This is a genomic window from Mycoplasma zalophidermidis (genome assembly GCF_024742155.1).
GTDB lineage: Bacteria > Bacillota_I > Bacilli_A > Mycoplasmatales > Metamycoplasmataceae > Mycoplasmopsis > Mycoplasmopsis zalophidermidis.
Genome location: NZ_JANSFS010000001.1, coordinates 1 through 57,671 on the forward strand (window position 1 = coordinate 1; position 57,671 = coordinate 57,671).

Annotated in this window: 53 protein-coding genes and 1 other RNA gene (1 of these 54 running past the window's edge); 24 read left to right on the top strand and 30 right to left on the bottom strand. The window is 29.3% G+C overall.

Annotated elements, in window-relative coordinates; all coding sequences use genetic code 4:
- The 3 genes from NW238_RS00005 to NW238_RS00015 all read left to right on the top strand — a co-directional run.
- Positions 1-1,814 (top strand): Mbov_0399 family ICE element protein (locus NW238_RS00005; protein WP_373889490.1); only part of this gene is annotated, 1,814 nt, incomplete at its 5' end.
- Positions 1,815-2,023: 209 nt separating this feature from the next.
- The gene (locus NW238_RS00010; protein WP_258451582.1) at positions 2,024-2,761 is read left to right on the top strand and encodes an Mbov_0400 family ICE element protein; all 738 of its coding nucleotides are present in this window, start codon (positions 2,024-2,026) and stop codon (positions 2,759-2,761) included.
- Positions 2,762-2,798: 37 nt separating this feature from the next.
- A complete protein-coding gene (locus NW238_RS00015) occupies positions 2,799-4,073 on the top strand; it encodes an Mbov_0401 family ICE element transposase-like protein (protein WP_258451583.1) in 1,275 nt (424 codons plus the stop codon).
- A 476-nt stretch (positions 4,074-4,549) separates the two neighbouring features.
- On the opposite strand, the gene NW238_RS00020 is transcribed toward NW238_RS00015, so the two are convergent.
- The 6 genes from NW238_RS00020 to rpmH form a co-directional block, all read right to left on the bottom strand.
- On the bottom strand, positions 4,550-5,299 hold the full coding sequence (locus NW238_RS00020; protein ID WP_216505284.1) for a PQ-loop repeat-containing protein: 750 nt from the start codon (positions 5,297-5,299) through the stop codon (positions 4,550-4,552).
- Entirely contained in the window at positions 5,299-6,126 is an 828-nt protein-coding gene (locus NW238_RS00025; protein ID WP_258451584.1) for an alpha/beta fold hydrolase, read from the bottom strand. The genes NW238_RS00020 and NW238_RS00025 overlap by 1 nt, the downstream gene beginning before the upstream one ends.
- A 3-nt stretch (positions 6,127-6,129) precedes the next feature.
- On the bottom strand, positions 6,130-7,110 hold the full coding sequence (gene lplA / locus NW238_RS00030) for a lipoate--protein ligase (RefSeq protein WP_216505282.1): 981 nt from the start codon (positions 7,108-7,110) through the stop codon (positions 6,130-6,132).
- A gap of 102 nt (positions 7,111-7,212) precedes the next feature.
- Entirely contained in the window at positions 7,213-9,123 is a 1,911-nt protein-coding gene (gene yidC, locus NW238_RS00035) for a membrane protein insertase YidC (protein WP_216567771.1), read from the bottom strand.
- Positions 9,113-9,439 (bottom strand): ribonuclease P protein component, encoded by a 327-nt coding sequence (rnpA, locus tag NW238_RS00040; RefSeq protein ID WP_216567770.1) that lies wholly within the window; start codon positions 9,437-9,439, stop codon positions 9,113-9,115. The genes yidC and rnpA overlap by 11 nt, the downstream gene beginning before the upstream one ends.
- Positions 9,440-9,460: 21 nt before the next feature.
- Positions 9,461-9,610 carry a 50S ribosomal protein L34 gene (rpmH, locus tag NW238_RS00045; protein WP_171111374.1) on the bottom strand — a complete coding sequence of 50 codons (150 nt, stop codon included), beginning with the start codon at positions 9,608-9,610 and terminating at the stop codon, positions 9,461-9,463.
- Positions 9,611-9,966: 356 nt separating this feature from the next.
- On the opposite strand from rpmH, the gene serS reads away from it, so the two are divergent.
- Positions 9,967-11,232, top strand: a complete 1,266-nt coding sequence (gene serS / locus NW238_RS00050) for a serine--tRNA ligase (RefSeq protein WP_258451585.1) — start codon at positions 9,967-9,969, stop codon at positions 11,230-11,232.
- Positions 11,233-11,275: 43 nt separating this feature from the next.
- On the opposite strand, the gene nusG is transcribed toward serS, so the two are convergent.
- From nusG to NW238_RS00080, 6 genes are all read right to left on the bottom strand, one after another.
- Entirely contained in the window at positions 11,276-11,881 is a 606-nt protein-coding gene (nusG, locus tag NW238_RS00055; protein ID WP_216505278.1) for a transcription termination/antitermination protein NusG, read from the bottom strand.
- 19 nt (positions 11,882-11,900) lie between these two features.
- Entirely contained in the window at positions 11,901-12,104 is a 204-nt protein-coding gene (gene secE / locus NW238_RS00060; protein WP_216567769.1) for a preprotein translocase subunit SecE, read from the bottom strand.
- Positions 12,104-12,253, bottom strand: a complete 150-nt coding sequence (gene rpmG, locus NW238_RS00065; RefSeq protein WP_216505277.1) for a 50S ribosomal protein L33 — start codon at positions 12,251-12,253, stop codon at positions 12,104-12,106. Before rpmG ends, secE begins: the two co-directional genes overlap by 1 nt.
- Positions 12,254-12,316: 63 nt before the next feature.
- Positions 12,317-12,901: a hypothetical protein gene (locus NW238_RS00070; RefSeq protein WP_216505276.1), complete on the bottom strand. Its 585-nt coding sequence runs from the start codon at positions 12,899-12,901 to the stop codon at positions 12,317-12,319.
- Between the two features lie 3 nt (positions 12,902-12,904).
- Positions 12,905-13,600 carry a 23S rRNA (guanosine(2251)-2'-O)-methyltransferase RlmB gene (rlmB, locus tag NW238_RS00075; RefSeq protein WP_216505275.1) on the bottom strand — a complete coding sequence of 232 codons (696 nt, stop codon included), beginning with the start codon at positions 13,598-13,600 and terminating at the stop codon, positions 12,905-12,907.
- A 44-nt stretch (positions 13,601-13,644) separates the two neighbouring features.
- Positions 13,645-14,877, bottom strand: coding sequence for a class I tRNA ligase family protein (locus NW238_RS00080; RefSeq protein ID WP_216505274.1), 1,233 nt, complete (start codon positions 14,875-14,877; stop codon positions 13,645-13,647).
- A 294-nt stretch (positions 14,878-15,171) separates the two neighbouring features.
- Here NW238_RS00080 and parE point away from each other — a divergent pair, with 294 nt between their 5' ends.
- The 3 genes from parE (at position 15,172) to NW238_RS00095 (ending at position 21,102) form a co-directional block, all read left to right on the top strand.
- Positions 15,172-17,085: a DNA topoisomerase IV subunit B gene (gene parE / locus NW238_RS00085; RefSeq protein ID WP_216505273.1), complete on the top strand. Its 1,914-nt coding sequence runs from the start codon at positions 15,172-15,174 to the stop codon at positions 17,083-17,085.
- Positions 17,086-17,093: 8 nt separating this feature from the next.
- Positions 17,094-19,673 (top strand): DNA topoisomerase IV subunit A, encoded by a 2,580-nt coding sequence (gene parC / locus NW238_RS00090; protein ID WP_258451586.1) that lies wholly within the window; start codon positions 17,094-17,096, stop codon positions 19,671-19,673.
- A gap of 184 nt (positions 19,674-19,857) precedes the next feature.
- Positions 19,858-21,102 carry an HNH endonuclease signature motif containing protein gene (locus NW238_RS00095; RefSeq protein ID WP_258451587.1) on the top strand — a complete coding sequence of 415 codons (1,245 nt, stop codon included), beginning with the start codon at positions 19,858-19,860 and terminating at the stop codon, positions 21,100-21,102.
- A gap of 282 nt (positions 21,103-21,384) precedes the next feature.
- Here the strand turns inward: NW238_RS00095 and NW238_RS00100 are convergent, their stop codons facing one another.
- Both NW238_RS00100 and NW238_RS00105 read right to left on the bottom strand, forming a co-directional pair.
- Positions 21,385-22,068, bottom strand: a complete 684-nt coding sequence (locus NW238_RS00100; protein WP_258451588.1) for a hypothetical protein — start codon at positions 22,066-22,068, stop codon at positions 21,385-21,387.
- Between the two features lie 5 nt (positions 22,069-22,073).
- On the bottom strand, positions 22,074-22,250 hold the full coding sequence (locus tag NW238_RS00105) for a hypothetical protein (RefSeq protein ID WP_258451589.1): 177 nt from the start codon (positions 22,248-22,250) through the stop codon (positions 22,074-22,076).
- 557 nt (positions 22,251-22,807) lie between these two features.
- Between NW238_RS00105 and NW238_RS00110 the strand changes: the two genes are divergently transcribed.
- On the top strand, positions 22,808-23,917 hold the full coding sequence (locus NW238_RS00110; RefSeq protein ID WP_258451590.1) for a DNA cytosine methyltransferase: 1,110 nt from the start codon (positions 22,808-22,810) through the stop codon (positions 23,915-23,917).
- 1 nt (position 23,918) lies between these two features.
- Positions 23,919-24,914 carry a DNA cytosine methyltransferase gene (locus NW238_RS00115; RefSeq protein WP_258451592.1) on the top strand — a complete coding sequence of 332 codons (996 nt, stop codon included), beginning with the start codon at positions 23,919-23,921 and terminating at the stop codon, positions 24,912-24,914.
- Between the two features lie 336 nt (positions 24,915-25,250).
- Here NW238_RS00115 and NW238_RS03605 read toward each other — a convergent pair whose 3' ends face one another.
- Positions 25,251-25,580, bottom strand: coding sequence for a helix-turn-helix domain-containing protein (locus NW238_RS03605; RefSeq protein ID WP_373889495.1), 330 nt, complete (start codon positions 25,578-25,580; stop codon positions 25,251-25,253).
- A 307-nt stretch (positions 25,581-25,887) separates the two neighbouring features.
- On the opposite strand from NW238_RS03605, the gene NW238_RS00120 reads away from it, so the two are divergent.
- The 4 genes from NW238_RS00120 to NW238_RS00135 all read left to right on the top strand — a co-directional run bounded on the left by NW238_RS00120 (position 25,888) and on the right by NW238_RS00135 (position 28,304).
- A complete protein-coding gene (locus tag NW238_RS00120) occupies positions 25,888-26,412 on the top strand; it encodes an MAG0920 family protein (protein WP_258451593.1) in 525 nt (174 codons plus the stop codon).
- 395 nt (positions 26,413-26,807) lie between these two features.
- Complete coding sequence (locus NW238_RS00125) at positions 26,808-27,209, top strand: hypothetical protein (protein ID WP_216505269.1); 402 nt, start codon at positions 26,808-26,810, stop codon at positions 27,207-27,209.
- A gap of 38 nt (positions 27,210-27,247) precedes the next feature.
- Positions 27,248-27,544, top strand: coding sequence for a hypothetical protein (locus NW238_RS00130; RefSeq protein ID WP_216505268.1), 297 nt, complete (start codon positions 27,248-27,250; stop codon positions 27,542-27,544).
- Positions 27,531-28,304 carry an MAG0920 family protein gene (locus NW238_RS00135; RefSeq protein WP_258451594.1) on the top strand — a complete coding sequence of 258 codons (774 nt, stop codon included), beginning with the start codon at positions 27,531-27,533 and terminating at the stop codon, positions 28,302-28,304. The genes NW238_RS00130 and NW238_RS00135 overlap by 14 nt, the downstream gene beginning before the upstream one ends.
- A 42-nt stretch (positions 28,305-28,346) precedes the next feature.
- Here NW238_RS00135 and rbfA read toward each other — a convergent pair whose 3' ends face one another.
- Complete coding sequence (gene rbfA / locus NW238_RS00140) at positions 28,347-28,688, bottom strand: 30S ribosome-binding factor RbfA (protein WP_216505266.1); 342 nt, start codon at positions 28,686-28,688, stop codon at positions 28,347-28,349.
- A 159-nt stretch (positions 28,689-28,847) separates the two neighbouring features.
- Positions 28,848-29,405, bottom strand: coding sequence for an inorganic diphosphatase (locus NW238_RS00145; RefSeq protein WP_216505265.1), 558 nt, complete (start codon positions 29,403-29,405; stop codon positions 28,848-28,850).
- 140 nt (positions 29,406-29,545) lie between these two features.
- Between NW238_RS00145 and lpdA the strand changes: the two genes are divergently transcribed.
- From lpdA to NW238_RS00165, 4 genes are all read left to right on the top strand, one after another.
- Positions 29,546-31,024, top strand: a complete 1,479-nt coding sequence (gene lpdA / locus NW238_RS00150) for a dihydrolipoyl dehydrogenase (RefSeq protein WP_258451595.1) — start codon at positions 29,546-29,548, stop codon at positions 31,022-31,024.
- A gap of 116 nt (positions 31,025-31,140) precedes the next feature.
- Entirely contained in the window at positions 31,141-32,571 is a 1,431-nt protein-coding gene (locus tag NW238_RS00155) for a hypothetical protein (protein WP_216567761.1), read from the top strand.
- A gap of 412 nt (positions 32,572-32,983) precedes the next feature.
- Entirely contained in the window at positions 32,984-34,069 is a 1,086-nt protein-coding gene (locus tag NW238_RS00160) for a thiamine pyrophosphate-dependent enzyme (RefSeq protein ID WP_216505262.1), read from the top strand.
- Positions 34,070-34,094: 25 nt separating this feature from the next.
- Positions 34,095-35,081 (top strand): alpha-ketoacid dehydrogenase subunit beta, encoded by a 987-nt coding sequence (locus NW238_RS00165; RefSeq protein ID WP_216505261.1) that lies wholly within the window; start codon positions 34,095-34,097, stop codon positions 35,079-35,081.
- A 101-nt stretch (positions 35,082-35,182) separates the two neighbouring features.
- Here NW238_RS00165 and rpsT read toward each other — a convergent pair whose 3' ends face one another.
- Complete coding sequence (gene rpsT / locus NW238_RS00170; protein ID WP_216505260.1) at positions 35,183-35,458, bottom strand: 30S ribosomal protein S20; 276 nt, start codon at positions 35,456-35,458, stop codon at positions 35,183-35,185.
- Positions 35,459-36,081: 623 nt separating this feature from the next.
- Between rpsT and NW238_RS00175 the strand changes: the two genes are divergently transcribed.
- From NW238_RS00175 to NW238_RS00195, 5 genes are read left to right on the top strand one after another with little or no spacing between them, the layout of a single operon-like run.
- Positions 36,082-36,603 carry an LSm family protein gene (locus NW238_RS00175; RefSeq protein WP_216505259.1) on the top strand — a complete coding sequence of 174 codons (522 nt, stop codon included), beginning with the start codon at positions 36,082-36,084 and terminating at the stop codon, positions 36,601-36,603.
- Positions 36,604-36,611: 8 nt separating this feature from the next.
- Positions 36,612-38,249: a hypothetical protein gene (locus tag NW238_RS00180; RefSeq protein WP_216505258.1), complete on the top strand. Its 1,638-nt coding sequence runs from the start codon at positions 36,612-36,614 to the stop codon at positions 38,247-38,249.
- Between the two features lie 3 nt (positions 38,250-38,252).
- The gene (locus NW238_RS00185; RefSeq protein ID WP_216505257.1) at positions 38,253-38,534 is read left to right on the top strand and encodes a YlxR family protein; all 282 of its coding nucleotides are present in this window, start codon (positions 38,253-38,255) and stop codon (positions 38,532-38,534) included.
- Complete coding sequence (infB, locus tag NW238_RS00190; RefSeq protein WP_216567760.1) at positions 38,513-40,315, top strand: translation initiation factor IF-2; 1,803 nt, start codon at positions 38,513-38,515, stop codon at positions 40,313-40,315. The genes NW238_RS00185 and infB overlap by 22 nt, the downstream gene beginning before the upstream one ends.
- 11 nt (positions 40,316-40,326) lie before the next feature.
- Positions 40,327-40,839, top strand: a complete 513-nt coding sequence (locus NW238_RS00195) for an adenine phosphoribosyltransferase (protein WP_258451596.1) — start codon at positions 40,327-40,329, stop codon at positions 40,837-40,839.
- A gap of 31 nt (positions 40,840-40,870) precedes the next feature.
- On the opposite strand, the gene NW238_RS00200 is transcribed toward NW238_RS00195, so the two are convergent.
- The 8 genes from NW238_RS00200 to def all read right to left on the bottom strand — a co-directional run bounded on the left by NW238_RS00200 (position 40,871) and on the right by def (position 54,099).
- Positions 40,871-42,472: an endonuclease/exonuclease/phosphatase family protein gene (locus tag NW238_RS00200; RefSeq protein ID WP_258451597.1), complete on the bottom strand. Its 1,602-nt coding sequence runs from the start codon at positions 42,470-42,472 to the stop codon at positions 40,871-40,873.
- Positions 42,473-42,598: 126 nt separating this feature from the next.
- Entirely contained in the window at positions 42,599-43,738 is a 1,140-nt protein-coding gene (locus NW238_RS00205) for a hypothetical protein (protein ID WP_258451598.1), read from the bottom strand.
- Positions 43,739-44,007: 269 nt separating this feature from the next.
- Positions 44,008-46,071: a hypothetical protein gene (locus NW238_RS00210; RefSeq protein ID WP_258451599.1), complete on the bottom strand. Its 2,064-nt coding sequence runs from the start codon at positions 46,069-46,071 to the stop codon at positions 44,008-44,010.
- A 144-nt stretch (positions 46,072-46,215) separates the two neighbouring features.
- The gene (locus NW238_RS00215; RefSeq protein WP_258451600.1) at positions 46,216-47,085 is read right to left on the bottom strand and encodes a 5'-3' exonuclease; all 870 of its coding nucleotides are present in this window, start codon (positions 47,083-47,085) and stop codon (positions 46,216-46,218) included.
- Positions 47,086-47,099: 14 nt separating this feature from the next.
- Positions 47,100-50,009: a DNA polymerase III subunit alpha gene (gene dnaE / locus NW238_RS00220; RefSeq protein WP_216505251.1), complete on the bottom strand. Its 2,910-nt coding sequence runs from the start codon at positions 50,007-50,009 to the stop codon at positions 47,100-47,102.
- Positions 50,010-50,089: 80 nt separating this feature from the next.
- Positions 50,090-52,243: a helix-hairpin-helix domain-containing protein gene (locus NW238_RS00225; RefSeq protein ID WP_216505246.1), complete on the bottom strand. Its 2,154-nt coding sequence runs from the start codon at positions 52,241-52,243 to the stop codon at positions 50,090-50,092.
- A gap of 52 nt (positions 52,244-52,295) precedes the next feature.
- Positions 52,296-53,426: a CvpA family protein gene (locus NW238_RS00230; RefSeq protein ID WP_258451601.1), complete on the bottom strand. Its 1,131-nt coding sequence runs from the start codon at positions 53,424-53,426 to the stop codon at positions 52,296-52,298.
- A 100-nt stretch (positions 53,427-53,526) separates the two neighbouring features.
- Positions 53,527-54,099: a peptide deformylase gene (def, locus tag NW238_RS00235; RefSeq protein WP_216505244.1), complete on the bottom strand. Its 573-nt coding sequence runs from the start codon at positions 54,097-54,099 to the stop codon at positions 53,527-53,529.
- A gap of 47 nt (positions 54,100-54,146) precedes the next feature.
- Here def and rsmD point away from each other — a divergent pair, with 47 nt between their 5' ends.
- Complete coding sequence (rsmD, locus tag NW238_RS00240) at positions 54,147-54,695, top strand: 16S rRNA (guanine(966)-N(2))-methyltransferase RsmD (protein ID WP_258451602.1); 549 nt, start codon at positions 54,147-54,149, stop codon at positions 54,693-54,695.
- Positions 54,696-54,736: 41 nt separating this feature from the next.
- Here rsmD and ffs read toward each other — a convergent pair.
- An RNA gene (gene ffs, locus NW238_RS00245) (signal recognition particle sRNA small type) lies at positions 54,737-54,833 on the bottom strand.
- Positions 54,834-54,878: 45 nt separating this feature from the next.
- Between ffs and NW238_RS00250 the strand changes: the two genes are divergently transcribed.
- Complete coding sequence (locus NW238_RS00250; RefSeq protein WP_216505241.1) at positions 54,879-55,859, top strand: LacI family DNA-binding transcriptional regulator; 981 nt, start codon at positions 54,879-54,881, stop codon at positions 55,857-55,859.
- 21 nt (positions 55,860-55,880) lie between these two features.
- Here NW238_RS00250 and smpB read toward each other — a convergent pair whose 3' ends face one another.
- The 3 genes from smpB to gyrB all read right to left on the bottom strand — a co-directional run.
- Positions 55,881-56,324: an SsrA-binding protein gene (gene smpB / locus NW238_RS00255; RefSeq protein ID WP_216505240.1), complete on the bottom strand. Its 444-nt coding sequence runs from the start codon at positions 56,322-56,324 to the stop codon at positions 55,881-55,883.
- A gap of 96 nt (positions 56,325-56,420) precedes the next feature.
- Positions 56,421-56,735, bottom strand: a complete 315-nt coding sequence (locus tag NW238_RS00260) for a thioredoxin family protein (protein ID WP_216505238.1) — start codon at positions 56,733-56,735, stop codon at positions 56,421-56,423.
- A 128-nt stretch (positions 56,736-56,863) separates the two neighbouring features.
- Positions 56,864-57,671, bottom strand: the 3' end of a protein-coding gene (gene gyrB, locus NW238_RS00265) for a DNA topoisomerase (ATP-hydrolyzing) subunit B (protein ID WP_216567739.1). Its footprint extends 1,121 nt past the window's final position; the window shows 808 of its 1,929 coding nt (coding positions 1,122-1,929); its start codon lies off the right edge, out of view; its stop codon occupies positions 56,864-56,866.

Genomic DNA, 57,671 nt, shown 5'->3' on the forward strand with positions numbered 1-57,671 from the left:
CTCTTTGAAAAACAAAACAAGGAATAAAGTTCTTTAACTATTTAAAAATAAAACATAATTTAAAAGATGAAGATATTGTAGCTTTAAATTATGAAAGTGCTATGCAGTATTATAAAAGTTATATTAATGAATTGTATTGAAGTGCAAAATACAATGATTTTATTAGTATAAATCCAGTATTTAATGCAATTAATGACGATCAATATACGAGTGAAGAATTTAGGGAAAAATATATTACTAATGGTTTTGAGCAAGCGTATAGAGATATATTAGGCGATTTTGAATATAAAAGCGAAGTTAATATTGCTAACATTGAAATTAGTGAAGATAAGCAAGGTATTTATATCTATTTGAATCCAAAAACAAGTGAAGATATTTATAGATTACAGCAAAGATATTTTTTGAATGTTAAGTTTAGAGATGTTGATTCTAGTGCAAAAACTTTAATTAATTTAAATCTAAATCAAGAACTATTATTGAGTTTAGCTCGTGATAGTTTAGTTAGTGAATATACTAAAAAGTTAAATCAAAATATAAATAGAATTTTCACTAATGATATGGAGGAAATAAATAAATTAAACATTTCTTTGAGCTTTAATGTAGATACTAAAATTTTAAATATTGATGTTGAAGTTAAAGAGGAATATAAAGATAAGTACAGAATTGAACCTAATAACACTTTTATATTGCAAATTGAAGGTTTTACAGATGTAGAGTCAATAAATAGCAATGAAAACAATATTTTTGAAGGTCTGGTTGTGGATGATATTAATTTGTCAGGTTTAGATGATTATGATGAAATTAAAAGCTTTATTTTAGAGCAAATAGCTACCAAAATACCACATTTAAAATTAGGTACTGATTATGAAATTAAAAATTTAGATACAGTAATTAAACAGAGAATTAAACCACAGATAAATGTTTCGAATGTAAACTTACCTCGTAAGTCATCATTGGTTTTAGAGGCATTAAATGGTAGAAATGGCGTTTTTTATGTGGGTGTAATTAATACGACGAATAAAATTATTGATAATGATATAGATCTTAAAAACATTAAAATCGATGACTTGATAATTAACGAAAATAATATTGTTGGGTTAAAAACGAAGGTAATAGAATATATCACAGATGAATTAAATAAGTATGGTTTAAACCTTAATTATGACGTGAGAATAATAAATTACAATGAAGGTATTTGATATTTGTCAAAAGGGAAATCAGCAAAATTTGATTTTATAATTGAAGGTATTAATAAAAAAATTAGAAATACTACTACTGTAAATATTACAAATCAAGCAGAATTTGTTAATGATGAAAATGGAAATAAGATTCTTTATGATTTAAGTTTAGTTGTTAAATGAGTTTTTAAATATAGTGAAAATGATTTAGGCAATTTAAGAAATAAAATTATTAAAAATGTTTCTGATTTTCTATATCAGAAATATAAATTAGAATATAAAATAGACTATCAATTTAATTTCGAAGAAATAGATAAACTTGTAAGAAATATTACTTCCCAAAAAAATGTAGAATTAGAAGATATATTATTTATTTATCCAGTAGAAAATGTCTCGAAAAATAAAGGTAGTTTTTACATTAAAAATATTACTGGTTTAGATATCATTGATAATTTAGATAAGGTAAAACCTGTTGAACCTGTGCCTGTTAAAGATGCAGAAGAAATTAAAAGAGCAAAATCTAAACAAAATCTGCTTTTAACGATTTTAGTGCCATTAGGCGTGGGAATTGTTTTGATTGGTGGTATTATTGGCTGATTTATAAAGGTTAGATATCTAAATAAAAAAGTTAAATAATTTTATTTGGTTTATGTACATTATGTGTATAATATAGTTATCAAAACATATCTGAATCGCCAAGTGGAATCAGCCGCAGTTGAGACTTGGAAGTGGGATATGTTGTGAGTAGGCGAGACAAGAAAAAATTATATTTTTCGGTCATAACATTCATTGTTATGACGATTTTTTTATATTTTTTTATATATAATAAAAGAAAAGGGAGTGTTATGTTTTGGAAAGTTTGAGATAGAACTCGATATTCTACTAATAAAAAAATAGATACCTTATCACATGATGTTAATGGAAATAAAATTCAATCACATGGGGGAATTAGAGATAAAAGACCTTTAATTATTTTTTACAATGGTGAAGATGCGTATTTTCTTAATGCGCGAACAGAGAAAAAACATGGAAATATATATAAAGGCGAGATAAGAGTAAAATTTGATAATTATGATAAATACTCTCTTATCGATACATCATCAATACATGTAATGAAAAGTGATGAATTTTTTAGAATATATAAAAATAAACAATTTAATACGCTATATCAATTAAATAATGAAGATTCCAAAAAGTTAATTGATGGATTAAGTAATAGTTTGGAATCGGATCATTTAACTATACAGAGAATCAGCATTAACGATAAATACGAATCCGTTAGTGAGGTTTTATTTTCCACCAAAATTAAAAATGACCTACCTTTAAACAAAAGCTTTAATGAAAATTACTTAGTGCAAACAAACGAGGCCGTAGCTACTGTTTTACATTTAAGAGCTCTTATTAAACATTTAAAAGTTATGGATGATGAGGAATTAACGAATTATCGCAACGCTGAAAATGTAGATGAATACATGTATAAGAACTATAATGGTTATCGTAGTAAAAATGATTATATTAAAGTATTAAACCAAATATCTGAACCTGAAAATAAAGAAGAAGTTAAATCTAAATTGTCATTATAACGCCGTGTTAAAAACGGTGTTTTTTTATAATTTTATTATGCAATACGAAATTAACATTTTTGACAATTTAAGTAATTTAAGAAGTTTATATGCAGCGAAAGCAGACGAATTAAATCGTCTAGAATACGAGTTTAGAACTAAGACTAGATTTATTACACATAAACATTTTAGAATCGCCAGAAGGCTTAAAAAACGCTGAATTACATTAGGTGGTGAGTTTGAGTTAAATATTACAATGTATGAGTTTAGTGATAAAGGTGTGATGAAAAGAGAATTATATTATCACGATAAAATTTTAAAAAACTTAGCCATTTGTAAATATGATTTTGAGCTGGTGAAAGCTTGCATATTAGCAGACCTTAATAATACAAAATTACCAACTGAAGTAGTGGCAAAACAACCATCGAAACAACATCTGTTTTATCTTAAAAAACGCTTTAAAATTGACGAACAAATTAGGGCAAAAAATAAACTAGAAATTAGTAAAAATGAAGCTATTTTAGCAGGTCAAAAAAACAGCAAAATTCATTTAGAAATTGATGATTTATTTATCAATTTTCAAGGCCGTAAATATGGCGAAAAATTAAGGTGTCGTGAAGCTATTATTCATAGTAATTTTATAGGTGGAAATAGGTCTAATAAAAGGAAGAAAAATAGGTCAGCTATTTGCTTATTTTTCTTAAAAAAACTTAGTGCTAAAAGCGATCAAAATAATGATTTAAACTACTTTTCAAATCGATTAAATGATTATATTGAAAAGTTAAATTTAAACAAAAATAGCATAATTTTTAAGGGCGATGGAGCCAGATGAATGAAGTCTATTTCACAAAAAATAGGGGTCAAATATGTGCTTGATTATTTTCATTTAGTTAAAAAAATTAATGAAACTTTTGGATTTAATCACTTCGCTTCGAAGGAGAATAAGAAAGTTTTTACGAACTGATATAGTGCAAAATATCGACTAAGATGGGTCGAACTATTTCGCAAAATTTTTAGCAAAAACGATAAGCTTGGTTATGAAGCATATGTTAATTTTAGAGATAATTTTATCTTCGAAGCTCGACAAAAACAGATAAATAATAAATGTCTTTTAGCTGCTAAAAGACTATTTTACTTCATCGAAAATCATAAAGACCAGATATGAAATGATGAGAATAAGATATGCCTGATTGCTAGTTATACCGAGCATTTTGTCTTCAATTATTTTAAAAAACACATTAAAAAAATGAGCTCAACTTTTGGTTTGAGCTCCATTAAAACAAAAATAATATATAAAAACCTGAAAAAAGGTGTTGGCACAATATTTTTATAAATTTTGATTATTTTTTATTAGTGGTACAGGTTTGTGAAATTAATAATTTAGATTTTACTATAACATAGTTATAGTAAGAAATAAATAAAATAATTTTTGTAGTAGTTATGGAGCAGTTTTTAAAAAGTGGTACAAACTTGTACCACAAAAACTGAAAAACTCTATTATTACAAAGTAATAATAGCAAGGTATAAAATGGTGCTTCGGTTAGAAGCTTTGTACCATTTGTTGCCTTGCCTTAAAAGGCGTACGCGCGCGTGCAAAAGAAAATTTTATTTTTTTGCACCAGTTTTTAAAACGCAAAAATCTTAAAAATTTCTGAAAAAAATTAGGTATAATGGTATTAATCAAAAATTAACTAGTTAGGTTTTCAGCTAACACACTAATTTTTTACCGATCCGATTTTTTCAAAAAAGTTAATTAATGTTAAATACAAATAAAAACATCTTCGCTTAAAAAGATGTTTTTATTTGTAACTAAACAGTCCCTTTTATTTTTTTACTTTTAAAATGTGAAATAACAACTAGCATAAATTGTGAGAAGTAAATCAAGAATGATATTGTTTGTCACATCATTGCAGATAATATATTCGAATCTAAGTCGCCTCTATTAATAGCTAGAGTTACTCAGTATAATAATCAGAAGAAGTTAACGCATACCATGCAAATTAACATTGGAACTGACATACCATCAAATTTTCTGTTTTCAAATGATCTAATTACACTTGGTAAAAAGCTAAATGTTGTCAACATTGGAAATATCGTAACGGCAACAACCATTAGTTTTGGATTCATGTGTCTATCTTGGATTATTCCGAATAATGATAAGACAGTTGATGCGATAGCAATCGCCATTGAAATAACTAACACTAATCAAGCATGTTTTCTTCTCGACTTGTCTGGAGAGTATAAATATAAAAAGAATAAAGTTAGTGAGAATATATATGATGCAGCCATATTAGAATATGCTGTGGCTAACATTTTTGGGTTCGTTACATCTCAAGAACCTAAAATCATTCACCCGACAATTCCTGAAAAGAATAATCAGAATGAGTAATATTTAACCTCTGGACTAGTTTTCTTAGTTTTAATTAAGTGAATTAATTGAGGAAGCCCAATAAGGACGGTAAAAATTAGCGATGTCATGCCAAACAGCCATGTGAATCAGGCTGAAATTGGTTTTGCACTAGTCAGGTTTAAAAACCCTAAAACTGTGTTTTGATCCATTAATAAAATCCTTCTTTCTTTATAATAAAATTATTGATATATTTGTGTATTTTGTCCGTATTTTTGTAGAACATAGCGTGACCGGAGTCGTTTAGTTCATACGTGTTAATATTATATAGATTTATATATTTTTCTGCCCTAGAAAAATCGAAATAATGGTCATTTCTACTGATAATTGCAATAAAATTTGATTTTTTATTATAAAAATTCTCGTAAATCTTCTTAATTTTGCTAGTTTCAAATATTTCGTTAGCTAAAACAGTAAATCTTTTTTTTCGTTCAATATAGAATTCAGGAGGTGTTTGGAGGATTTTTTGTTTAACAGATTCGGTTTTAATCCATGTATCATCATACTTAGAAAATAGGTTTAATTGTGATTCATAAAGTTCTTTAGGAGTAGAGGGAAGCATTCATTTAGATCTGATTTTTATTGACTCTCGAGACTCATCTCTAGGCATTAATGGTGTTACACCAAAAACTAATTTTATATTTTCATTAAAAGTTGCGTTATAAAGACCGGCCGCTGTTCCTAATGAATGGGCGACAACGTAAATGTGTTTATTTTTCAATGTTTTTTCAATAAATTCTTGTACTATTTCGCAATAGTACTCCATAGTTGGTGTTTCTATGTTATTAGTTGATTGACCACATCCGGGCATATCGGGAGCAATAATTGAGTACATTCTGTTTTTAATTTTAAAAAGAGATAAAGCACGCTGTGCTTCATCTCCAAAACCATGAAGAAATAAAACAACTATGTTGGTTAATTCTTCATCAACTAAATAAGAAATTGTTTCATTATCTAGTTCAATAAATTTTCTAATCATTATTTATCCTAAGATTAGTTTTATAACTTCGTCTGGAGTTATGGTGCCAAAGTACTCTTGAAATTCAATTTCGTTAAAGACTTTTCTTATTGCTTCTTCTTTTAGCGGTAAATTATTGAATTTTGGTTCAATCTCATGAATATCTTTTTTACTCAAGAAATCACCTTCGAATCTTAATTCTTTAATGATTCCTTTTTCGATATTTCCTTTAATGGTTACAATACCGCCTTTAAATTTGTTACCGCTTCTAAAGGTAAAAGTAGCAGCTTTGTTAAAAATTCAGTCTTCTGAACTTACTTTTTCATACATTTCATCTAATTGTTTTTGGTATTTATCATAAGGGATATCCATTAAAATACCTCCAGAATTTTTAACAAAATAATCAATTAACTTAGTTATGAAAGTTTCAACATCCATTTTTTCTTGTAGTTCATCATAAACATTTGTGACACGCGCTCGAACTGATTGAATACCTTTTGACTCGTATTTGATTCTAGCTGGGTTTAGAGCATTTGAAAGTTTAGTCAAATCTACATTGTAAAGTATTGTTCCGTGGCTCACAATTCTATTTTTACTTAAATATTGGGCGTTTCCACTTATTTTGCAACCATTAACATGAACATCATTTCTACCGTGGAATTCAGCATTTAAACCGAGCGATTTCAAAAAGTCAATAATTGGTGCTAAAAAACGTTCGTAGCCACCTTGATTATTGTAATCAGTAATAAAGCTAAAGTTGATATTACCCATATCGTGGTAAACAGCGCCACCACCCGATTTACGACGTGCTAATTTAATGTTATTGTCAATAACATATTGTCTATTAATTTCTTCGTGTGCATTTTGGTTATTTCCGATTATTATCGCATTATCGTGTTGATAAAGTATTAATACATCTCCAGTTACATCAGGATCGTTAAGAATAATATTTTCTAAAGGCAATGTGATGTAAGGACTAGTTTCTTTAATTCTATAAATTTTCATTTTTCCTCTTTTCTATAAGTAAATTTTACCACCTATTTTTTAATGTTTTGTGCTGATAATTAAGTATTTAAGAAAAAAACAAGCATTTGAAACGCTTGTTTTTTAAGCAATTATTTTTTTATTGTATCTTTTTTTATAGAAATTCGATTTCTTGAAGAAATGAATTGCAACAGCTTGGAGTATTGACCAAGCACTAGTTAAGAATCAATAAATTTGAACACCAGCAGTGAAGATTAAGGTAATGAATACAAACACAACCATCATTATTCATTGCATTTTATCGCTTTTTTTCATCGCAGCTCGTTGTTCGATGCTTAAATGTTTTGTTTTTCTTTTGTTTAACAACCTTGGAACAAACATTGACATAAATTGTGTCCCGGCAGTTAGTATTAATAATATTAGATATAGATATTCACCTGCGAACAGTCTCTTATATGAAACTGCAGCAAAGTCAAAACCTAGAAATTGTGTTGATTTTAGCTCGGGCACTGACTGAATTACACGTCACATAGCAATAAAAATAGGGAATGAAATAACCATAGATAATATTGCATCCATTGGGCTTACGCCATTTTTCTTGTACAATTCTGATATTTCTTGTTGTTGTCTCATTTTCATTTCTTTATTGCCTTTGAATTCGGCATATTTTGCATCAATTTTAGCTTTACGTACACGTAATTCTTCTTGAATTGATTGTGACATTGTTGCTTTTCATGTAATTGCTAAAACTATTAAACGTGTGATAATAACTGCAATTAAAAGCACTAGGAATGTACTTCACCCATGAGCGTCAGGCAATGGGGTTCTAACAGAGAATGTTAGTCAGGCTATTGGCCAGATTACAAATGAAAAGAAAGGACCATAGCTTAAAGTCGATTTAAATGAGTAGAAAGAAATTTGTGGTTCAGCTGCAGCATATGGAATTGTGTTTTTAACTGCATACGAAGGTGCGCCAATCACAGATTCAGGCGTACTCAAACTAGAAATTTTCTTTTGACCATTTTCATCATAAAGTTGTACACCGAATTTATCAATTAATGGTAATTTGGTGTTTGTGTGTTTTAGTAATGTAGCATCTAAATATGAGTCCATTACTTTATGGTATCTTGTAAGAGCCACATATTCTTTTTTAGTTAGAGTGGTCTTTTTGCCATCAATAATAGATTGCATAAATTCAGCATATGTTTTGCCATTAAACGCATCATCATAGTATTTGTTGTTTACAAAAGTATTACGGTATAAGAATTCCAAAACATCACGTCCATATTTTTGGAATGGAAGGTTTTGGTATCCTTCTTGGTCATTATATACGGTAAATAACGAAGCTTTCTTAACTACTAGTTTTTTATTTTCGGGGTGGTATATTGCTAAAGATTTATTATTAATTAGATATAATCCATCTTCTTGTTTTTCACCAATGATTGCCTTTAAAGAAAAATCGGTATCTAAATATTTAAAGCTTGTTCAATTTTTGTAAATAGATTGATAATTTTTAGCGGTACTGTTGATGTATAGATATCTATTTGGTGTCTCACCGGTAACAATAGGCGTTTCATTTAAATTTTCATCAACATATCTGATTGATGAAGAAAATTCCCCATTTTCACCATATTTACCGCCATCTTGTACTGCTTGTTTTCTTAGTGATTCGATAACATCGCTGTAGTTTTTGTAAGCCAAGTGGTAGTTAGACTCTGGAGAATAAGTGATTTCATAGTATTCTCCGGTTTTCATATTGTTGGTGTCATTTTTTGCGGTTTTTTTGATAAAAGTCGAAACTGTTGGTGATATTTTAGCTTGTGAATCATAAAATTCAGTACCAGCACCTGTATAATTTGAACTTTTAATAACCATAGTTTGAATGCAACCTGTTAAGGTTAATGCAAACAACAATACGTATAAGATGATTTTAATTACAAGTCAAACTTTCTTTCAGACTGCTTTCTTTTTGCTTGGTCCTTGATTGTTATTCTTGCCTTTGAAGAAATCAAAGTTATTTGATCTATCTCTCATGATTTATTTTTTTAAATAACCTTTCGGTTGTTTCTAATTTTGTTTGATATTTTTGGTTTAAAAATTCTTTACGTAAGATAACAACAAAGTGATACTTTCAATCATATAATCCCAAAGAATGAATTACTGATTTTAATTGACGCTTATAGAAGTTTCTATATACTGCATTGCAGAATTTCTTAGGAATAGTAATTCCCACTTTAAAGTCATTGGCTGGTTGATAGTAAATTATTAAATATTTGTTAATAATTTGCTTTTTACCTTTGATGACATTGTCAAATTCTCAACTCTTTTGTAATCTAAATTCTTTTTTCATTTTAAAACCTAAATAGATAAATTAGTTATTGTCCGATACAGTTAATCTAGCTCTACCTTTAGCTCTTCTAGCGGCTAAAACTTTACGTCCGTTAGCTGTAGCCATTCTTGCGCGAAAACCATGTGTTTTAACGTGTTTTCTTTTGTTTGGTTGGTATGTTCTTAAACTCATTGTAACCTCCTGTGTGTTTAAATGTTCTATCATATATAAATATATATTAATAAAACGCTTTTCTATTATATACAACTGAACAAAAAAAAATAGAAAAAAACTACTTGACAGATAATATGCACTGCTAATTTATTGTTTATCCACAATTTATTAACAATAATATTAGGTTATTTATTAAGTGAAATAAAAGCTGTTTTTTTAACGAAAACACACGATTTACAATTGAAATAGGTGTTTCAAATAAAGAGTAAAACATATATGAATAAAGTATTTTTAATATGGAATTAATAGTGAGTAATATTTGCCATTTAATTAGTGGTATAATTAGACAATTAATACTTAAATTAGGAGTTAACATGTTGAACATAAAGTATATTCAAGAAAATAAGATGAAAGTACGTGAAGCATTGCAAAAGCGTAATTTTAATATTGAAATTTATGACGAACTAATAGTATTGTTAGATAAACGCGGTAAGTTAATGCACCAATCTCAATCTAAAAAAGCAGAATTGAGTAAATTTAGTAAAGAATTTGCTGAAGCTAAAAATGATAAAAATAAATTAGATGAATTGAGGAAAGAAGCTGCGAAAATTAAAGCAGAACAAAACAAACTTGAGGCAAAAGCTAACGAAATCGACCAAAAAACAAACGAATTATTGTGAACAATACCCAATATTTGTTTAGATGAGGTCCCTTTTGGAGAAACTGACAAACAAAATATTGTTTTGGCTACGCACGATAAATTAGGTAGAGGTTTGGTAGCTAAAGCAAAACCACATTATGAGATTGCTAAAGACTTGGACATTATTGATTTTGAACGTGGCGTAAAACTTTCTGGTACCAGATTTGTTGTTTACAAAGGATTAGGAGCAAGATTAACGAGAGCAATTCAAAACTTTTTACTTGACCTTCACACCTCTGATGGTTATACTGAATTCTCAACCCCTGTAATTACTAAGCCTAATATACTTTTTGGAACTGGGCAGTTACCTAAATTTAAAGAAGATTTATTCTCGGTAGATGGTAATGATTGATATTTAATACCAACAGCAGAGGTTACATTAACAAACTTATTGAATAATGAAATAGTCGATTTATCAGTACCTCATCGTTATACGGCGTTTACTGAATGTTTTAGATCTGAAGCGGGCAGTGGCGGTAAAGACACTAAGGGGATAATAAGATTGCACCAATTTAAAAAAGTTGAATTGGTTAAAATCACAAATGGTAAAGATGCTATTGCAGAATTTGATCAAATGCTTTTGCAAGCAAAAAAAGTACTTGAATTGTTAGAATTACCATATAGAGAGTTATTATTATGTACTGGTGACACAGGTTTTTCATCTAGAAAAACTATTGATTTGGAAGTTTGACTACCTTCAGAAATTCAATTCAGAGAAATTTCATCAGTTTCATATATGGGTGAATTTCAAGCAAGAAGAGCAATGATAAGATACAAAGATGAAAACGGCACAAATCAATATGCACACACTATGAACGGTTCTGGTTTAGCTATTGATAGACTTGTAGCTTCTATTTTAGAAAATTATCAAAACGCAGACGGAACTATAACAGTCCCTAAAAAACTTGTTCCATATATGGGGACGGAAATTATCAAATAATGATTTAAAAAACATAATCGGGCGATTATGTTTTTTTGCATTATTATTTCTCTTGACTTTTAATTACATCATAGTCGAAATCAGTAGGAACATTTCTTCCGAAATATTCAACTTCAACGGAAACCATTTTTTTAGTGTCGCTTGCTTCAATAACTTTACCACTTTGACCTTTAAATGGCCCATCAATGATTTCTACAATTTCGCCGACAGAAAATTTTGTTTCAAGCTTTCCTTCGTAGAAATCTTTCAACATTTTTTCTTCGGATTTAAAACATTTTCTTATTTCACGGCTTGTTACTGGTGTTGGTTTTGCCCCTTTACCAGATGAACCGATTAAACCTGTTACATACTGTGTGTTACGGATAACAAATCAAGCTTTATCACTCATATACATATTAATAAAAATATAACCACTGTACATGTTGATCATTTTGACTGTATAAGGTTCTCCGTTAAGTTTCTTTTCCGCCTCTTTGGCTGTAAGGCTAGGTTTTTTGAAGATTTTAAATGCACCATCTTCTGTAGCTTCGTTGTTGAAACAGTCGTCGACTTGTTCACTAATTATTCTATTTCTTAATGATTCAACAACCAAATCCTCTTTACCAGATACTGTGCTGATCATGTATCATAAAAATTTTTTTTCTTCCATATTTTCTCCTACTGTGTATTTAATTTAATCCTAATTTAGTTCAAATTAGAGTGATTAATGTTGCAAAAAGCACCACAACTGTCGTGAATAATAAAGTAAAAATTACTACCTTTAAAAATGATGTTCAGTTTGTCTTTTGGCTAGGTCATCTAACTCGTTTCATTTCTTTAACAAAACGTCTAACCCTGTACTTTTTAACTTTTTTTGTTTTGTTCTCAGGCATTATTTTTCCTCTTTATGTAATGTGTGTGTTTTACATTTTGGACAATGTTTTTTGATTTCTATTCTTGCCGGGTTCCCAGACCCTTTCTTTGTTGAATAGTTCATTGAACGACATTCCGAACAACTTAAGGTAATTTTTACTTTTTTCATATTTATAATTATAATTTATTCTCCTTATTTAACGGTAAATAAAAAAGTGCCTCGCACTAACTACTATTTTACACCATCTATGTAGCAATTAAAAGATTTTTTAATATGATGCAAATAGTCATTTTTTTTATTTCCGGTCATAAACATAATTTTATTTTTATCATTTTCTAATTTACACATATTTCTATATATTTCGTCAAATTTCAGTTTATTATTAATAAATAATTTTATATCGTATTGGTATATAAAATTATCAAAATTCAATTCTGCATAATCGTCTTTAAGATTAAATAATTCTTCAACAGGTATTGGAGAAATATTTATTTTTCTTTTATTTCTTAGCCAGTAATTTATTTTTGTTAAGCAAAAAAATTTACTAGAAGAAATCAAAAAAGTTTTGAATGATGCTCCTTTATCTGTTCTAAAATTCTTAATAATTAATGGTATTTTTAGTAAAAATTCATTATAGATATCTTCATAAGAAAGCGGGATATCGAATTTTCTGCTAAGAATTGATTTAAATGTAATTATCAATTCTTGTTTGTATAAGCAATCAATTAAATATACTTGTTTTTTAAAACTAAGTGATGATAAAAAACTACCAACTTCACTTTGATTTAGTTGGTTGAATTTTGAAATTAAATTCATAGGCTACTCCTTGGTTATTTGATTTATTAATAAACCTGCAGCAACTGAAACATTTAAAGATTGCACCGTTCCCTTTTGTGGAATATAGATAATAACATCAGACTCATTTAAAACTGGTTGTGATACACCCGAGCCTTCATTTCCTATAACAAGAATAGTTGGTTTGTTGTATTCGACTTTATCGAAGTGTTGAGCATTTTCGCTTAATGCTGATGAGTAAACTCAGTATCCTGCTTTTTTAAGTCTTTTCAAGGCAGCAACAAGATTGTTGACTTTTACGACCTTAACACCAACAAAACCACCAGAGCTTACCTTTAATACAGTGGAAGTAATTCCTGCTGATCTGTCTTTGGACAATATAATGTGTTTAATACCTAAAGCGTTAGCAGTTCTTAAAATAGCTCCCAAATTATGGGGGTCTTGAATTTTATCTAATACCAAAACGTTATTTGGTTTTTCTTTTTCGATTATTGCAAGATCATAAATAGGGAAATCTTTTAAAACCGCAATAATTCCTTGGTGATTTTCTCTTGTAATTTGGTCAAAAAACTTATTATCTTCAACGACCACTTTTACAGTTGTTTGGGTTTTTATTTTTTGAGCAAGATTTTCGTTGTTAACATAAATAACCATAATGGGCAATTTAGCGTTTATTGCATCGTTTACAGAATTTCTTCCTCACAATATTAATTTTTCCATATTATGTCCTTTAATTATTATTAATTTTTCCGTTTTAGTTTGTGTTAATAATGTCCTGTTTTCATTAATTTTTCTCTACAAATATCAGCATTTAAATAGTCTTTTTTCTCTACAAATGAACGCCATTCGTCAAAAAGTTTTATTGATTCCAGATAGTTTTTGTAATTAGTTAATGTTGGGTGCAAAATGTTTAAAACAGTGATTATTGTTTGCGCAACTTCATAAGATTTATATTTATTATATTTTTTGATTTCTTCATTTAATAACATATTATATTTTGCGAAATCATAATTAGCTAATGCTTCAAAAATTTTAATTGATTCTTCAGATGCAGATGACTGGCCAAAATTATTGCCGTGATTTAAAAAGATTTGAAAAATCACTTTAATATATTTTGATTCAACTGATTTAAGATTCTTAAATAATTCTTCCGTGATATTTATTGGCGCACTAAATTTAGCGGTTAAAATCATTAATTTATAAATTTCAACTCCATATTTATTAAAAAATTCTTCAGGAGAAATAACGTTTCCAAGTGATTTTGACATTTTTACACCTTCGAGATTAATTTGTCCCGTTCTCAATCATTCACTTGCCAAGTGTTTATTATGCAATGCAAAATGTTGTATATTTTCATTTTCATGGTGGGGAAATGTTAAATCCATTCCGCCACTATGAATATCAACTCCTTGAGAAGAAAAATGTTTATCTATTAGGGCACAACATTCAGTATGTCAGCCCGGTCTACCTTGTCCAAATGGAGAATCGTATTTTATACCTACTTTTGTATTTTTTCAAAGGGCAAAATCGGCAGGGAATTTTTTATTGATGTTTTGTTCCTCAAAAGCCATTTTTTCAATTTTTTGTCCCGAAACACTACCATAAGAATCAGCATTTTTTTTAACATCGAATCAAACATTCCCTTCTGAATCAGAATATGCATTACCAGTATCAATCAGTCTTTGAATATATTTTGTAATTACGTCCATATTATCAGTAACTTTTTCAACACATGTAATAGTGTCAACATTTAACATTTTTAATAAATCGAAATAAACTGCGGTATATTTTTCCGAAATTTCTTTCTCTGTTTTATTTGATTCAATAGCTTTGTTAATGATTTTGTCATCGATGTCAGTTATGTTATGAACTAAACAAAAATCTTTTTTTAAAAAACGCATTGCTTTTAAAATTAGGTCAAATGTGACTATTGCTCTTAAGTTTCCGATATGAGGGTTGTTATAAACTGTCGGTCCACAAATATATAATTTAATCATGATATTAATTATACATATTTAAATTTGTATTTGATATATATGTTATGTTGAATCTAGGAAAAAAATTTTTTATTTTGTAAAAAAATAAATCACAATTATTAATTTTAAGAAAATTGATTGCTAATTCACACATTTTACAATGGAATAGGTAAAATTACTGAAATAAAAAATAATGTAAAGTAACTCCTTTGTATTTGTAGCGATGCATTAAAAATCATTAAAAAATGACTAATTTTTTACCTTATTACTAAATTATATATAGAGATTAAGTATAAAAAATAGTATTATTGATATATGCAAAAATATGATGAAAATAGTATTCAACAATTAAAAGGTTTAGAAGCGGTGCGTAAACGTCCTGGTATGTACATTGGAAGTACTGACGTTAATGGATTACACCACTTAGTTTGAGAGATAGTTGATAACTCAATCGATGAGGCGTTGGCTGGTGCAGCCAATGTAATTTCAGTTATTTTAACCAAATCAGGTTCTGTAATAGTAAAAGATAATGGTCGTGGGGTACCGGTCGGTAAAACCCAAACGGGAAAAACTGCAGTTGAAAGAGTATTTACTGAACTACACACTGGTGGTAAATTTGATGAAAGCGCTTATAAGACATCTGGGGGTCTACATGGTGTTGGTGCTTCTGTAGTAAATGCATTGAGTACAAAGTTAATAGCCACAGTTCATAAAGACGGCGGAATTTATGAAACTGTTTTTGAAAATGGCGGTGAAATAACACAAAAAACTAAACTAATTGGTAAAACAAAAGAAAATGGAACAATAGTTGAATTTTGACCTAATTATGAAGTATTTAAACGCTCAAAATTGAGTTACGAAAAAATATCTGAAAGATTAAGAGAAAGTAGTTTTTTAATTGCTGGTTTAAAAATTATTTTAATTGATGAGATAAGAGATCAAAGAGACGAATTTCAGTACGAGAATGGTATAAGTGCGTTTGTAGAGTTCATGAACGACTCTAAAAACGCAATTGGAGATGTTTTTACATTCCGAGAAACTAAACGAGATATTGAGGTTGAGTGTGGTTTTCAATATACTGATAGTTATAATGAAACAATTCTGTCTTTTGTTAACAATGTTAAAACTAAAGACGGTGGAACGCATGAATCGGGATTGAAATCAGCATTAACTAAAACATTCAATGAGATAGCAATGGATGAAAAAATGATCAAAGGTAAAAATACTTTTGATGGAGATGATATTCGCGAAGGTCTAACAATTATAATCAGTGTTAAGATACCTGAAAAATATCTTGAATTTGTGAGTCAAACCAAAGATAAACTTGGAACCCCTGAAGCTAAAAGTGTTGTCGAAGAAGTCGCCCTTAAGCATCTTAAAATTTGATCGGTAGAAAATAAACCATTAGTTAAAAAAATATTAGACAAAATTAAAAAAGCTGCCGAAGCTCGAGCTAGTGCACGTAAAGCAAGAGCCGAAGCTCGTTCAACCAAAAATGCTTTAAAAGAAAAACAAATTTTAAGCGGTAAATTAACACCCGCCCAATCAAGAAATGCATCCGAAAAAGAATTATTTTTAGTTGAGGGCGATTCTGCTGGAGGTACCGCTAAAAAAGGTCGTGATCGCAAGTTTCAGGCAATCTTGCCTTTAAGAGGTAAAGTTCTAAACACTGAAAAAGCTAGACTTTATGAAATATTAAAAAATGAAGAAATTGCAACAATTATAAATACTATTGGGGCCGGTGTTGGTGATGATTTTGACATTAAAAAAGCTCAGTATGGCAAAGTAGTAATTATGACTGACGCCGACACAGATGGGGCGCACATACAAATATTACTTTTAACATTTTTCTTCAGACATATGAGAGAACTTGTAGATGCTGGTATGGTTTATATCGCATTGCCACCTCTATTTAAAGTTACGAGTACTAGAGGTAAAAAAGAAATTATTTATGCTTGAGACGAATTAGAACTAAAAGATATTCTGCAACAACCGAACTTTAAAAATGCCGAAATACAGCGTTATAAAGGTCTTGGTGAAATGAATGCAGACCAGATTTGAGAGACAACAATGAATCCCGAAACTAGAACTTTGATTCAAGTAAAAATTAATGACGTTACTTTAGCTGAAAGACGTGTTTCAACATTAATGGGTGACAATGCTGAACCAAGAAAAGAATGAATTAACGCAAACGTAGAATTTAGTCTTGAAGACGACTATGAAATTTAGGAGGCCTAATGACATCAAAAAATAAACTTAAAATCGACCAAATTGTCGAAAAAATTGTTGCTGAAAATATTGATTCAATTATGGCGGATCGTTTTAGTCGTTATTCAAAATATATAATTCAACAAAGAGCGCTACCTGATGTTAGAGATGGTTTGAAACCAGTTCAACGTAGAATTCTTTATTCAATGAGTGAATTAGGTTTATTTTCCAATAAACCATTCAAAAAATCAGCGAGAGTTGTTGGTGATGTTATTGGTAAATACCACCCGCATGGTGATAGTTCAATTTATGAAGCAATGGTTAGAATGGCACAAGATTGAAAAATTGGCCACACGTTAATTGAAATGCACGGTAATGTTGGTAGTATTGATGATGACCCAGCAGCCGCGATGCGTTACACAGAAGTTAGATTGGCTAAAATCAGCGAATACATCTTAGGAGATTTGAAAAAAAACACTGTTAAATTTGCCCCTAACTTTGACGATAGTGAAAAAGAACCAATTGTTTTACCATCTATAATTCCTAATTTATTATTAAACGGAGCAAGAGGTATTGCTTCTGGTTTTGCTACTGATATGCCACCACACAATTTAAATGAAATTATAGACGCCGCAATTGCAAAAATTAAAAATCCTGAAATTTCATTAAAACAATTAATGAAATATATTCAAGGCCCTGACTTCCCAACCGGTGGAATTGTATACGGGAATCAAGGAATTTACGAAGCATTTGAGCTTGGTAGAGGTCGTATCACTCTTGTATCAAGATATAAAGTTTATGAAGACAAGAAAAATAAATATATTGAAATTACCGAAATACCTTATGGCGTGATTAAATCAAAATTAGTCAGAGACATAGATTTACTAATAACTAACGAAAATATTAGTGGGCTATTAGAAGTAAAAGATATGTCTGACAGAGATGGTATCAGTATTTTAATAACTCTTGATTTGAATGCTAATGAAGAAACAATTTTAAATTTTTTACTTCAAAAAACTGAAATGCAAGTTTACTACAATATAAATAATGTTGCTATCGTTAATAATTCACCTAGATTATGTGGTTTACAACAACTTTTGAATGAATATGTTGGCCATGTTAAAGATGTGAAAACTAAAACTTTACAATTCGATCTTGCTAAATATAAAACTAGATTAGAACTTGTAGAAGGTTTTATTAAAGTTTCTGAAATTACTGACAAAGTTATTGAAGTAATTAGAAAAAGCGAAAATGGTAAACAAGGTGTTATTGATAATTTAGTAAGTGTTTTTGATTTTACTATTAATCAAGCAACGGCAATTGCAGAGTTAAGATTATATAGATTGTCAAAAACTGATAAAGAAGCATTTCTGGCAGAAAAATTAGAATTAGAAGAATTAATTAAGCGTTGCGAGTTACTTTTGAGTGATTCTGGTCAATTTAATGATTGAATCATTGAGGTTCTTAAGGAAATTAAAAAAGAATTCGGCATACCTAGAAAAACGACTATAAACCAAGAAGAAATTAAAATTAAATATGATGAAGCTGACCTAGTTGTGAGCGAAGATGTAATTTTAAGCATCACCAAACATGGTTATATCAAGAGATTCTCTACAAGAGTAAATGAAGCGAATGACTGAACAACATTTAGCATTAAAGAAGAAGACAGAATTCAATTTTATGGCAAGGTTAATACAACAGACAGTATATTAACTTTTACCAATCTTGGTAATTATGCGTTAGTTCCGGTTTATAAAATTCAAGAAAGCAAGTGAAAAGAGTTTGGCTCGCATCTATCTGAATTTGTTGAATTACAATCGGGTGAAGAATTGGTTTCAGTTATTAATGTAAAAGACTTTGAAACTCTTAACTATGTTTGTTTATTTACAAAAGAAGGTCAAGGGAAAAGAGTTTTATTAAAGGATTTTTATGTTTCAAGAAACAATAAAACATTTACCGCAATGAAATTGCGTGCTGGAGATCAACTAGTTGGAGCAAAATTATCAAATGGTTACAAAGATATTTTAATTATTACAGAACGTGGTTTGGCTTCTCTTTACACCGAAAATGATGTACAAATTTATGGAACCAAAGCGAACGGTACTAAATCTTGTTTCTTACCACCTATTGATAGTATTGTGGCATTTTGTCCAGTAGAATCTGATGATGTGGTCACATTACTGGCCAACGATAAATTCGTCAAAAGAATAAAGGTGAATGGTATAACCAAAATAAGTAAAAAACATTTAGGTAAGCCACTATTCAATCAATTTAAAACAAAACCATACCTGGTAACTGATGCTATGTCAACAAATTTATCTGATGAAATTTTTGTTAAAAACAGTAATAATGAATTAACTTTGGAAAAAGTTTCAGAGTATCCTATAACCACAATTAAAGAAGGCTTTTCAAAAATTAAAGTTGAAGATGTTGCTAATTTATCATTTAAATCAAATGACGAGACATCTGACGAAATTCAAAATATTGAAAAATCCTACGAAAAATCGACTGACAAAGAAGAAAAAATTATCGATAATGCCCAAAAACAAGTTGATAATTTATTGGATATGGATGTTGAAGCAATTTTAAAAAAATACTCAATTAAGTAAATAAAAAAATTAACATTTGCGAAATGAGATGTTAATCCAAATGAAATATCAAATGCACGTAAACTCGCTTGATATTTTTCCCCACTTCGCATCTAACCCCACACATAGAAAGCCGCCTTTAGCGAATATTACAAATTTGCTATAATTTCATATAATAAACACATTAAAATTGAAGGCTATTATTATGAAAAAATACACTAGTTTTATTTTAGATAAAAATGAAAAAATTTTGGATTTTGTTGGGCAGATTTCCAATGAAATGTATGAATACATTAATGAACATAATGAGTCAAAATTTATTCTTTTTTATAAATATTTAACTCATTCAGATTTAGCTACTTTTGGTAAAGCAACACACCCCAATTCACATCATAAAAATTTGTTATATTATATAACGCTTGAAGATATGTTGAAAATTGAAAAAAGCACGAATAAACCATTTCAAACCGCTCATCAAAGTTGTATTGGATTAAAAGGGGATTTATATTCTTTGGTTGGGTTGCCACAACCTAGAAATGTTTTACCATACTTAATTAATGATTATATGAATGTTTTTATTGTTAATGAAAATATGCAATACTTTAGTAGTAAGTATACTAAACAAATTTTTGATAAGTTAGATAAAAAGATTTCATCTAGGTCAAAGAGTTGAGATTTTAATAGTTTGGATGTCAATCTTACCGAGGGAAAGTTTACTCCATTAAATATTCATATTGCTGTACATGGTTTAGGAATGGAATCTGATACGGATTTTCACAAGATAAGACATCATTTATTTAAAGGAGATACTGTTCTTCTTTTGTTTGAAATTAAAAAACAAGAAAAAAACATGTTTATATTTTTTGAAAAGAATCCAATTTTTTTCTCAATAATTGGCGAAAATAATAGTGCTTATGCAAAATATCAAGAACGGATTAGAAAAAAATTAATTAATAGAATAACAAATAAAACAAATGCTATTGATGATTCAAAATTACAAGAGGATATAACGAGGCAAGAGCAGACAGCTTGGAGAAAAATGCTAGCAAATGAAATAATGGGTTATACTCAAGAAGATAGACAAATTTTTTGTCCAATAACTTATATTACGGCAGATTACGATAAACTTGGTTCTCTATTTATTGCGTCTCACATTAAAGGGTTTAGCGACCCTAATACGACTAGTGAAGAAAAATACGATATTAATAATGGTCTTTTGATTTCAGCAAACGTGGACGCTTTGTTTGATAAACATCTAATTACAATAAATCAAGAAAAAAAATTAGTTTTTTCGTTCTTGTTAAAAGATAATGAATTATTAAAGTCACGGTTACTATTAACGTCTCCAATTTTTGAACCAATTCTAAATGAAAAAAGAATGAAATATTTAAAGTATCATGAATCTATTTTTGAAAATAAAGAAAGGGAAAGAAAAAAAAGCCTTCAATAGTCCTTTTGCATCAAAAAAATTACAGATTTAATTTTTATTACGAGTTAAGAAACAAAAAAGCTTTTTCCCCGTTATCAAAAAAAGCTTTTTTTGATTTGTGCATATATGATTTAAATGTAAAATTTAATTCTGTTTAATCGCTTATGTAAAAGCGGTTTTTTTAAATTTTTTTAACAAGTTCTCGATACGTTTTAGAGAGCAGTTTAAAAATCTCTTCTGAAACTAATAGGTTCTTTTCAAGCAATTCTTTTTCTCTCGTATTAGAGTTTCTTAATTTGTTGATTACATTGTATAAGCTAATTGCAAATTTTCTACTGTGTTTGACAGCGCGATAAAACTTTTTAGTCAAATCATCCCCCCGTAAATTAAATAATGTCTTTTGCAAAATATTTGGTAATCCGTCAATTGTTCTCCTTTCAAACATTCACTTTTAAAAATCTTATCTTCAATGATAAACATCAAATCTCCGGAAGAATTCATAACGAAATTTGCTACGCCATCATCCATGTAAAATCTTTTATTTTCATCGGTAATCGGAACATAGTAGTTATTCATATATTGAACACAACCTGCCGAGTATTTTCTTTTAATAGGCGAAAAAACTTTGTGTTCATTATTCTTCTTGTTAATTTTTTTAAACAAATTCGTCTTGTTGTTTATATGTTTATTAAACCGGTGATTATATGCTTGTATTATTTCTTTTGAGTGCAAATTTATGGCTTCGATAGTCAAATAATTTTTGTTTTTAAGATATTCAATAAGCCATAATTGAATTGTACCGTTTGTTCTTTCTACATTGGGTTTGAACTTACCATAACTCTTAGATTCCAATTTTATATTTTTAGATTTTAGTCATTGCGCCATAGGGGTATTGTTTTCTTGCTTTGCAAAAAATGTTGTTCTTCTATCGGTTTTTAATCCTATAGGATAGCCATAACGGGCAAAAAGTTGTTCAAGTAGTTTCATATATCCTAACGTTGTTTCTTATTTTTTGCATGCAAAGATAGAATCTTTTTTGTTCCTGCATCAACTGCTAGATAAATATGAAAGTCATATAAATTTTTAATTCATGCCTCATCACAAACATCTAGTTCAACTATTTCACCAAACTCATATTTCTGTTCATTGATAGCTCTTCCCAATTGCACATTCTCATTAATTTTCATTAATTGCTGAATTAATAAAAACTCAGAATTATCTTTTTCATTGACTTTATTTCTTAAAATAGCTGCAATCCTTCTTTTAGTTCTTGCGGTTTGCGTTGGTTTCGTTAACCCTAACGATGAACAACGTTTGACAAAATATGGATAAGTTATTTGTTTTTTAATAGCAGTTGGTAATATTTCGTCATAAAATCTTCTTATATTTTTTTAATAGCAGAATATGAAATTTTCATGGTAATAGCTTTTTTCAAAGATCAGTTTGCGTTTTTTGAATAATTGTGTAACGTAATTAATCTATTTTAAGTTTCGTTTTGTAATCTTTTTTTGACTCTGTTCCACTTATATATCTATTGATCTTCATAATTTTCATATCATTTAAACAACAATTAAAATATTATCAAAAATGTTATTTTTATTTTTTTACACAAAGTGGTCTTTTTTGTTTCTTACTTCAGAAAAAAAACATATATAGATTTACTTTTTAAGTATACGCAGGTATAATACTTAATATACGCAGGTATAATAATTAAGGAGTATTAAACATGACAATAAAATTAGCAACAGTTTTTAGCGGGATTGGAGCAATTGAACAAGCTTTTAAAAGATTAAATATTAATCACAAAATTTTGTTTGCATGCGACAATGGTAATATTAACATAGATATTAATTTTAATGAAGAATTGAACAAAATAAAGTTAATGAAAGATTCAAAATTAAAAAGAGAATATGTGAATAATATATATAAGAGCTTGTCCAGAAAAACTAATTATGTTGAACAATCTTATTTAGATAACTATAAAGTGGAAAATAATAATTTCTTTTACGATGTAAATTTGCTAGATGGTGATGACTTTAATAATAATGTAGATTTATTTGTGGGCGGTAGTCCTTGTCAAAGTTTTTCAATTGTTGGACAAAGAGGTGGATTTGAAGATACTAGAGGAACATTATTTTATCAGTACGTAAGATTAGTAAAAGAAATACAACCTAAAGTTTTTATATATGAAAACGTATATGGCGTGTTAAACCACGATAAAGGAAGAACCTGGAAAATTATGCAAAATGTTTTTGAAGAACTTGGGTACCATTACAAATGACAAATATTGGATGCCAGAAATTTTGGCATACCGCAAGGAAGAAGAAGACTATTTGTTGTCGGATTTAAGGATGAAACAGCATATAATAAATTTGAATTTCCGAAACCTATAGAATTAAATTTTAAAATGCAAGATTTTTTACTTGATAATTGTGCAGAAGGCAATTTCATTTATGATAAACAGGGCAATATAAAATTATTAGCAGGTGGCCAAGAAGTAACTAAATTTTTATCTCAAAAGCTAGTTGATTATGTAATGAGTCCTGGAACAAAAAAGTTTATGCATAAAAATGATACAAAGATAGATTTACCTATTGCGAGAGCGATTTTAAGTACTCAAGGAAATACTCATAGAGCAAGTGTAAATAATTATGTAACTACTAATGGTAAAATCAGAGCTCTAGAACCAAGAGAATCTTTAAGATTAATGGGTTTTCCAGATTCATTTAAAATAACAGTTTCTAGAGCTCAATCATATAAACAAAGTGGAAACTCAATTGTAGTTGATGTTTTAATGGCACTTTTAAAAGAAATTATTAAAGCGGAGGATTTCTAATATGGAAAGAATTAAACCGGAAAAATTAAAGTTTAGAACAGTTAGTTTATTTTCTGGCATTGGCGGGTTTGATTTAGGATTTTCATACGCTGGATTTAATTTGATTTGAGCAAATGACTTTGATAAATATGCGTGCCAAACATATAAGGAAAATGTTAGCAAAAATATAGTATGTGGAGATATTAGAGAAGAAAAAGAAAATATACCTGAACATGATGTTCTTATTGGTGGATTCCCTTGTCAACCATTTAGTACTTTAGGAAAATTACAAGGATTTAATGATAAAGAGGGTAGGGGAACATTATTCTTTGAGATTAAGGAAATAATAAAAAAACATAAAACTAAGGTCGTGGTTTTAGAAAATGTTAAAAATATAATGAATCACGATAATGGCAAAACATTTAAAAGAATATTACACGAATTAGAATCTCTTGGATATGTTTGTTTTCATCATATTTTTAATAGTGCTAATTATGGCATACCCCAAAGAAGAAATAGATGCTATATTGTCGCATTATTAGGAGAGTATTTAAACACCCCAGAATTTGAATTTCCAAAGCCAATCCCTCTAACAATTACAACTCAAGATTTATTGGATAACGATGTACCTAGTAAATATTTTTTAACTAAAAAAATATACCCTACAATTATGGGCAAAGGAACTAAAAATTATATTGTGACCCCCACATACGATTTACCAATATCAAAAACATTAACTGCAACAATGGCCAAAATGCATAGAGCAAGCCAAGATAATTACGTTACAGACCAAATAAACTATGAAAAGTATTGTGATGAAACAAGAGTAAACATTAGAAAACTAACCCCTAACGAATGTAGAAAATTACAAGGATTCCCGTCAGATTGAAATCAAGTTGTGTCTAATTGTCAAGCATATAAACAATTTGGAAATGCTGTGACTGTCAATGTGAGTTATGCTCTAGCCCGTGAGTTATTTGCTTATATTGATAAAAACAAGAAAGAAAATTGACAATAAATTTATAATAAGAGCGAGATCAAAAAAACTCGCTCCCAAAAATGAAATACGAAGTGCAACACAAACGTGCTTGGTATTTTTATTATATATTTTTAAAATTTATCTTCAAAAAATATCATTTAGGGTTAAAAAATAATTTGGTTTTCACAAAATTCCAAAATAAATCCTCAATGTTTGGGGTGGGGGGTTAAAAGTCCCTATGGTAGGAGTTGTGGGTGAGGTTTAACCTCGATAAAAAGATAAATTTTAAATAAACATTTGAGAAAAATAATGGTGAAAAAAATTTTAAGTCAGAAAATTGTTGATTTAGATTGAATTAAAATTGAAAAACCGAAACTATTTTTTCAACAGTTTCATTTGTATTTTTTTATAATGAAAACACATTATTTTTTTATATATTTTCGTAAATTCTTCATATTCAAAATTAGCACTAAATCTAAACATATATTTATGGTGATGTCTAATTTTTGATTTTTTGTCGGCCTCGTCATGTTCATAAATGTTGTAAAAACTGTAATTTTTTTTAATTTCCCTTGATATTGACGAAGCGCTTCTTTTTAATTCTCTTGCTATGAATCTCATGGACATGTGATTTTCAAATGATTTTTGAATAAAAAATCTTTCCTCTTTTGAAATATGTTTATATTTTTCGACTGTATAATAAATATAGGTCCCTTCAGTACTTGTGGGCCTTTTTTTATATTAAAAAGTTCAAGTGAGCAATTAACATTTAAAGGATGTTAATTTTTATTTTTGTTCTTAACGACTGGATAATCTAACATTTAAAAATGTCTTTCTTAACTATTGATTTTTGTTCTATTTACTAATTTTACTGAAAAACGAGTAAATTAGTAAAAATACTGAGAAGCATTTTGTTTATAAATCAAATATTTTAAGGTAAAATTAGGTTAATATGTGGGCTTTTTATTCATTAGCGAGTTTTTACGTAATACTTACAAATATTCTTTGATTTGTGTTCAAATTTCGTTTAATTCCAAAAACTAGATACGATATTAGTTATATTAACTACAATAAACTAAAAGCCAAATCTTACTTATTAGGTAAAATTAAACTACCCACAAAGGTTTTTCAATTATTTCGTCAAAACATTCATAAGATTTTAAAGTTTTTATTTATTTCTCTTTGCTGTTTGGTTCTTTTGCTTATAGGATATATTGCAGCAGAGTTTGCTCTTTATTTTAAATTTAAGCTCAAATTTTATTGATTTGAATTAGAATTAATTTTAATATCTCTTCCTATTTTCCTATTGATTTATATTCTTTGAATTCTAATTTCCTCAATACATAAAGGATTTACGGTTAAAAAACAGATTGATATTTGAAATAATCAAAATAAAAATATTGAAATTGAATGAAATAAAAAAATAGACCTTGATGATTATGAGCGTTTTAAAAACATTATACTTAATGAAACATTCACTTTAGGTTTTTCAACTGTAACAAATCATATAGAGAATTTTGTAAAAAAAATACACTAAAGAAACAAAATCTTTCTATAACAATGGAAATTTAGATTCCGATGAGTTGATTTATTTTTTGCTTTTCGACTATGATAAAACTAAAATAAATAGTTCGTATTACACTTATGAGTACTATATTCAATTAATAGATGAAATATCAATGTTAAACATTAAACAGATATAATTTTTTTGTAATTTGTTTAAACTTTCGGTATATTTTTTGTGGTTTATTAATCGATTGAATAGAATTCTCCAGTTTTGTCAATTAACCCTTATAATTTAAATGTATTCAATATGGCCACAATATTATCGAAATAAACAGATTTTTAAATAAAATTTAACACTATGGCAATAATTATTGTTTTTTGTTTTGTTTAATGAAATTGATCAGAATATTTAAACAAGGGGGTGATATGAACACTTTTTTAATTGTTGCAATTGTTTACATAGCAATAAGTTTAACAATATCGTTAGTTTTGGAAGTTTACTTAATTCCTAAGAAAAATAAGTATCTTGAGCATATTAAAAATCATAAACTTCAATCTAAAACATATTTACTTTCGAAAGTAAAAATTCCAGAATATGTATTTAATCGATTTAATAAAGACATAAAAAATGCTTTTATTTTAGGCTATATATTGATTGTTTATTACACCTTATTTAATTTAAGTTATATTATTATTCAAATAGTTGTTATTATTACCCAAAAAGTTAACGTCATTGACGAACAGTCAATCTTATTAATACTTCCATTTTTAGCATCAATACTTGGTATAAAAGGGAAGTTACATTATTCAAAAATAATATTCGAATAAAATCGCAAATTAAACAATGAAATAAAGAAAATAAAGATATGTTGGTTGACCAGACAATACAAGAACCCGAGAATTATTCAGAATTTAAAAACATTGTTTTAAGTCTAGATTTTGACATTAAATTAACTTGAAATCGTAATTTAGAAAAAGTTTTCGCAAAAACGAAATTATCAAAAGTTAAAAATTTGTTCAATAAGAATGGTCAATTAGATAAAGATGAATTTATTTATTTTCTACTTTTGGATTATCCGGAAATCCAAATTAATAATGTCACTTATGACCCACAATGTTACGTAAATTTAATTAAGGATATTGTTAACAATGAGATTCAATAGTGAAATCGCTAATGTCGTTTCCGGACTTTTTTCCTTTATTTTAGGTATTGCCTTTTTCATAATTTATATTACAGTATTTTCATATCCTTGAAGAGAAATTATTCTTAAAAAAGGTGTTTCTCAAGTATTTGTAAAAAACAAAGTAAAGGTTAACGAAACATTTTTTGATCTTTATTTTAAAAAACAAAATTTAATTTTAAGATTTTTTATATCATTCCTTATTATTTTTTCTGTTGCTTTTATTGTTGATATTGCATTTTTAACCCAAATACAATGAGGCTATAATGGTTTTTACTATAGATTGATTTCCTTAATGGTGCCCGAATTAGGCGTTTTAACGGCCTTTGTTCTCTTAATAATAATTACAATGCTTACGATTAAAATGTTAAAAATTGGCAAAGAAATCAAAGAATGGAAAGCAAAAAATCAAGACAATAATTTCACTCTATTTGAAAATATTATTACAGCCCCAAACAATCAAATTTACAATGAATTTAACGACCACGAACATCTTATGTTTATTATTACTGTTGCACCTAAGGGGAAATTCAAATATCAAGAAGCTAGTGTTGTTAAATTTCTCTATCGGAATTGAAAAAAGAAAATTTTAAAATTTAATAATCAAAAGTTAATCGATGAGTTTTATTATTTATTAATATTTAATTATGAAGAGATTCCGCTTAACGAAGCATTTTATAAACTTAATGATTATGCATTCATATTTCAGAATAAAGATTCGTTGCTAAATGAAAAAAATTAACATTTGCGAAATGTTAATTTTTTATTAAGTTTTTAATTTGAATTATTCATCAGTTTTGATTTTTGCTAGAATTTTTTCAATTTTCATAGCGTCATCGATAACGTGGTCTAGTTCAAAGTGTATTTCAGGAACTTTTCTTCAATTTAAATTTTTTGATAGTGATTTTCTAATGAAACCTGAAGCGTTTCTGATTGCTTCAATTCCATCATCTGATTTTTCACTGAATGTGACAAAAACCTTTGCGTGTGAAGAATCTGCAGAAAGTTCGCAGTCTATAACGGTCGGATTAATAATGTTTGTGTTTGTTAATTCTGTCGTAACAATTTGTGCGATCATTGTTTTTAACTGACTTTCTTTTCTTAATGTATTAATGCTTTTATTCATAATTCTTCCTTTCAAGGAGCAAGTTTTTATCTCCTATTATAATTATAAATCTTATTTTACCTATATTTTAAAAATACAAGAGTATATATAAATTTTCATTCATTTGATTTTTGCGAAATATATTGAATATGTGTAAAAAAAGAAAAATAAGGCAATACCTTATTCTTCGTATTTTTCTGGGTGTTTTTTCATCATTAATGCAACAAATTCTTTTTTAGGCATTTTGCCATATTCAATCATTAAGTTTTTGCATTCTTCTAGCTCATCTAAAGCTCATTTTAAGCCTTCAAAACCAGTAACTTTTGATGCTCCAGGTTTTTTTCAATTTTTATAATTATTGAAGAAAGTTTCAACATCTTTTAAAAATGGTTCTGGCAACTGTTCAATAGAAGTGATTGAGTCTAATCTGTAATCATCTGCGTGAACCGCAATTAACTTAGTGTCAGTTTCTCCAGAGTCTATCATTTTCATTGCTCCAATAATACGCGCGTTTAATAGTACGCCAGGAACGAATTTTTCTTGAGAATAAAGTAAAACGTCTAATTCATCTCCATCTCAGTCTAAAGCGTTTGGAATAAATCCGTAGTTTGCTGGATAGACAAAATCTCCTCTTAATATTCTATCCACGTGTATTTGACCATCAGCACGGTCATATTCATATTTAATATTTGATCCTTTTTGAATCTCAATTTTAATTTCTACTATATTATTTGACATATCTTAATTATAAGCATAAAACGCTGTTTGCATTTTTATTTCATAAATTAGCTTCAATTAATAAAAAAAATTTAAATTTAATTATAGAAATAATTTCTTTTTTTATAATATCAATATCAAAATCAACAAATGTTGAAATAATGAAGGGAAATAAATTTATGAAAAAAGCTTTTAACGAAAAAGGTGTTGTATACACCGGACAAATTGACGCTGAATTTGACGTAATCGTAGTAGGTGCTGGTCCTGGGGGATATTTAGCGGCCGAAGAATTAGGTAAATCTGGCAAAAAAGTTTTAATTATTGAAAAAGAATTCTGAGGTGGTGTTTGCTTGAACATTGGATGTATTCCAACTAAAGCAATGCTAGCTTCAGTTCATGTTCTTGAAACATTAAAAAATGCTGCAAGTTATGGAGTTGTTGCAAACTTAGAAGACATCAAAGTTGATAGTCAAGCCACTTGAAAGAAAATGCATGAAAGAAAAGCTGCTGTAGTTAAACAAATTTCAGGCGGGGTAAAAATGCTTATGAAAGGTTCAAAAGCTGCTATCGAAGAAGGTGAGGCTGAATGACTTGGTTCGCACGTTGTTAAGGTAAATGGTAAAGTTTATAAAGGACAAAGCATTATTATGGCAATGGGTAGCCACGCTCGTAGATTGAAACAATTAAATGGTTTCGAACAAGGATATAAAGATTTTAAATTGTTATCATCTCGTGAAGCGATTAACTATGACAAAGAACTACCTGAAACAATTACCATCGTTGGTGGTGGTGTTATTGGGGTTGAATTTGCACAAGTATTTGCTGCTGCAGGTTCGAAAGTTACAATTATTCAAAACACCGACTCATTACTAACGGGTATGGACAAAGATGTTATTAAAGAAATTACTAAACATCTAGTTGCAGCCGGAATTGAAATCATTTATGGTGCATCAACAAATGGTTTAAACGACAAAAAAGAACTAATGTACGAAATGAATGGTGAACAAAGAACCATTTTAAGTGATGTTTACTTGATTGCTGTTGGACGTATTCCAGCAACTGAAAACCTTGAAAATACAGGTGTTGAATTAGGAGCAAGAAAAGAAATTCTTGTTGATGAATTTATGCGTACTAATGTTGAAAATGTTTATGCTATTGGTGATATTACAGCACAAAATATGTTGGCACACGTTGCTTACCAACACGCTTTAACAGCAGTTGCACATATTATGGGTCACGATGTTAAATATGAATTGACCAAACCAGTTCCAGGATGTATTTATACACACCCTGAAATTTCGATAGTCGGTATTACTGAAGAAAAAGCTAAAGAGCTAGGATATGATGCTTTTTCATCAAAATACTCATTTGGATACTTGGGAAAATCAATCGCAACAAAAGATACTGCAGGTTTCTGTAAAATTGTTGTTGATCGTGCTACAGGATACATTTTAGGAGCATCGATTATTGGGGCGAATGCAACTGATTATATCACTGAAATCGGGATGGCAATGCAACATAAATTGACTGTGTCAGATGTTACATTTACAACTCATCCACACCCAACATTTAATGAAATTGTTTGAGAAGCTGCACGTAATGCACATCTAAAACTAGAATTAGAAAAAGCAAAACACTAAAAAAATCATGTTGAAAAAAGCTGTATATCAGCTTTTTTTGCACTTTAAACAGCTTCATTTGTATTATTATTCTGATTATCAACTATAATTCATATACTATTGTTAAGGAGAAAAGAATGGAAAAAGAATTACTAAAACAAAAAACGTCAATTGGTAAATTAATGTACGAAACAATTAATAAAGAAATTAATGAGGACATGATAGAAACGTGTCAAAATTATCAAGGTAGTATACCTGAATGACACAAATTAAAAAAATATTCCAAAAACAAGTCCGAAGAAAACTTACTTGCTGAAAAAATTTATTTTAACTTGTTAACTAAAACTGTTGGAAGTTTCAATCACGGAAAAGCTGCAGAATTTTCATCACAGAGAAAAAACCTGAATAAAAAGAATAAGTCATTTTCTATACTAACAAGTATTTCATCTGTAATATTTGTGTTATTTACCTTGGTTTTAATAGCATTCATTTTGCTAGTTTTTGTTGATAATCCATTGAAAACGATATTTGTGAAGTACACAAATATCGCATATCCAACATTAGGCGGGTTGTGTGGTTTGGGGTTGATTTTTATATTGGTCGGCGTTTCATTGAAACAAAAAGCAAATAAATCATTAGTATACTTAAACAATGAAATTTACATTTCTATCTATGATCATTTCACAAATATTAAATTTGACAATGAGTCTATTAAAAAAACTATATTAGATGGTACATTTAATGTTAAATATATTTCAACAAAAGCTTCTAAAAAGATTTTGAATAGATTTAGTTATCCAGATATTTCGCACGATAAAACATTGCAAGACGTCGGTTTTTGTTATGAATATAAAGTTAATGGTTACACAATGGAACTTCAAGACGTTGATGTCTTAGATAAAACTTCAACATATTCGGCATTAGACAAACAAAAATTAACTAATGACTCTCGTCAAATCTTGAAACCTAAAATTTCTGATGAGATTCAATGGTTAAAATATATTACATTTGATTTTGGAGCACACCTTTCAACGGCAACAGTTAGAATGCCCGATTTTGTAATATTTAACTACTTTAACGAAATTGCTAACACGAACAAACGTAATTTTAAAGATCGAAAATTTCAAGACAACGACTTCGATTTAACTTTCAAGTTGAAGACAATGGATGTTCCGTCTCATACCGTAAGTCTATTGGGAAAATCTTTAAATGCATTAAGAAACAATGTTTTGTTTGGTGAACATTACAGTATCGAAAGTTCGTCTATTTGATCTATTCAAAATAAAATGTATGCAATTTTGTCATACCCAGATAAAAAAATACCGGTTCAACACGCATTAGATTTCAATAAGGCTGTACCTTTATATAACGCTCAAACCAATAAAACAACATTGGAATTTGAGGAAACTAAATTAACAGACATTCAAGAAATAAATATTAACTTGTTCCAATTATTGTGCGCTGCATACGATTTATCTATCTTTGGAGCAAACATGTCTGAATACTTACTAAAAACTGTTGATCCATTAATTGAATTTATAGATTTATATAAATCTAAAACTATGTAGCAAAAGGCTACATTTTTATTAAAACAAGAAAGAGCGCTTAATTTAAACAATATTTGTTCCAATATTATTTTTAAATACTATTATTTATGGAAATCTTTACACATTTTTTAAAAATTTTTTTACTCTATATTTATACCTAATTTTACGAAAAAGACGTTAGACAAGGAGATAAAGGAAAATGACTCATAATATAAGTATATAGAAAAACAATTTCACAAAATTTGAGATATTTAACGTATTTTTTTTGTGTATAAGTACTGTTTTTTTACCAAAAAGTAGGATTTTATTGTTTTTTTACCATAAAAAACCATTTTTTTAATTTTCACATTTAAAAATATATTTTTTTTACCAAAAAGTTATTTATATATAATATAAACGTATGAAATATACAAATCTATGAAAGGATACGCATATGAAATTTAAATTCATCGAAGAGGGCAAAGTAATGAATTGCCCAGATGCAATGATTCGTCACTTAGACATCAATGGTGATCTAATTGATAAATCATACAAACCAACAGCGTCAAAAGAACTGCTAAGAGACATGTATAAAAACATGATCCGCTCACGTTCATGAGACAACTATGCACTAACACTACAAAAAACCGGACGTTTAGGAACATTTGCTCCTATGCTAGGGGAAGAAGCTTTCTTAACAGCTTTAGGTTTTGTTATGAAAAAAGATGACTGATTCATTCCTCACTACCGTGTGTTAGCTACATTACTAGCACGTGGAGAATCATTAGAATCAGTTTACCTATACTGAAGAGGTTCAGAATTAGGTTCTAAATTCAAATCAAACATCGTTCCAATGCAAGTTATCATTGGTTCACAAATTTCTCAAGCAGCTGGTGTTGCTAAAGCTCTTAAGGTTGCTGGAAAAGGACAAGTTGCTTTCACAACTATCGGTAATGGTGGTACAAATGAGGGTGAATTCCACGAAGGATTAAACTGAGCATCACTATTCAATTTACCAGTTGTATTTGTAATCTCAAACAACAGATGAGCTATTTCTGTTCCTGAACATAATAGCTACAAAGTTAAAACACTTTCACAAAGAGCTATGAGTTACGGATTACCAGGACTACGTGTTGATGGTAACGACTTGTTGGCTGCTCACGAAGTTCTAGCAGAAGCTGCAGAATGAGCAAGAGAAGGACACGGTCCAGTTCTAATTGAAATGGTTACATGACGTCAAGGACAACACACTACAAGTGATGATCCACGTGTATACCGTACAAGAGAAGAAGAAATTGAACACGAAAAATGAGAACCATTCCACCGTATTGAAAAATACTTATTTGACAATGGAATTGTTACTGAAAAAGAAAAAGAAACCTGAACTGAAGAAGCAACTGAAGCTGCTAAACTTGCATACGATAAATCTACTGAAATTATTGCCACAGAAGGCTACGACGACATATTCAAATACACCTACGAAACTCTACCTGAAGAACTAGTTGAACAACAAGAATCATTCAGAAGATTTATTAAATAGGATTCACATTCAAGGAGATAATATTATGGAAAAAATTCAAGTAAATAACATCGCAGCCATCACTAATGCATTAGACATTATGATGGAGAGAGATAAATCAGTTATCGTTTATGGTGAAGACGCAGGGTTCGAAGGTGGTGTATTCCGTGCAACGCAAGGACTACAAAAGAAATATGGTGTAGATAGATGTTTTGACGCTCCAATTGCGGAATCGGCAATCGTTGGTTCAGCAATAGGTTCAGCCGTTGCAGGTCTAAGACCAGTAGCAGAAATTCAATTTTCAGGATTCGTGTTTTATGGGTTGGGTCAATTATTTGGTAATGCAGCACGTTTAAGAAACCGTTCACGTGGTAAATTATCAGTACCAATGGTGTTAAGAATGCCTTGTGGTGGAGGAGTTAGAGCTCTAGAACACCACTCAGAATCAATCGAAGCATTGTTCTGCCACATTCCAGGACTTAAAGTAGTTATGCCAGCTACACCTTACGACTCAAAAGGTTTATTAATTTCAGCTATTGAAGATAATGACCCAGTTGTATTCTTGGAACACAAACACGACTACCGTGCATTTAAACAAGAAATTCCTGCTGGATACTATACAGTACCAATTGGTAAAGCAGATGTTAAAGCTGAAGGTGATGATTTAACAATTGTTACTTACGGTCACATGGTTCACGAAACGTTCGCAGCTATTAAACAATTAGCAGCTGAAGGAAAAGATTACTCAATCGAAGTAGTTGACTTAAGAACCTTAAAACCTTTAGACACTGAAACTGTTGTCAACTCAGTTAAGAAAACAGGACGTCTATTAGCTATTTCAGAATCTGTACAATCAGGTTCAATTACAGCTGAAGTTATCGCTCGTGTTAACGAAAAAGCATTTGACGACTTGAAAGTTGCCCCAGTTCGTCTAAACGGACCGGATGTTACTATGCCTCTACCTGCATTAGAAGGTTTATTCATGGTAAACAAAGACAAAATTGCTACAGTTATTAAAGAAATTCTAAAATAATTTAACAATAATGAAAAAACCCACACGGGTTTTTTTCTTTAAAATTTTTATGTTTATAAAAATAAAAAAACGGTTTCCCGTTTTAAATGAATGGATGCTTATTATGCCTCAACAATAGCGTTTTGCAAGTTAACAAATTTGTCTAAACGTGATGATTTTCTAGAACCTTTGTTTGGGTGGAAAACACCTTTTTGTACTGCAGTAGCAATAATTGAGTGTGCATTATTTACAAGTTCACTTGCGTTTTCAGCTTTTGCTAAAACAGCTTCTCTTGCAGCTCTAATTGCTTTACGCACTCTTGTTTTCATCGCTGCATTTTTTACTCTGTTTTGTTCAGATTTAGCGATGTGTTTAACTTTTGATTTAATATTTGCCATATAAGCCTCCTCTTTTTTCGTGTTTAGTTCTATCTAACGAACTGAAAAAATCCTAATTATTATATTATAAAATCTTGATAATCAAAAATTTTATTAATATTCATTATTTTATAAAGAAAACAAGAGGGGGGACCTCTTGTTTCGCATTATTTATTATAAGTACTATGATGAAATGGAAGAAACAAAAATAGTACAAAATGATACTTAGTGTTAGGTTGAATTATTATTATATTAAGGCGTAAGCGAACCGCTTTTATTAATAATACACAAAGACCTAACCGTTATAAGAAAAAAACATAAACTTAAAACAATGTTTAATAAAAGGAGCAATGCGAGACTCAAAAGAATTAATTTTGACTGGAATACGGCGCCCGTTAAATGACCCAATTCTAAGCTTGTGCGCCGATACACTTAACGTTCAGTCATTAACGGTGTTTTGATAATTATTTTCATATTATGTTACAACTTTTTTATTCGCCACAAAATATTTTTTAATGAAAAAAAATGGAAGATTATTTTTTGACTTTTTGTTCATGCACTATACTTTTACAAAAGCACTAAAAAGTAGGTAAATATCTGAATTAAACAAATTAAAAAAGTTGAATAAAATTTAATGAGTAAAAATGAAAAACTTCGTATTGTGATATAATGTTAACATCAAGTCAAATAATATTGAGTTGCGCCCGCAACTCTTTGTTGTTTTTAAGGAGAAAAATTTGAATTGAGATTTAAAACTAAAAGAAGTATTTGGTGATGATATTTTATCAGCCAAAGAAACATCTAGTGATGGATTTATTTTGCTGGAAGTTACTGTAAAGTACACAGATATGCAAAAAGTTAATGAACTAAGTTGCAAAATAAATGAGTGATTTGATAATGAAAACATCGATCGTTTTGACGGCCTCGAAGTTCATTCGCCTGGTATTAACTTGAGTTATGAAGTTAATGAATTAAATAATCATATTGGTGAAAATTTATTAATAAAACTTCATAAAACTGAAAACAAAGTAAATGAATATATCTGTACATTATTACAGTTTAATGATGCAGATATTATTATTAAGTGAAATCAAAAAGGAAATATAAGAAAAATTAAAGTGGATAAATCAAACATTTTAAGTGTTGAAAAATTCATTAAATTTTAGGAGTTATTATGTCAAAAACAGAAAAAGTTAGTATGTCACACAGCTTTTACGAAATTGTAAAATCTTTTGAAGAAAATCAAAAACTAAACTTGAGTGATATTGTCAATGTATTCAGTGAAGAAACAACAAAGATTTTATCTAAAATCGACCCCGAAGTAGAAGTTGAATATATTTTAAACGAAGAAAATCAAACATTAACACCAGTAATCAAATCAATGATTGTAATTAGCGATGAGGAAGCTCAAGGGTATATAAATTCAAGTATGACCCCTGGTAGAGAAAGCGATGTGTTGTTAATGCACATCACATACATTTCACTTTCTGATGCAAAAGCAATTGATAAATCTCTTGAAGAAGGAGATACTGTTGAACGTGTATTGGATCTTGAACGTTTATCTGAAGCGGTAAAAAATACAAAATACCCTAATTTGTTAAAAACCATTCACTCGTCAATTAAACAAGGAATGTCATCGCTTAGAAAACAAAAAGTTTTCGAAACATTCAAAGATAAAATTGGCGAAAGAGTTAGAATTCAATTTAATGCCAGAAACGCTGATGGTTCATGAAATGTTCAGATTACAGATGAACACGATGCGCCAACAACAGCTTATCTCCCATCAAACCATATAAGTTCAAGAAGAGAAATTAAAGCTGGTCAATATGCCTTTGCAACAATTTTGAGTGTGGAAGAAGAAGCGAAATTAAGTCAAGTGCAAGTTTCGATGGATTCTAAGGAAAATGTTGAAGAATTGTTAAAACGTTCGATCCCAGAAATAAATGAAGGTATTATCGAAATTGTAGAAACCGTACGTCAACCGGGTGAAAGAACTAAGGTTGCATTTAAAGCTAGCTTGTTGGCCCCTGCTGATTTTGATGTTTTCGGTTCAATTATTGGTCCAAATGGGCAAAGAATTACAGCTATTAATCAAGAAATTGGCGAAAAAATTGATGTCATTCTATATGATGAAGATCCTAAGAAATTCATCAGAAATGCAATGTCGCCAGCAAGAATTATCGATGTTGTTGAAAAAACAGGAGAAGGCCAAAATCCTTCGCGCAACGTTTACTGAGTAATAGTTGCTAAGGATGGGCTTACACCAGCTATTGGTCGTAGAGGGATTAATGTATCGTTAGCTTCAAACTTAACAAAATGTAATTTAGATGTCATTTCTGAAAAAGATGCTTTAGAACAAGGAATTAAATTTGACTATTCTAATGCAGAGGAAATAAAAAGAAGTCCAATTCGTAGAAATGCAAGAAACAACAAAAAAGCATTTGGCTTTGATGTTGACCTTGACAAAATTAAAGTTAGTGCCGATTCATTTGATACCGACGTGCTAAATTTTCAAGAACAAGAATTTGCTGACATTGATACATCAAGTTTTGACCTAGATTTTGAGGAATTATTTAAAAAACACACAACACCTGAAGAGATTAAGGCGGAACAACCTCAAACAGTTGATGAAATCGCACAACAATTAGAAGAAGAAAGCAAAAATCAACATCAAGTAAGAAATGATGTTGAAGATTATAAAAAAGTTAAAGAAGCCCTGAAAGATTTCAAGGTTGATGACGATTTATCAAGCTATGGACTTGATGAGTTCGACCTAGATGAGTTTTTAGATGACGAGGATTGAGAAGATTAATAAATGAACCATACCAATAGAAAATGTATTGTAACCGGTCAAATTTTACCTGTCAATTGTTTAACGCGAGTAGACTATGACAAGAAAACCGGAATAATAAGTCTTGACCTTGAAAAAACAAAAAAAGGTCGTGGTTGTTATTTTGTTGCAAACAATGAAAATTGAAATTTAATTTTAAAAACAAAAGCATTAAACAAAAGTTTTCGCACAAATGTCACTAAAAACATTTATGAGGCAATCGAAAAAGAATTAAAGGAGGCAAAATGTCTAAAAAGAATAGATTAACAAATCAAGATGACGTTCAAGCTCAATTGAACGACATTAAAACAGAAGTCAAAAACGGTGTGTTTATTTTTACAAATACACTTCCATTAGGGGAATTTGCTACAAAAATTGGAATGAACCCAAATGACTTAATTAAAAGTTTTATGATGAAAGGAAAAATGTACCAAATCAACCACATTCTTGAAGAAGAAGAAATTGCTGAGGTATGTTTAGAACAAAATTTAGACTTTAAAAAAGAACAAAGTGTTGATGCTTCAAACTTTTTAAACACTGTCGAATTTATAGATGACGAAAAATTGCTGTCTAAAAGACCTCCTGTAATCACAATTATGGGACATGTAGACCATGGTAAAACAACTCTATTGGATTATATTCGTGAAAGCAAGGTGGCCGAAAGTGAATCTAGTGGTATCACACAACACGTTGGTGCATATCAAGTATTTCATGATAAAGGCACAATAACATTTATTGATACGCCTGGACATGAAGTATTTACTGAAATGCGTTCGCGTGGTGCTCAAGTTACCGACATTGTCATTCTAGTTGTTGCTGCCGATGATGGCGTTATGCCACAAACAAAAGAAGCAATCCAACATACAAGAGCAGCTAATGCTCCAATGATTGTTTTTGTTAATAAAATAGACAAACAAACTAAAGATTTAGAACGTGTTAAACGCGAATTAGCTGAAAACGATGTTATTATCGAAGAATACGGTGGAGACGTACCAATGATTACCGGATCAGCTAAAACTGGTGAAGGTATTGACGAATTATTAGACAATATTATTACTCTTTCAGATTTGATGGATTTAAAAGCGAACAAAAACCGTTACCCATCAGGAATTGTTTTAGAATCAAGAGCTGATAAAGGTGTGGGTGTCGTTGCTACCTTAATTATTGCTAATGGAACCTTATATAAAGGCGACTTTATGGTGGCTGGTTCATCATACGGTAGAATAAAATCAATTAAGTCAACAACCGGTAAAACATTAGAAAGCGCTACTCCTGGTATGCCTGTTGTTGTTTCTGGTTTAAACACCTCTCCGTTAGCTGGAGACAGATTTATTTCTTTTGAGGATGAAAAATTTGCTAAAAAAATAGCACAAGAAAAACAACAAATGGATAAGAAATTTGATTTATTTAATCGTGCTCAAACTTCTGACGAAGATGGCAAGAAAATATTAAACGTAATTATTCGGTCGGATGTTCAAGGAACTTCTGAAGCTCTAAAATCTAAATTAGATGGTATGTGTAATGATGAAGCGGTAATCAAAGTTATTGGAGCACAAACTGGACAAGTTTCAAATTCTGATTTATTACTAGCTCAAACATCTGATGCCTTAATCATTACTTTCAGAATTAAAGCTAGTTCAAATATTAAACAAAGTGCGAAACAAAGTGGCGTTAAGATTGCTTTCTATGATGTTGTCTTTAAAGTTATTGAAGATATGCAGTCATGATTAGATGGTGAGAAAGCAGTTGTTTATGAAGAGAAAAAGATTGGTTCTGGACACGTTATTAAAACATTTTTCTATTCTAAAGTCGGTACTATTGCTGGTGTAATGTTAGACGAAGGTGTTGTAAAAGCTGGCAGCAAAGTAAAAGTTTTTAGAAATAGAAAACTTATTCACGATGGCAAAATTGAAACCTTAAGAAGAGATATCAATGATGTTAAAGAAGTCGAAAAAGGAAAAGACTTCGGTATGAAAATTAAGAAATTTGACGATATCAAACAAGACGATATTGTGGAATTCTTTGAAGATGTCGCTGTTACAATTTAGAGAGGTTTATCATGAATTTAGAAAAATACGTTAGAGATGTTCCTAATTTTCCAAAGGAAGGCATAATTTTTAAAGATATTAGTCCTCTTTTAGGTAATGGTGAAGCATTACATTACACAATTACTAAGATGTCAGAAATTGCTAAGGATTGCGACATAATTGTTGGTCCTGATGCACGCGGTTTTTTGTTTGGTACTCCTACCGCAGCATTTTTAAAAAAACCTTTTGTTATGGTGCGTAAACCTGGGAAATTACCTGGTGAAGTATTCAGTAAAAATTATTCTTTGGAATATGGTAATAATGTTTTACAAATTCAAAAAGGTTTCATTAAACCTGGCCAAACCGTAGCTATTGTTGATGATGTTTTAGCAACAGGTGGCACAACTAAAGCAATTGTTACATTATTGGAAGAACAAGGAGCAATTGTCAAACGAATTATTCTTTTATTAGAATTAAAAGATCTTAATGGCCGTGAAAAATTTAAAGATAGCGGTATTGAGATTACTTCTTTAATCGAGGTATAAAAAAACAGTCCTTTATAATTGGGCTGTTTTTTTAATAGGGGTCATTAGGATCTAAAATTAAATCATAACTTATTGGAGAGTGATCGCTGACACCGCTGTAAACGTATCTATCCATTGATGAGTAGCTTTTATATTTTTTATAATATTTTACCCAATCATCTAATGAAGTTATTTTTGCTCATTGGAATATGCTAGGATCATCAACAAAACTATAAAGTTTATAAACCTTGGCATTTTCAAATTTTAGATTTGATTTATGAACTATTTTGTCATAGGGATTTGCATAATTACCAAATTCTGTTTTTAGTGAAGACAATGCTTCTTCCCCTTCACCTAAAGGCATAATAGCACCGTATTCACTCACTCAATCGAACGCAATAGATTCTTTTCCGCTTGGAATGTTAGTATCACCCATGAAAATTAAATCATCATCATTACCATTAAGCTTTTTGACTCAGTCAAATACGTTTTTAATGTTTTTTGCTTCGTTATATTCCCTCGAACCCATACCTTTAAATGACTCTTCGCCAATTTTTGTTTTAACGCCAGGCCCATCAAAATGAGAAATAGCTAGTGTAAAGTTAACGTTTTTATATCCTTCAACATTTGATCTAAATTTGCCAATATACGGTGCCCTTGAATACGCATTTAGTGTTGGAGCGCCTTTGAAAACTTGGAAATTTGAATTATCATAGATTATTCCGTTTTGGCTATTATTCAAAATTTCAGGAACAACTTTAGTCTTATTATAAATATAAGCAGCAGCTTTGTCTCCATTAACATTAATATTCTTTTTGGAATCAACAGGTAATTCTTTGTAAATGAAATCTCAAAGATTATTAGTGTTATTTTTTTGTTCTAAGACATTTAAATAATTAACAAGACGAGATATCACTTTTGTTGAGTCTAATTCAATTAAACCTACAACATCATACTTTTGAGTAAATATTATTGAGGCTATTGCTTGAGGTTTTGGTTCACTGGCTTTATCTCCAAAATTAGCGACGTTTCATAATGCTATTCGTAATCTATCATTAGAAGTTTTTTGTGCGGAACGATGATCTTGTTGTTTTATTGGGCTAGGAATATTTTCTTCATTTTCAACGATAGAATTATCTTTATTAGAATCACGTTTAGGTATGAAATTGTTTTCCGTTGTAATGTCGTCATTAATATTTGATGCACTATTGTCTGAGATGATTGTTTCATCAATCCAGTTTTCACCATCCGGGGTTCAATCGGGGTCATCGATATTACCAATTATTTGATTGTTATTAGGTGTTTTGGTATTATCTTTGTTTATAGATGGAGATTTAACATATTTGTTATCAATAATAAGGTTTTTAATAACAAGAACCTTATCTTTTTCAATTACTTCATATGTGAAAATTATTTGATTGTTATTTTCAACTCGATTAATTATAAGATATTCATATCCAAGGTCACTACCATTAAAATCGAAATATTTATTATAGTCAGTATCAGTTGGGTCAATTAAAACATTTTTTTTCAATGTTAGTTTTAATTCAAGATTATTTCTTGAATTATTTTGAAATGAACAAGCGCTTGAAACCCCCATGATTGGAGTAATCATAGCGTTTAAAAGTATTATATTTTTAAGATGTTTTTTCATATTTATATTATAAACCTTTATATTTTATAAGAGCTAAATAAAGGCCCCCTAATTCTAATTATTTTTTACATCTCAAAACGATGTAAAAAGAGAGAAAAAGTGTTGTTTTATTTTACATATTATTTGTTAATTAATTGTAAATAAAAATTGCTCATATACCACATCATCAACTGTGACATGGTCCTCAAGAATTAAATTAAATTGAAGTTTGAATGACCCGTTTTCGTCTTTAACAATTCTGATTCCACCATAATTACCAACTCTTGGATAAGGTTTAACATATGTACCTTTATTTCTCCCACCGTGTGTTAATGAATTAACTTCTAGGTCAGGATTTAATGAAATACCCACTATATTATCTTTGATTGTGGTATCAACATAAGTAATTTTATTATCTATTACTTTTATTAATGGTTTTTTACCCTTTACTGCTTTTTCAAAGTTTTCTAAATTATCTTTAATTTTGGCAGAGTCAATAACAAATAGCTTTTGCTCTTTAGCTAATTTTGCAATTTTTTCATTTGAATAATGTTTAATTTGTTCATCAACTTTAAAACCGCCAAATGTAATATCCTTTGTTAAAGGATTAATACCTTCATTCACCAAATCTTTAAAAGTTAATGTAATGATATATTCAGATGCGTTGGCTTCGTTAATTCTTCCATCAGTAATTTCAACATTCACAATTTTTTTATCAAATTCACCAAGTACAAAATTTTCTTTAGTGATTGAACTTGTTGGCGTTGCGTCCTTCTTGATTGAATCGTCAAGAGTTACTGACTCAAATGAATTAACATATGTTTGCAAGTTAAATTTTTCACCTTTAGATTCATTAACGTCATTAAGTTTAGATTCCTCTTGCTTATTATTTAATTCTGTATTTTCTCGAGTTTCATCGTTTGCTTCTTCGGTTTGATTTTTTGTTGAAATTTTAGGAATTTTAAATCCATTAATTTCTTTAATTATTTCGACAGACTTACCATTTTCTTCAGTGAGCACTAAATTAATTATTAATTTATCTTTGAATAAGTTGCTTGGAGTAACTGACGTAACTTCAATAGTTACTCCTTCTAATTGTTCGATAATGATATCACCAGTTAAGACATCTTTTGCTTCCTTAGATTTTTTTATTTCTGGCTTTACAGAAACATTAACTAACTTTTGGTAATTTTTGTTTGTTGTGTTATTGCACGATGTTGCAACAAGCGAAGTTGTTAATAAACTAATAGTTCCTAATGTCGATAATTTTAATTTCTTTTTAATCATATTTCTCCTTAATTATTTGAATAATGATTATTCCATATTTTTTGTAATTGCTTACTATTTTTTAATTTATTTTAGTATGAATTTCTCAAAAGTTTGAATATTGCATTAAAAGCGATAATTTTGGTTAATATAATGACTTGATTTATGTTTTTTAATTAAGCAAAACACAAATAAATTTTGTTTCATTCAATTAAATGTCTTATTTGTAATATAAAAACAACACAACATAATGTTGTGTTGTTAGTTAAATATTTGCAAATGCTAATTAATTATTTTTTTGTATTGAATAAAACTTGTTCATACATAACATCGTCTATGCCGCCACCTTCAAGGTATAATCAAAATTGGAATTTTACATCACCGGTTTTATCATCAATAGATAATGATATTCCTTTCACATTTGATCCTGCATTAACGGTTGGAGCAACAAACGTGGTACGTCCACCATGCGTTAGTGAATTAACCCCCAAGTCAGGATTGATTTTAATACCAGTAATTTTATTTTTTTTAAAAGATTTTACATTAAACATTATATCTCCGTTAGCCACTTTGATGTAAGGTTTTTTCTCTTGACTTATATAATTTTTAAAATTCTCTGTATTTTTTTTGACTTCTTCTTTGTCAACAATAAACAGTTTTTGTGCTTTGGCAAATTCAGCCACTTTTTTATTTAAGTAATGTTTAATTTCTTCGCCCGCTTTAAAACCGCTGATTGTTATTTCCTTTTTTAAAGCATTGGTGCCTTCATTTACTAAATCGGTGAAAGTTAAACTAAGGATATATTCTGAAGTGTTAGCTTCATTAATTTTTCCATCAGTTATTTCAATATTTACTGCTTTTTTATCAAATTCACCAAGTGTGAAACTATCTTTAGTAATTGAGTTTGTTGACGTTTCGTCCTTGTTGATTGAAGGGTCAAGAGTTACTGACTCAAATGAATTAACATATGTTTGCAAGTTAAATGGTTCAGTTTTAAAACCACTAACATCGTATGTCTTCACTATATTTTTACCATCATTTGTAAATGTTGCTTCAATAGTTATTGTTCCTTTGTATTTATTTTCACTATTTTCAACTTTTTTGCAAGCTACTTTTGCATTTTCTGGTAGTTGGAATGTAGCGTTATCTTTAGATAATGTAAATTTAGTAACATCAATATTTTTGATAGTCACGTTTTGTTTATCTGGATAATCAAGAGTTACTCCAACTAATTTTGATTCAAAATCATCAACTTTAAATCCATCAATAGTTACTTCTTTGATTTTGCTTTCTAATGTTTCTTTACCGATTTGTGATGTTATGACAAATGAAACCTTAACTTTTCCCTGTCCGTTTTGAATTTCGAATGATTTAATAGCCATTTTTTCATTATCGTCAGATAATTTTAGTTTATCTTGTGTTGCTTGGTTATCGATAATTGTATTAGCTTCAGGGTATGATAAAGTTAGAGTATCAATTTTGTTATCCAATTCTTCTTTTGTTCTAAATTCAAAAGATTCTGGTACAGTTGTGTACACCTTGTCAAAAACAGTGGTGTTTTTAGTTTTTGAATCATATTGACCAAATTTAAATTTCAGTGAGTAATTATTTCCCTCTTTTGATAAAATTGCCTTGTTGATTGATTTTGTTGTATCAGTAGGATGCGCCACATTAACGCCAAAAGCAGGTACAAAATTCTCTAAATGAAATAATTCAACTCTATTTTTATTGGCCTCTTGATTTGATTTATCATATTCTTTATCAAAAAATGAACGTCTACCAAAATCATAGAAAATAATTGTATCTCCCTGAATTTTATTGAAAAATTCTGATGATTTAACTGATTTTACAATTCGTATTGATTTAACAAAACTATCCTGTTGTGAATTTTCTTTCTTTTCGACGTCCTTTTTGGCATCAGGGTTTGGTTTTTGTGAATTAGAATCAGGGGTTGGCGTTTGGGTATTATCCCCCCCCTCGTTAATATTAGGTTCTGTGCTATTATTGTTGTTTGAAACTTTTGTTACTTTAAACCCATCAATTTCTTTAATAACCTCGATTGATTTTCCGGTTTTTTCAGTGACGTTTAATGTAACAATTAACTTACTTTTTGTTACATTACTTGCAACTAATGATTTAACTTCAATTTTTAAACCTTCAATTTTATTAATTTGAATATCTGTTTTTATAACATTTTTTGCCTCTTTAGATTGTTTAATTTCTGGATTAACTGTAATTTCAATAAGTTGGTCGTAGTTTTTAACCTTCTCATTATTACATGAAACTGCAATTGTAGGGATTGCAGTTATTGATGTTGCGGCCAATGTTAGAAAGCCGAATCTTTTTTTATTCATATTTCTCCTTCTTCAATATTTTTAATACAATTAAATTTTACATTTTTGTAATCTAAAATTGCATTTTGGGAATATTTATGGCAAAAAATGATAAAAAAATACTGTTTTTCCGGTAAAAAAAGAAGCTAGATTTAAAAAAGCTTCTTATTTTAAAAATGATAATCATTTACTAAATGCAGTATTTAAACTGTATTTTTCCATCGCTTCAAGTCCCTTGTTAACATTTAGTTGAGTGCATGAATAGTATGATAATTCGGTATTCATTGATACGTTTGTATTTAATATAGTTAGTTTTTTGCAAAATAATGCATCGCTTTTACCGTCGATTAGTTTTTGTTTAGTTACACCTTTTATTTTTTCAATATTTTGATAAATACCTTCAATAGAACCGTATGTATTTATTAATTTTAACGCACCAATTTTACCAATACCCAAGACACCTTTTATATTATCAGAACTATCTCCTGCTAATCCTTTTAAATCTGGAATTTGTGATGGTTTTATTTTGTGAATTTGTTCAAAATTGTCGTTTGTATACAAATCAAAATTACCATCTTTATTTTTGTATATTACATTTGTATTTTGGTTGATTAGTTGCAATAAATCTTGGTCTTTCGAATATATATATTTGTTAACATTTTTAATCGATGCAAGAGTTGCTATCAAATCATCAGCTTCATCGCCTACTTGCTCAAATCATTTTATATTCAAATTAGTCAAAATATCTTTAATAATAGTGAATTGTTGAAAAATTATTTCAGGGGCTTTTGTCCGCCCAGCTTTGTAATCGTCATATAAATCATGTCTATGTGTTTTACCATGAGCATCAAAAGCAATGAATAAGTATTCTGGATTGATATATTCCAAAATTTTGTGCAATGTCATTAAGAAGACATGGACACCATTTGTTGTGTTTCCGTTTTTATCTTTCATTACAGTTCTTGATGGGTGATATGATGCGTAAAATGATTGAAATAATAAAAAGTTACCATCGATTAATAAAAATTTTTCCATATTCATTGTTCTCCTTAAATTATGCCAAACTCGAGTAACCTTAATTTACCACGATTATTTGATATTTTTATTTTTACAATATCACCAACGTTTACTGGAGACCACAAGTTTTGATTTTTATTGCTGATGAAAAATGCGTGTGACATTGTTGAATCACTAACCTCAATTACAAAAAACGATTTTCCTGGCAATATTGTTTTTCTGATAATCTGAACAGCTATTTCAGTTGTAATGGTATTAGGGATTGTTGATAATTTGTATTTAAATTGTTTTTCGTATTCTATTGTGGGATGGGCGTTATAACATGTTCCTAAAAGAGAAATTTCATTTGTTGATTCATAATTTATATCTCTCTCGATTTCGTCGTGAACCATTGAAAGATAGCCTGATTTGTTTAATTTTTCTCTAGCTTCTGGTCAATTGTTTATGTTTGAAACTAGTTTAAAACATTCTAAAAGGTTTTTTACGGCATTTTCGATAAATTTCATGTGTCCAAAATCACGAAAAACATTTGCTCGAACTAATAAATCTAAAGCATTCTCTGTCAAACCTGCAAATCTTAATCTTAGTATAGTTTCGTTTAAATTGTTTGTAAATGGACCCAATTCATTTATTGAACTCATTATTTTGCTTACTCCGTCATTTCCAAATCCCTTTATCAAATCAAAAGGTAGATAAATTTGATTATTTTTTATTAAACAAGCATTAAGCGAGTGCAAAATGTTTGGTGAGTTAACTATATAATTTTGTTTTTTTATTTCTTCAACATATTTTCCAATTTTATCTTGCGCTCCTCTACTATTTGAAATTAATGCCGAATAAAAAATTAGAGGATAATAAGTTTTGTAATAAGCCATTTTCATTGTTAGATAAGCATAAGATACGGCGTGAGACTTATTGAAACCATATTCTGCAAATTGTTCAATGTTCTTATAAATTTTTTTAATTTGTGAAATTTCTAAACCATTATCTAAAGCGCCCCGAACAAATTTATCTTTATATTGTTTAATTTCATCTTCGTGTTTTTTACTAATGGCGCGTCTTAAAAAATCAGCCTCTACAAAACTCATTCCAGCCACTTTTTGCGCAATTAACATAATTTGTTCCTGATACACCATAATACCGAATGTTGGCCTCAATATTTCATCATAAACTGGGTGTATTTTTTCTATTAAATCAGTGTCTTGTTTATTTTGCGCATAGTTTTTAATATATTTCAAAGGACCCGGTCTAAAAAGAGAAATAATTGCATATAAATCGTCGAATGAATTTAACTGAACGGTTGCAATAGTTTTTTTCATTCCAGGAGATTCTAATTGAAATATCCCTTCGGTGTAACCTAAGTTTAATCTTAAAAAAGTTAATTGGTCATTTAATACCATTTTAGCTGGGTCGTTAACAAGCAAATTATCAAATCATTCTTTTTCAGGAATGAAATATTCCATGTTCTGAACCTCAGTTAAGGTCTTTAACCCTAACAAATCAATCTTTAATAAACCAAATTGTTCTGTATAGTCCATTGTAAGTTGAACCTGTTGATAACTCCCGTCATTTGTTAAAGAAGCTGGTGCATAAGAAATTATTGGTTGTTTAGAAATAATTAACCCCGCTGGGTGATAACTCTGTTGACGCGGCAGCCCCTCTATTTTTAATGCGTGTTCTAATAATTCTGGGTATTGCTCAATAGCTAACTTAAATTTAACATTACCTTGCATTGCTTCAGTTAATGTTTCACTAGCGCTTAAAGTTTTTGATATCGCATTAATTGTAACTAAACTAATTCCCAACACCCTCCCCACATCTCTAATCGCCATTTTAGCACCAAGAGTTTGAAATGTTGAGATTAATGCAACGTTTTCATTTCCGTATTTATTTTTAAGATATTCAAAAACTTCCATTCTTCTGTCATCTTGAATATCTATGTCAATATCAGGCCATGATACTCTTTGAGGATTCAAAAAGCGTTCAAATAATAAATCATATTTTAAAGGGTTTATAGATGTAATATTTAATAAATAAGAAATGAATGACCCGGCAGCACTTCCACGTCCAGGACCAATTGCAATATTATTATTTTTTGCTCAATTGACAAGATCTTGAATTATTAGAAAATAATTTATAAAACCCAATGATTTTATTGTTTCAAATTCATAAGCAAGTCTTGCTCGTCAAAGATCTTTATTTTTGGGTAACTCATGTGAAATTCTTGTTAGACCCTCATTCAATAATTTAATTAACATTTTTTCGTTATCTTCTTCGTTATTGTTGTTAAAGTCTGCTAAATTAAGCTTTTTTGATGGTAATTTAAAATTGCAATTATCAATAATGAAGTTAATTCTATCTATTATTATGCTATCGGTCACTGAATTATCAAAATAGTCGTTTGTGAACTTATTTTCAGTATTATTCGACAATTTCTGAACGATATTTAGCGTGTCATTATCTTTTAGATATAAGAGTTTGTTGGTTTTAGTTATAATACCATTCTTAATAGAAGTATCATATGAATTTACATAATAACTATCACTGTCAATTAAATCCATTTTCCCTGTTTTAGCATAATAACCTAATTTAGGGTGATCTATGATAAACACATTTTCATCAATGATTTCATTAATATTTATTATTACATTTTTTGATTTTTTGAGTATTAAAGAATTGATTTTTTGGAAACCTTTATAGTTTTTAGCAAGTAAAATAAATCTGTATTCATCCACATCTAAGTCAACTCCAATAATAGGTTTAATATCATATTTTTGGCAACTTTTAAGAAAAGCACCAAGACCAAATAAATTATTATGATCTGTTAAAGCGACAGCATTTAATCCGTGCTCTTTGCTTAAACGAACCAAGTCATCAACTCTAATTATTGAATCTAAAAAAGTATATTCAGTTGTATTGTATAAGTTAGTATATTTATTCATATTAATATCATACTTAATTATTTTAAAAGAATTCAAAATAAGGAAAAAAGTATAAAAAAAGCAGGTTTTATCCGGCTTAATTAGTCTTCATAAATTAATTTTCCTTGGATGCGGCCACGTTCTAAATCATTATCAATAATTTCAACTTTAATGTTATCTCCGACTTTAACAATGTCGGTTGGAGATTTAACAAAATGTTTTGGATGTTTTTTCATATTGCTAATGTGAATCAATACATTTTGTTTAATTCCGATATATACAAATACGCCGAAGTCAGTAACACTTTGTACACTTCCGTCTATAATCATACCTTTCGCCACATCTTCTGCTTTTAAGACGTCTTTCTTCAAAATATATCCGTCTTTTTCGTCGCGAATGTCTTTAGTGGGGTTTTTAAGCGATTCAATAATCAATGACACATCATAAACATTAGAATTGAATTTTTTTGCTAGTTCTTCAATATTTTGATTTTCTAGTGTTTTAACATCAATATCATCAAAATCTATTGCTAAGTAATCACATATTTCACTAGCTAATTTGTATGACTCTGGGTGAATTGATGTTCTGTCAAAGAAATTCTTAGAATCATGAATTCTTAAAAACCCGATACTTTGTTCAAAAGCTTTTGGTCCAATCCCTTTAACTTTCTTTAATTCGTTTCTGTTCTTAAATTTTTTAATCTCATTTCTATATTCGATGATATTTTCTGCCATCTTTTCACTTAATCCAGAAATGTATGTAAGAATAGTTTTTGAAGCAGTATTTAAATCTACACCTACTTTGTTAACAACTTTATCAATTTTAAAACCCAAGGCTTTAGACAAGTCTTTCTGATTTACGTCATGTTGATATTGTCCCACACCAATTGATTTGGGGTCAATTTTAATCAACTCATTCAATGGGTCTTGAAATCTACGGCCAATGTTTACTGCTGAACGTTCTTCAATACTGAAATCAGGGAATTCCTCTTGTGCGATTTTTGATGCTGAGTAAACAGATGCACCGACCTCTGAAACAACCACAAAAGCAATGTCTTCGTTTTTGCTGTTGGGTCTATTTTTCAATAGATTAGAAATAAATTCTTCAGTTTCACGTGAACCAGTACCGTTACCAATTGCAATGACATTAACATTATATTTATCAATTAACTGGTTGACTATTCTGGTAGAAATTGTTTTTTCATTTCTTGGAGGCGTTGGATAGATAATATTTTTTGTTAAAAAGTTTCCTTGAGGATCGATTACGGCAATCTTGCAACCGTTAACATATGCAGGGTCTATTGCCAGTACTGTTTTATTTTTAACTGCAGGCCATAATAGCATACTTTCTAAGCTATTAGAAAACAATTCAACAGCTTCTTTTTCCGCTCTTGCAAACAAATCAGCTTTAATTTCTCTAATAATTGAAGGGATAATTAGACGGTCTAAACTATCTTTTATTGCTTCGCTAATAATTTTTCCTGTTTTTTTGTTTTTGAAATAGATATTGTTCAAAGTATATAAAATTACATTTTCGTTATAGTTAATGTCATAAGATATTATTTTTTTATTTTCTCCACGAGATATTGCTAATACTCTATGATTTGGAATGGTTTTAACTTTTTCTGAATAATCATAATATTGTTTGAAGTTTTGGTTTTCATCAACAGCATTTTTCTTAATTTTAGTAATTATTTGTCCAAAGTTCCAAAGTTGTTTTTTTACATATTCTCTTGTTGAAGCATCCTGAGAAATTATTTGACTAATTATATATTGAGCTTGTTCAATAGCAAACTCGACAGTTGGTACACGGTCATTTAAATAATTTTGTGCATCTTGATAAGGATTATATTTTGTATCTGTATTATTCATTATTTCAAGAGCAAGTGGTTCTAAACCTAAAGCAATTGCTTCGGTAGCTTTAGTTTTTTTACCTACCTTAAATGGCTCATAAATATTTTCTACTTCTGACTTAGTTTCTGCTTTTTTCAGTTTGTTTTCAATATCTTTAGTCAAAAGGTCTTTCTCTTTAAGGATTTCTATAATTGCCTCTTTACGTTTGTTTAATTCAACATTATAAATATATAAATCATTTATTTTTTGAATTACCTCTTCATCAAGTCCACCCGTTTGTTGTTGACGATAACGCGCAATAAATGGAACCGTTGAATTATCAGCCAATAAATTTAAAACTGTTTCAACTTGTCCCTCGGTTATGTTTAATTTTTTTGCTACATATGATATAGATATATTCATTTTCACCTCACTTCTAATTTCTATATTGTACTCTTTATTTTAAAAAATACGGCTAAGCAGCCACATTTGGATTAATTATTAATGAATCTAATAAGCCTACAGCTATTGCTGTTGTTTCTTCATCAGCACTTCCTAAGAAGTGATTTGTTAATTCGGTTATAACTTTAGTTTTTTGCTCTTTTGTTAAGTTTGCTACTATAGGTTTTAAATCATTTGAAATTAAATTCAGGTTTACTTTGGTTTTAGTTGGGTCGATGCCCTCATCTTTTACTTTTTTAATAAAATCATTTAATGCTTGCTTGGCTTGTTGTTTTTGTTCTTCATCAACAGGTACATGCCCGATACTTTTCACAAAAACATTATAAGATTCTTCAGTTTTTGAAGTACCATCCAAAATAGTTGAAATTAAGGTTGTTGTTGAGTTGAAAGATTGAATTTGTTCAGGCGTTGGTTCTTTGCTAAATGGAGTAATAGTCAATGTATTTGTTTCTTTATTGTAATCTGCACTAGGAGATTTAGTAAATGTTTGGCTAATGTTTGAAATATTTTGTATGTTTTCTTTTTCCATTGAAATTTTGATTGCGGTAGTCACCAACGGCAAGTATCTAGATAATCCTTTAATTTTTCCTTGGGATAATTTTTCTAATAACGCATCATTCATCTCAATTGGTCTGTTATTATAACCGAAGATACCGGAAATATTAACTGTGGCGGACGCAAAAGGTAACGCTGATAGTGGCGCTACAACTAAACCTAATGTTTTAACTAATAAAGTTTTCTTGTTTCTTTTCTTTAGTTGACGAGTTGTTAATTTTGAAATTTTCATTGAAATTTCAGTCATAATTAATGCGATGATTTGGATTAATGCTAGTATCACAAAGAGATTTAAACCGGCGATTATAGCCATTATTTCTTCTTTATAATTACTATAAGGTTCCTTACTTATATCTATAATTTTTTCAACTCAATGTATTTTTGGTGCTATAGCAAAGGCTATAACAGCACCAATTATTGTTAAAATTAGCATCGTAATTGCGGATCAGACTCCTTTGAAATATCCTCATAAAGCAGCTATTAAGCAAAAAATAATAAATATTGTAATTGGCAATAAACCCATTGTAGGTTTATCAGCAGAACTAAATATATTTTTTACAGGTTCAAAATAATTATTTAAAGTTTCCATGGATTTATTTTACTATTTAATAATATATTACGATAGCAATTAAAAATCTATCATTTTAAAAATAAAAAAATCAGTACTTTATACTGAAATTTTAAAAATATTAAGTTAACAAACGTGAGTTTGGCTCCACATTCCACGGATTTTTTTTATTTATTCTATCAATAAAAAGTTTTCCTTCAAGATGGTCAAGTTCATGTTGTGCAACGATTGCTAAATATCCTTCAAGATCCATTCTCACAACCTTTTTTTGTGTATATGAATAAGCTTCGAACACTATTCTGTTTGCTCTATAAACATAACCTTCTTGGCCAGCAATGTTTCGTCCTACACTAAGACAACCTTCGCCATCTTCTAATGAAATTTTAAAATCTGATTTTGCTATTATTTTAGGATTAATAAATACATCTTTAATTTGATTTGGTTGTTTATTTAATAACAAAGGGTCTATTTCAGCGGTGTTTATATAAAACATATTTTTTAAAATTCCATATTGAACTGCAGCAACACCAACACCTGGCTGGAACATTGTTCCTTCGGTTTGACTATCATCAATATGATAAATCATAGTTTCGGCCAATTCTATATCCTCGGGTCTTAATGGGATTGGGATATCTTTAGATTTTTTTCTAAGAACTTTGCTGGGTAATTTAACTAATTTTACGTTGTATTTCATAGTTTAATTATAATACCATAAATAAACAATATTTTATGAGGTGAAAAATGTTAAGAATAATTTCGGGGAAATATCGCAGATTGTTAATACAACAACCGAAAACAGAGTTAACTAGACCAACAAAAGATAGTATTAGAGAAGCAATCTTTAATTCGTTAAGATTTGAATTAGAAGGCACTTTAATTCTTGATTTATTTGCGGGCAGTGGTGCTATGGGTATTGAATCTTTAAGTAATAATGCAATGAAAGCATATTTTGTTGATATAAATAAAGAAGCTATACAAACAATAAATACAAATTTGGATAATTTAAAAATACATAATGCTGAAGTCTTTAAAATGAGTGCAACAGAGTTTTTAAAAACAAAAACAGGACGTAATTTTGATTTCATTTTTATAGACCCTCCATATCAAGAATACGATTTATTAAATCAATGCTTAGAACTAATTTCAACTAATAAATTTTTAAATGATTTAGGTTATTTAGTCATAGAAACTGATGATATTAATAGAATTGTTATTCCAGAAAAAATGCTAATCCAGAAAACCAAACAATATGGAAAAACGACAATTCTCTTTGTTTCAAATAACATTTAAAAATATCCGTTTAAAAACATGTTCCCAAAACTACTGGTAATTCAATACAAAAAGTCAACAGACACAACACTTCTTGATGTGGCTGCTGCGTTCCCGCCCTGACCAGGTTACAAGGTTATTGTTCCATTGACTTAATTATTATAAACTAAAAAAATATATCCTTAAATTTTATATAATTTAAATATGAGAAGTTTTTCATATAAAGATATATCAAAATTAGCAAAAGTTTCTATTAGTACTGTTAGTCGCTATTATAATGGTGGCTACGTAAGTAAAAAAACAAGAGCTAAAATTGATAAAGTAGTTAAAGAACATGGTTATTACCCAAACAATGGTGCGAGACTGATAAAAGGAAGAAGTCGTTCGATATTCATCATTGTTCCTGAGTGGTATGAAAATTCATATACCCATATCATGAATGGTATTGAACAAGGAGCAAAAAGACGTAATAAAAAAGTATTCATTACTCACTCTGCTCCCGAACAAGAGGAATATATCGAAACTATTAAATATTGTATGGCGTGAAAACCTAACGCGATTGTTTTCTTTTTACCTAAAACTGAAAATGAACAAATTATTAAATTTATCAGAGAACAAGTATTTGACTCTATAACGGTCGTATACGGCGAACAAATTGATGGCGTTAATTGAGTTGATGTTGATGTTGAAAATGCTTTTTATTCTGTTACAAAAACGTTTTCTGATTATATTGAACCAAATCAACAAGTTATATATGCTGATGATAATAAGCTATCTCCAAGACAAAGAGAACTAAGATTTTCAGGCTTCCAGAAGGCCTGCGATAAAATGAAGATTCAATATGAACGTTATTTTGTTGAAAATAAAAAAATACACGAATTACAAAGATTCCAAAAATTTCTAATTGATAACAAACACTCAAATGTTGTTTGTTCAACACATGAAACTTTCATTAACCTGGTGTCTTCTAACGACAACCAACTAAGATTAACGGACATTGGTTTTCAATCTATTTATGACACTCAAAAAAAATATAAAACTAAAATTTTTATTGATTACCGCAAAATAGGCGAACAAATAGAAAAAATGATATTTGACACCGAAATGGCTAAATTCAATGACACCTTTACCCAAGGTGACACAATAACAAATTTATTCAAACCAATGATTATTACACAAAAATAAAATGCCCAACGGGCATTTTTATTATTTAAAATTTTTAAGAACTTTTTGAAGATAGCGATCGTTATCTCTTTTTTTGATAGCTTCTCTCTTATCGGCTTTATTCATTCCTGTTACCAAAGCAATTTCAATTTTTATTCTTGATTGATTATTAAAATAGATTTTTGTCGGTATTATTGTTGCATTACCCATTCTTTCTTTTTTGTTTTGAAGTCTAAGTAATTCATTACGGTGCATTAACAATTTTCGATCTTGCGTTTCATCACATTTAACTAACATAAATTGTTTAAAAGTGGCATTACTTAAATAAAGTTCATTGTTTTTGAAAAAACAATATGAATTTGTCAATTGTACAGTTCCGGCTCGAGCTGATTTCACTTCTCAACCTTGTAAGACCATTCCAGCCTCATATTTTTCGTGTATCGTGTTACCGTGTAGTCCTTTTCTGTTATCGCTTATAATTTTCATAGTAGTGAAATTATAACAATTAGGCAGTATTTTTGTCATAATAAACAAAATACATATTTGAAAAATAAAAAATCGAGTACGATATTGTCTCGATTTCTATAAGTATTTTTTAACAATGTTAGCTAATTCTTCGTATGTGTGGTATCCTGTAACGTGCTCTACAACTTCATTTTTGTTGAAAACAAATCAAGTTGGTAAATTTCTAACAGCGAACTCTTGAGAAAGTTGTTTATTAGCATCTACATCAACACGATATACATCAACACCATCATTTTTAGCTAATTCTTCTAATGAAAATTTAAAATTTCTACATGGTGGGCATCATACCGCGTGAAAAACTAAAATGTAAGGTTTTTCGTGTTTACCTTGAATATTTTCTAAATATTCTTGTTCTGTAATTTCGTATAACATATTAATTCCTTTCTAAATTTATATCGTTATTTTAATATAAAAACTTTATTTATCAGTATAAAAAACTGCTTTTTTTAATTTTTTTGAAATTTAATGAAAAAAAGCAGTCAGACTGCTTTTTAAGTAGATTATAAATCAATATTTTTAACATACTTGGCATTTTCTTCGATAAATTCACGACGTGGAAAAACTTCATCCCCCATTAAAGTTGTGAATGTTCAGTCAGCACGAGCGGCATCAGCTATTTGGACCTGCAACATTTTTCTATTATCAGGGTCCATTGTTGTTTCTCATAGTTGCTCAGCATCCATTTCACCAAGACCTTTATAACGTTGAATGGTGATTTTTTGTCCATTGTTCATTTGTGCCATTAGTTCTTCTTTTTCTTGATCTGTATAAACATATTTAATAGTTTTGCCTTGTTGAAGTCTAAATAATGGTGGTTGAGCGATGTAAATAAAACCATATTCAATTAGAGGTCTAAAGTAACGATAGAAGAATGTTAATAATAACGTTCTAATATGCGAACCATCCACGTCAGCATCAGTCATAATAACAATTTTATGGTATCTTAATTTATTAATATTGAATTCTTCGCCAACTCCAGTTCCTAACGCAGAAATTAATGATAGAATTTCAGCATTAGCAAACACCTTGCTTGGTGTATTTTTTTCAACATTTATAACCTTACCACGTAGAGGTAAAATGGCTTGTGTTTCTCTGTTGCGTCCATTTTTGGCTGAACCACCGGCCGAATTACCTTCGACAATGTATAATTCACTGATTTCGGCATTCTTTGATGAACAATCGGCTAATTTACCTGGTAAAGAACCCGAATCAAATACAGTTTTACGACGAGCGGCATCTCTTGCTGCTTGACCAGCTAATCTAGATCTTCTTGCAGCTAAAACTTTTTGAATTAATAATTTAGCTTCA